Annotated in this window: 55 protein-coding genes (1 of these 55 cut by a window edge); 28 read left to right on the top strand and 27 right to left on the bottom strand. The window is 51.4% G+C overall.

The genetic code is table 11. The features are described 5' to 3' along the window. Positions 1 to 15 precede the first annotated feature (15 nt). From ACNA05_RS06905 to ACNA05_RS06925, 5 genes are all read left to right on the top strand, one after another. Positions 16 to 783, top strand: a complete 768-nt coding sequence (locus ACNA05_RS06905; protein WP_415810688.1) for a helix-turn-helix domain-containing protein — start codon at positions 16 to 18, stop codon at positions 781 to 783. Between the two features lie 47 nt (positions 784 to 830). Next, positions 831 to 1967 (top strand): flavodoxin-dependent (E)-4-hydroxy-3-methylbut-2-enyl-diphosphate synthase, encoded by a 1137-nt coding sequence (gene ispG / locus ACNA05_RS06910; RefSeq protein ID WP_415810689.1) that lies wholly within the window; start codon positions 831 to 833, stop codon positions 1965 to 1967. A 158-nt stretch (positions 1968 to 2125) separates the two neighbouring features. Continuing rightward, positions 2126 to 3016, top strand: a complete 891-nt coding sequence (locus ACNA05_RS06915; RefSeq protein WP_415810690.1) for a type IV toxin-antitoxin system AbiEi family antitoxin domain-containing protein — start codon at positions 2126 to 2128, stop codon at positions 3014 to 3016. Next, a complete protein-coding gene (locus ACNA05_RS06920; RefSeq protein WP_415810691.1) occupies positions 3009 to 3464 on the top strand; it encodes a nucleotidyl transferase AbiEii/AbiGii toxin family protein in 456 nt (151 codons plus the stop codon). Before ACNA05_RS06915 ends, ACNA05_RS06920 begins: the two co-directional genes overlap by 8 nt. A gap of 35 nt (positions 3465 to 3499) precedes the next feature. Continuing rightward, positions 3500 to 3904 (top strand): nucleotidyl transferase AbiEii/AbiGii toxin family protein, encoded by a 405-nt coding sequence (locus ACNA05_RS06925; protein ID WP_415810692.1) that lies wholly within the window; start codon positions 3500 to 3502, stop codon positions 3902 to 3904. Positions 3905 to 4564: 660 nt separating this feature from the next. Here ACNA05_RS06925 and ACNA05_RS06930 read toward each other — a convergent pair. After that, positions 4565 to 4759 (bottom strand): hypothetical protein, encoded by a 195-nt coding sequence (locus ACNA05_RS06930; RefSeq protein WP_415810693.1) that lies wholly within the window; start codon positions 4757 to 4759, stop codon positions 4565 to 4567. 82 nt (positions 4760 to 4841) lie between these two features. Between ACNA05_RS06930 and yidD the strand changes: the two genes are divergently transcribed. The 4 genes from yidD to ACNA05_RS06950 all read left to right on the top strand — a co-directional run bounded on the left by yidD (position 4842) and on the right by ACNA05_RS06950 (position 9355). Further along, positions 4842 to 5141, top strand: coding sequence for a membrane protein insertion efficiency factor YidD (gene yidD / locus ACNA05_RS06935; protein WP_415810694.1), 300 nt, complete (start codon positions 4842 to 4844; stop codon positions 5139 to 5141). Between the two features lie 4 nt (positions 5142 to 5145). Beyond that, positions 5146 to 7080, top strand: coding sequence for a threonine--tRNA ligase (gene thrS / locus ACNA05_RS06940; protein ID WP_415810771.1), 1935 nt, complete (start codon positions 5146 to 5148; stop codon positions 7078 to 7080). A 1-nt stretch (position 7081) separates the two neighbouring features. After that, a complete protein-coding gene (locus tag ACNA05_RS06945) occupies positions 7082 to 8365 on the top strand; it encodes an O-antigen ligase family protein (protein WP_415810695.1) in 1284 nt (427 codons plus the stop codon). Positions 8366 to 8440: 75 nt separating this feature from the next. Next, a complete protein-coding gene (locus tag ACNA05_RS06950; protein WP_415810696.1) occupies positions 8441 to 9355 on the top strand; it encodes a glycosyltransferase family 2 protein in 915 nt (304 codons plus the stop codon). Between the two features lie 18 nt (positions 9356 to 9373). Here the strand turns inward: ACNA05_RS06950 and ACNA05_RS06955 are convergent, their stop codons facing one another. Next, positions 9374 to 11104, bottom strand: a complete 1731-nt coding sequence (locus ACNA05_RS06955; RefSeq protein WP_415810697.1) for an ArnT family glycosyltransferase — start codon at positions 11102 to 11104, stop codon at positions 9374 to 9376. 155 nt (positions 11105 to 11259) lie between these two features. Between ACNA05_RS06955 and ACNA05_RS06960 the strand changes: the two genes are divergently transcribed. The 6 genes from ACNA05_RS06960 to ACNA05_RS06985 all read left to right on the top strand — a co-directional run bounded on the left by ACNA05_RS06960 (position 11260) and on the right by ACNA05_RS06985 (position 16851). Next, positions 11260 to 12018 (top strand): glycosyltransferase family 2 protein, encoded by a 759-nt coding sequence (locus ACNA05_RS06960; RefSeq protein ID WP_415810698.1) that lies wholly within the window; start codon positions 11260 to 11262, stop codon positions 12016 to 12018. A gap of 118 nt (positions 12019 to 12136) precedes the next feature. Then, a complete protein-coding gene (locus ACNA05_RS06965) occupies positions 12137 to 12565 on the top strand; it encodes a hypothetical protein (protein ID WP_415810699.1) in 429 nt (142 codons plus the stop codon). Between the two features lie 57 nt (positions 12566 to 12622). Next, positions 12623 to 14332 (top strand): EAL domain-containing protein, encoded by a 1710-nt coding sequence (locus tag ACNA05_RS06970; RefSeq protein ID WP_415810701.1) that lies wholly within the window; start codon positions 12623 to 12625, stop codon positions 14330 to 14332. Between the two features lie 53 nt (positions 14333 to 14385). Continuing rightward, a complete protein-coding gene (locus tag ACNA05_RS06975; RefSeq protein ID WP_415810703.1) occupies positions 14386 to 15135 on the top strand; it encodes a class I SAM-dependent methyltransferase in 750 nt (249 codons plus the stop codon). A gap of 4 nt (positions 15136 to 15139) precedes the next feature. After that, the gene (locus ACNA05_RS06980) at positions 15140 to 15907 is read left to right on the top strand and encodes a chorismate mutase (protein ID WP_415810704.1); all 768 of its coding nucleotides are present in this window, start codon (positions 15140 to 15142) and stop codon (positions 15905 to 15907) included. Positions 15908 to 15945: 38 nt separating this feature from the next. Then, positions 15946 to 16851 carry a prephenate/arogenate dehydrogenase family protein gene (locus ACNA05_RS06985; RefSeq protein ID WP_415810705.1) on the top strand — a complete coding sequence of 302 codons (906 nt, stop codon included), beginning with the start codon at positions 15946 to 15948 and terminating at the stop codon, positions 16849 to 16851. Between the two features lie 12 nt (positions 16852 to 16863). On the opposite strand, the gene ACNA05_RS06990 is transcribed toward ACNA05_RS06985, so the two are convergent. The 3 genes from ACNA05_RS06990 to ftsE are packed head-to-tail and all read right to left on the bottom strand — an operon-like array spanning position 16864 to position 19135. Continuing rightward, complete coding sequence (locus ACNA05_RS06990) at positions 16864 to 17538, bottom strand: YdcF family protein (RefSeq protein ID WP_415810706.1); 675 nt, start codon at positions 17536 to 17538, stop codon at positions 16864 to 16866. Continuing rightward, the gene (locus ACNA05_RS06995; protein WP_415810707.1) at positions 17538 to 18446 is read right to left on the bottom strand and encodes a cell division protein FtsX; all 909 of its coding nucleotides are present in this window, start codon (positions 18444 to 18446) and stop codon (positions 17538 to 17540) included. Before ACNA05_RS06995 ends, ACNA05_RS06990 begins: the two co-directional genes overlap by 1 nt. Further along, entirely contained in the window at positions 18443 to 19135 is a 693-nt protein-coding gene (ftsE, locus tag ACNA05_RS07000; protein ID WP_415810772.1) for a cell division ATP-binding protein FtsE, read from the bottom strand. Before ftsE ends, ACNA05_RS06995 begins: the two co-directional genes overlap by 4 nt. A 106-nt stretch (positions 19136 to 19241) precedes the next feature. Here ftsE and ACNA05_RS07005 point away from each other — a divergent pair, with 106 nt between their 5' ends. Beyond that, a complete protein-coding gene (locus ACNA05_RS07005; protein WP_415810708.1) occupies positions 19242 to 19970 on the top strand; it encodes a DUF3426 domain-containing protein in 729 nt (242 codons plus the stop codon). Positions 19971 to 19978: 8 nt separating this feature from the next. On the opposite strand, the gene ACNA05_RS07010 is transcribed toward ACNA05_RS07005, so the two are convergent. The 3 genes from ACNA05_RS07010 to lptM are packed head-to-tail and all read right to left on the bottom strand — an operon-like array spanning position 19979 to position 24275. After that, the gene (locus ACNA05_RS07010; RefSeq protein ID WP_415810709.1) at positions 19979 to 22609 is read right to left on the bottom strand and encodes a DUF4175 domain-containing protein; all 2631 of its coding nucleotides are present in this window, start codon (positions 22607 to 22609) and stop codon (positions 19979 to 19981) included. Positions 22610 to 22664: 55 nt separating this feature from the next. Next, complete coding sequence (gene lysA, locus ACNA05_RS07015) at positions 22665 to 23954, bottom strand: diaminopimelate decarboxylase (RefSeq protein ID WP_415810711.1); 1290 nt, start codon at positions 23952 to 23954, stop codon at positions 22665 to 22667. Between the two features lie 27 nt (positions 23955 to 23981). Further along, the gene (gene lptM, locus ACNA05_RS07020) at positions 23982 to 24275 is read right to left on the bottom strand and encodes an LPS translocon maturation chaperone LptM (RefSeq protein WP_415810712.1); all 294 of its coding nucleotides are present in this window, start codon (positions 24273 to 24275) and stop codon (positions 23982 to 23984) included. A gap of 115 nt (positions 24276 to 24390) precedes the next feature. Here lptM and ACNA05_RS07025 point away from each other — a divergent pair, with 115 nt between their 5' ends. The 4 genes from ACNA05_RS07025 to ACNA05_RS07040 all read left to right on the top strand — a co-directional run bounded on the left by ACNA05_RS07025 (position 24391) and on the right by ACNA05_RS07040 (position 27426). Beyond that, entirely contained in the window at positions 24391 to 25173 is a 783-nt protein-coding gene (locus tag ACNA05_RS07025) for a hypothetical protein (RefSeq protein ID WP_415810713.1), read from the top strand. Positions 25174 to 25244: 71 nt separating this feature from the next. After that, positions 25245 to 25898, top strand: coding sequence for a hypothetical protein (locus tag ACNA05_RS07030; protein WP_415810714.1), 654 nt, complete (start codon positions 25245 to 25247; stop codon positions 25896 to 25898). A gap of 143 nt (positions 25899 to 26041) precedes the next feature. Next, positions 26042 to 27238, top strand: coding sequence for a DUF2891 domain-containing protein (locus ACNA05_RS07035; RefSeq protein WP_415810715.1), 1197 nt, complete (start codon positions 26042 to 26044; stop codon positions 27236 to 27238). Further along, complete coding sequence (locus ACNA05_RS07040; RefSeq protein ID WP_415810716.1) at positions 27238 to 27426, top strand: DUF1289 domain-containing protein; 189 nt, start codon at positions 27238 to 27240, stop codon at positions 27424 to 27426. Before ACNA05_RS07035 ends, ACNA05_RS07040 begins: the two co-directional genes overlap by 1 nt. Positions 27427 to 27430: 4 nt before the next feature. Here the strand turns inward: ACNA05_RS07040 and argH are convergent, their stop codons facing one another. After that, positions 27431 to 28840, bottom strand: a complete 1410-nt coding sequence (gene argH, locus ACNA05_RS07045; RefSeq protein ID WP_415810717.1) for an argininosuccinate lyase — start codon at positions 28838 to 28840, stop codon at positions 27431 to 27433. On the opposite strand from argH, the gene ACNA05_RS07050 reads away from it, so the two are divergent. Then, a complete protein-coding gene (locus ACNA05_RS07050; RefSeq protein WP_415810718.1) occupies positions 28839 to 29438 on the top strand; it encodes a TlpA family protein disulfide reductase in 600 nt (199 codons plus the stop codon). The genes argH and ACNA05_RS07050 overlap by 2 nt on opposite strands. Here the strand turns inward: ACNA05_RS07050 and ACNA05_RS07055 are convergent. Further along, the gene (locus ACNA05_RS07055) at positions 29435 to 30565 is read right to left on the bottom strand and encodes a DUF547 domain-containing protein (RefSeq protein ID WP_415810719.1); all 1131 of its coding nucleotides are present in this window, start codon (positions 30563 to 30565) and stop codon (positions 29435 to 29437) included. The two genes, ACNA05_RS07050 and ACNA05_RS07055, sit on opposite strands and share 4 nt — an antisense overlap. A 170-nt stretch (positions 30566 to 30735) precedes the next feature. Here ACNA05_RS07055 and ACNA05_RS07060 point away from each other — a divergent pair, with 170 nt between their 5' ends. Further along, on the top strand, positions 30736 to 30891 hold the full coding sequence (locus ACNA05_RS07060) for a DUF1328 family protein (protein WP_415810720.1): 156 nt from the start codon (positions 30736 to 30738) through the stop codon (positions 30889 to 30891). Between the two features lie 134 nt (positions 30892 to 31025). On the opposite strand, the gene ACNA05_RS07065 is transcribed toward ACNA05_RS07060, so the two are convergent. Beyond that, positions 31026 to 31763, bottom strand: coding sequence for a hypothetical protein (locus tag ACNA05_RS07065; RefSeq protein WP_415810721.1), 738 nt, complete (start codon positions 31761 to 31763; stop codon positions 31026 to 31028). 165 nt (positions 31764 to 31928) lie between these two features. Here ACNA05_RS07065 and ACNA05_RS07070 point away from each other — a divergent pair, with 165 nt between their 5' ends. Beyond that, complete coding sequence (locus ACNA05_RS07070; RefSeq protein WP_415810722.1) at positions 31929 to 32426, top strand: SpoIIAA family protein; 498 nt, start codon at positions 31929 to 31931, stop codon at positions 32424 to 32426. 1967 nt (positions 32427 to 34393) lie between these two features. Further along, positions 34394 to 35176 carry a DpnI domain-containing protein gene (locus ACNA05_RS07075; protein WP_415810723.1) on the top strand — a complete coding sequence of 261 codons (783 nt, stop codon included), beginning with the start codon at positions 34394 to 34396 and terminating at the stop codon, positions 35174 to 35176. Here ACNA05_RS07075 and ACNA05_RS07080 read toward each other — a convergent pair. Then, positions 35169 to 36032: an HAD family hydrolase gene (locus tag ACNA05_RS07080; RefSeq protein WP_415810724.1), complete on the bottom strand. Its 864-nt coding sequence runs from the start codon at positions 36030 to 36032 to the stop codon at positions 35169 to 35171. The genes ACNA05_RS07075 and ACNA05_RS07080 overlap by 8 nt on opposite strands. Before the next feature lie 212 nt (positions 36033 to 36244). Here ACNA05_RS07080 and ACNA05_RS07085 point away from each other — a divergent pair, with 212 nt between their 5' ends. Beyond that, positions 36245 to 36631 (top strand): SpoIIAA family protein, encoded by a 387-nt coding sequence (locus ACNA05_RS07085; protein WP_415810725.1) that lies wholly within the window; start codon positions 36245 to 36247, stop codon positions 36629 to 36631. A gap of 454 nt (positions 36632 to 37085) precedes the next feature. Here the strand turns inward: ACNA05_RS07085 and groL are convergent, their stop codons facing one another. From groL to ACNA05_RS07125, 8 genes are all read right to left on the bottom strand, one after another. Continuing rightward, a complete protein-coding gene (groL, locus tag ACNA05_RS07090) occupies positions 37086 to 38735 on the bottom strand; it encodes a chaperonin GroEL (protein WP_415810726.1) in 1650 nt (549 codons plus the stop codon). 54 nt (positions 38736 to 38789) lie between these two features. Next, positions 38790 to 39077, bottom strand: coding sequence for a co-chaperone GroES (gene groES / locus ACNA05_RS07095; RefSeq protein WP_415810727.1), 288 nt, complete (start codon positions 39075 to 39077; stop codon positions 38790 to 38792). 263 nt (positions 39078 to 39340) lie between these two features. After that, positions 39341 to 39751 carry a YHS domain-containing (seleno)protein gene (locus tag ACNA05_RS07100; RefSeq protein WP_415810773.1) on the bottom strand — a complete coding sequence of 137 codons (411 nt, stop codon included), beginning with the start codon at positions 39749 to 39751 and terminating at the stop codon, positions 39341 to 39343. Positions 39752 to 40150: 399 nt separating this feature from the next. Then, positions 40151 to 40363: a hypothetical protein gene (locus tag ACNA05_RS07105; RefSeq protein ID WP_415810728.1), complete on the bottom strand. Its 213-nt coding sequence runs from the start codon at positions 40361 to 40363 to the stop codon at positions 40151 to 40153. An 11-nt stretch (positions 40364 to 40374) separates the two neighbouring features. Then, the gene (locus ACNA05_RS07110) at positions 40375 to 40590 is read right to left on the bottom strand and encodes a type IIL restriction-modification enzyme MmeI (protein ID WP_415810729.1); all 216 of its coding nucleotides are present in this window, start codon (positions 40588 to 40590) and stop codon (positions 40375 to 40377) included. A 360-nt stretch (positions 40591 to 40950) separates the two neighbouring features. Continuing rightward, positions 40951 to 42696 carry a SulP family inorganic anion transporter gene (locus ACNA05_RS07115; RefSeq protein WP_415810730.1) on the bottom strand — a complete coding sequence of 582 codons (1746 nt, stop codon included), beginning with the start codon at positions 42694 to 42696 and terminating at the stop codon, positions 40951 to 40953. 69 nt (positions 42697 to 42765) lie between these two features. Beyond that, complete coding sequence (locus ACNA05_RS07120; RefSeq protein WP_415810731.1) at positions 42766 to 43395, bottom strand: carbonic anhydrase; 630 nt, start codon at positions 43393 to 43395, stop codon at positions 42766 to 42768. A 379-nt stretch (positions 43396 to 43774) separates the two neighbouring features. After that, positions 43775 to 44734 (bottom strand): LysR family transcriptional regulator, encoded by a 960-nt coding sequence (locus tag ACNA05_RS07125; RefSeq protein ID WP_415810732.1) that lies wholly within the window; start codon positions 44732 to 44734, stop codon positions 43775 to 43777. A 118-nt stretch (positions 44735 to 44852) separates the two neighbouring features. Between ACNA05_RS07125 and ACNA05_RS07130 the strand changes: the two genes are divergently transcribed. Beyond that, on the top strand, positions 44853 to 45848 hold the full coding sequence (locus ACNA05_RS07130; RefSeq protein ID WP_415810733.1) for an LLM class flavin-dependent oxidoreductase: 996 nt from the start codon (positions 44853 to 44855) through the stop codon (positions 45846 to 45848). A gap of 107 nt (positions 45849 to 45955) precedes the next feature. On the opposite strand, the gene ACNA05_RS07135 is transcribed toward ACNA05_RS07130, so the two are convergent. Beyond that, positions 45956 to 48226 (bottom strand): TonB-dependent receptor, encoded by a 2271-nt coding sequence (locus ACNA05_RS07135; RefSeq protein ID WP_415810734.1) that lies wholly within the window; start codon positions 48224 to 48226, stop codon positions 45956 to 45958. Positions 48227 to 48339: 113 nt separating this feature from the next. Between ACNA05_RS07135 and ACNA05_RS07140 the strand changes: the two genes are divergently transcribed. Continuing rightward, on the top strand, positions 48340 to 49272 hold the full coding sequence (locus ACNA05_RS07140; RefSeq protein ID WP_415810735.1) for a LysR family transcriptional regulator: 933 nt from the start codon (positions 48340 to 48342) through the stop codon (positions 49270 to 49272). Positions 49273 to 49296: 24 nt separating this feature from the next. Here the strand turns inward: ACNA05_RS07140 and ACNA05_RS07145 are convergent, their stop codons facing one another. From ACNA05_RS07145 to ACNA05_RS07160, 4 genes are all read right to left on the bottom strand, one after another. Next, positions 49297 to 50328: an alpha/beta fold hydrolase gene (locus ACNA05_RS07145; RefSeq protein ID WP_415810736.1), complete on the bottom strand. Its 1032-nt coding sequence runs from the start codon at positions 50326 to 50328 to the stop codon at positions 49297 to 49299. Between the two features lie 99 nt (positions 50329 to 50427). After that, positions 50428 to 52218, bottom strand: a complete 1791-nt coding sequence (locus tag ACNA05_RS07150; protein ID WP_415810737.1) for a glycoside hydrolase family 15 protein — start codon at positions 52216 to 52218, stop codon at positions 50428 to 50430. After that, positions 52202 to 52930 carry a trehalose-phosphatase gene (gene otsB, locus ACNA05_RS07155; RefSeq protein ID WP_415810738.1) on the bottom strand — a complete coding sequence of 243 codons (729 nt, stop codon included), beginning with the start codon at positions 52928 to 52930 and terminating at the stop codon, positions 52202 to 52204. Before otsB ends, ACNA05_RS07150 begins: the two co-directional genes overlap by 17 nt. Before the next feature lie 12 nt (positions 52931 to 52942). After that, complete coding sequence (locus ACNA05_RS07160; RefSeq protein ID WP_415810740.1) at positions 52943 to 54436, bottom strand: alpha,alpha-trehalose-phosphate synthase (UDP-forming); 1494 nt, start codon at positions 54434 to 54436, stop codon at positions 52943 to 52945. Positions 54437 to 54640: 204 nt separating this feature from the next. Between ACNA05_RS07160 and ACNA05_RS07165 the strand changes: the two genes are divergently transcribed. Beyond that, positions 54641 to 55420: a YebC/PmpR family DNA-binding transcriptional regulator gene (locus ACNA05_RS07165; protein ID WP_415810741.1), complete on the top strand. Its 780-nt coding sequence runs from the start codon at positions 54641 to 54643 to the stop codon at positions 55418 to 55420. Positions 55421 to 55487: 67 nt separating this feature from the next. Here the strand turns inward: ACNA05_RS07165 and yghU are convergent, their stop codons facing one another. Both yghU and ACNA05_RS07175 read right to left on the bottom strand, forming a co-directional pair. Beyond that, entirely contained in the window at positions 55488 to 56330 is an 843-nt protein-coding gene (gene yghU, locus ACNA05_RS07170; RefSeq protein WP_415810742.1) for a glutathione-dependent disulfide-bond oxidoreductase, read from the bottom strand. 98 nt (positions 56331 to 56428) lie between these two features. Next, positions 56429 to 57296: the 3' portion of an FMN-binding glutamate synthase family protein gene (locus tag ACNA05_RS07175; RefSeq protein WP_415810743.1), read on the bottom strand. The gene runs 680 nt beyond the window's last position; only the last 868 of its 1548 coding nucleotides appear in the window; its start codon lies beyond the right edge, outside the window; it ends in the stop codon at positions 56429 to 56431.

Below are 57296 nucleotides of genomic sequence, written 5' to 3' on the forward strand. Positions count from 1 at the left end.
ATTAATGATTTGGCCGTGACACAGCAATTTAGCACAGATTCAGCGCAAGACGCCTCCCATATCGGAGCGGAATTACGGGCCCGTCGGCGCGCGCTCGATCTGAGCGTGGATGACATTTTTGAAGCCATCCACCTTCAACCCGCCTTTATCCGCGCGATTGAAACGCTGGATGTGGAGAAACTGCCCTCTATTGGATATGTGCTCGGCTATGTGCGCACCTATGCCAATTTCCTCGGCCTGAACGGCGCCGACGCGGTGGCGCGCTATAAAATCGAGAGCGCTTTGCCGCAAAATCTCGGCATGAGAGACCGCCCGCATTTCGTCCCGAAAAAGCGCATCCGCCTGCCGCGCGGCGTCATCCCCGCGCTTGGCGTGATTGGCTTCGCGGTTATGCTCGGCGTCTGGTATGGCGGCAATAATGAAACCGTGGCGTCAGAACCGACCGTCCCGACGGTCTCCACTCTTTCCGGCCAAGTCAGCGAAACCGAATCCGCCAACCCGAACCTCATCACGCTCACCGCGACAGCGCCAAGCTGGATCGAAGTCAAAAGCGCGAGCGGCCGCACCTTGGTCAGCCGCATTTTCGTAACAGGCGAGCGCTACACCGCCCCGAAAAGCGCGGGCTACACCGTGTCCGTGCGCGATTCCGGCGCGGTCAGCCTCTCTGTCGGCGGACGCGAATACGGCCCCCTCGGCGAAGCGGGCGAGCCCCTACGCGACGCGCCGCTTTATTCGCCCTCTCTGGCCGGCACCCGCCCGACCAAAGCCGAACTGACCCAATAGAGCCTTTTCGTCTTTATTCTGACACGTGCCCGTGGCACTAAGGCCCCATGAGTTCCCAACCGACAGATATCAATTCCATCCGCCCCTGGCGCACGATTGAGCGCCGCAAATGCCGCAAGATCCGCGTCGGCTCGGTCGAAGTCGGCGGCGACGCGCCCATCGCGGTGCAGTCCATGACCAATACAATCACGCACGATATTGACGCAACGGTCGCGCAAGTGCTGGCCCTGCAAGAGGCCGGGGCCGATATCGTCCGCGTCTCTGTGCCCGACCCGGATAGCAGCGCCGCGCTGAAATCCATTGTCGATCAGGTCCAGGTCCCCCTCGTGGCGGATATCCATTTCCATTATAAACGCGGCATAGAGGCGGCGGAAAACGGCGCGGCCTGCCTGCGCATTAATCCCGGCAATATTGGCGGACAGTCACGGGTGAAAGAAGTCGTCGCCGCCGCGCGCGCCAATGGCTGCTCCATCCGTATCGGGGTGAACGGCGGCTCGCTGGAACGCGAACTGCTGGAAAAATACGGCGAGCCTTGCCCCGACGCCATGGTCGAGAGCGCATTGATGCACGCCCGCATCCTCGATGACGAAGGTTTCCACGATTATAAAATCTCGGTCAAAGCGTCAGATATTTTTCTGACCGTCGCCGCCTATCACCAGCTCGCCGATGCCACAGACGCGCCGCTGCATCTGGGCATTACAGAGGCGGGCGGCACGCGCATCGGCACGGTCAAATCCTCTATCGGCATGGGCAACCTCCTCTGGGCGGGAATTGGCGACACGATACGGGTCAGCCTCTCCGCCGATCCGGTGGAAGAGATAAAAGTCGGCTTTGACATGCTCAAATCGCTCGGGCTGCGCACGCGCGGCGTCAATATCATCTCCTGCCCGTCCTGTGCGCGGCAGGGCTTTAACGTCATCGAGACGGTCAAGACATTAGAAGACAGACTGGCCCATATCAGCGAGCCCATCTCCCTCTCCATCATCGGCTGCGTCGTCAACGGCCCGGGCGAAGCCATGTTCACCGATATCGGCTTTACCGGCGGCTCGGCGGGATACGGCATGATGTATCATACGGGGAAGAAAACGGGGAAGACCGATAACGAAGATATGATTGAGGATATTGTGCGGTCTGTGGAAGAACGGGCTGAGGTGTTGCGGGGTGGGCGCGAGGCGGCGGAGTGATTTAAACTGAGATTGTTAGTATTGTATCTTATAGGCGTCCTAAGGACGCCTATAAGATACATTGACTTAAAAGTCAATGCTAGAATTACTCTTGACTTTCTAGATATCGTCTTGTATATACGTCCTTAGGACGTATATACAAGACGATAGGGCTAAGCTTGTCAAAAGCTCGAGAATATATAGTAGAAAAAATAAAGGCCCTGAGGCTTCCCTTGGTAACTATTGAGGTTATTAAGGAAGAGGTTGACCAGATGTATCTTTCAGAAAATAGGAAGGGCCTTTACTTACGCGGAAAAGTTCCTCCAAAAGCCTACCCAACGAAATTAGCTAAACAGATGATCCATAGTGGCGATCTTGATGTTACTGCTCGACAGGGAGTGTTCAGAGTTCCTTCAAGGGAACCACTACCGACGCAACAAATGATATCTCTAGCAGACCCATATATTTATGTTGCTTATTTAAGTGCGATGCAAAGGTGGGGACTAACAAATCGCCAGCCGCAGGTCTTTATGTTCGCTAGGCCGAATAAAACAATCATAAAGTCTCTAAAAAAAGATAAAACGAATGATCTCAATTTGCTTTCTGAGCATATTATAGAACTATCCTCTGATCATCGTTCTATAAAAAATATACTTAAAAGGTATGAAGCTAACAATATTCAGATTACTGAAACGAAATATCCTTCAAAGACAACTTGGTTGGGTGGCGAATACACTCGTATAAGCACACAGGCATCGACATTTATAGATATGCTTTATCGGCCAGATTTATGTGGTGGAATGGCACATGTTATAGAAGTATGGCAAGAGCACTTGAGAGGGAGAGGGCCAATCGTACTAAACGAGTTGATAAATTTAATTGAAAATTCTTCCAGTCAAATATTAAAGGTTCGAGCAGGTTATTTGCTAACTGAAAAAATAAAAATTAACGATCCAAAAATTCAGAAATGGAAAAAATTTGCCGCAAGAGGTGGTAGTCGAAAGCTCGACCCGGATAAACCATACGCAAATAAATTTTCAGAAGAATGGATGCTCTCACTAAATGTCTGACAATTGCATCCCAGTACCTATAAATTTTAGACAATGGGTTCTATCTGTAGAGGACGGGCCAAATAGAAAGCAAAGGCAAGCGATAGAAATAGCTCTAAATACTATTGCGTCATGTGATAATTTGTTCAAAACCTGTTCACTCAAAGGCGGAATATTGATGGGCCTAAGATATGGCAGTCCGAGATTTACTGTTGATATTGATTTATCAATTTCCAAAATGCCTCGCCCTGAAACTCCCGAAGAAATAAGAAAGCTTTTAGACTCGCAATTTGAGTATATTGCATTGGATTTAGGCTATCCAGATATCTTAATGCGCGTTCATTCAATCAAGAAACTTCCAAGGAAGAAGTTTGACGAAGCCACATTCCCGGGTTTGCAGCTAAAATTGACATTCGTAGACAAAAAAATGAACGTCAGCTCAAAACTTTCCAAGACGACCGACCTGTAGACATTGTTGACTTAGATGTTTCGTTTAACGAACCAGTGAAAGATATAAGCGTTTTGAGGATATCGGGTGAACGCCAAATTCTAGCATACGGTTTAGCGGAATTATTGGCTGAGAAGTTAAGGTCTCTTCATCAGCAAGTGGATCGTAACAGATATCGCCAGCAGGACGCTTACGATATATGGTGGCTCACTGAACAACAGAAAATAGATAAAGATATCAGAGAGCAAGTTTTAACGAGACTCTATGAAAAATCAATTTCCCGGGGTGTAGAAATTTCTGAGGGCTCAATTTATAATGATGAAATTAAAAGCCGCGCCAATCGTGACTGGGAATCACAAAAATTAGAGCTTGGTGATCTTCCAGAGTTTGGAGTTTGTTGGAAATCAGTTATACTACTATACGAAAGCCTACCTTGGGAGAAGGTAAGAAAACCAAATTGATTATTAAAGCTATAGTAACTCTAGCTTTTTTCAACACACGCTCAATTTGTTGATGACAGAATTCTAACCTGCGTATCGTGAGAAAGGAGAATTAATCCCTACTTATCCCGCCAAAAAAACCTAACCCTCCCAACCCCTTACCCCCAAAATCAACAAAATGATCCGCGCTTTGCAATTTGGCCTTATATTCAAACTCGTTCTTCTGAACACGGACAGGAACGCGTCAGGTTCTGGTTCAGGGGACAGCGAGGTTGAGCGACCCTCTGTGACAAGGGGGTGTGTGCCGGGCCACCGAGAGTGGGTTAGCCTGCCTACCGCGTCCAGAAGCTGTAAACGGCTTTGTCCCGGCGCGACTGTGGGAGAGTTGTAAGAGGCCGCTCCGGTTCCAATCGCTGCCGCGGGGTTAGCGCCTTTGCGAAACACATAGTTATTACGGTCTCCGGCAAGGGGGCCGACCCCGCGGGCTGTCCGCTTTATTCAAGGACGAACGCCAAAGGCTGACCCCCAGATGGGCAGTGGGACGAAAGGCGTGAGCAATTATGAAATCTCTATCACAAGCTGTCATACCGACGCGACCCTCGGCAATCGCGTCGCGACATTTCATGTCGCTTAGGCTCATACCCGGTATAAGTGCCTTGTCGGTTCAGCGAAAAACGTCTTCTACAGATCAAGACGCCAAGCATAAGGCACTTGCACCGGGCAGGCTTCGCCTGCGTCGGTGTGACTAAGGAGTTGAGAGGTCGGCTGCATCCTCACTAACCCCGCTTCGCGGTGCCGCGTTCGGATGGTAGGATGGCGTTTGGGTGAGGGTAAATGGTATGAACCGTCATTCCTCAACTCGATTGAGGAATCCATACGGTGCTCTTTTTCCGCCCATACACTTTTTCAATGAAAGGAGTACTTCCCGACTAACTTATAACCCGCTATTCCACCCCTCGTGGAACGTCTTCTCTCATATCCCCTGCTGGGCCTGCTCTGGATTTATAAAAATCTGATCTCGCCTTTTCTCTTCGCGCTGGGCGTGCGGTGCCGGCATTATCCGTCCTGCTCGACCTATTCGGCCGAGGCGATAAAGCGGCACGGGCCCTGGCCCGGGGGGTGGATGACGCTGGCGCGGCTGCTGCGATGTCGCCCGGGCGGCACAAGCGGGGTTGATAATGTGCCGGAACATATTACGAAGGCGCCTTTATGGGCGCCTTGGCGATATGGTCGTTGGCGCAGCGTTAACGACGAGTAGAATAATGGTCACTTTAACATTCCCGGACGGAGCCACTCGCGATTATGACAGCGGCGTCACGGCGATGGAGGTTGCGAAAGGCATCTCCAAGGGCCTCGCGAAAAAGGTTTTGGCGGCGAAGCTCGACGGAGAGCTGGTGGATGCGGCTCTGCCGATAGAGGGCGACGCGAAGATAGAGCTGGTCACCGCCGAGGACCCGGAAGGGCTGGAGCTGATCCGCCACGACGCGGCGCATGTTCTGGCCGAGGCAGTGCAGGAGCTGTTCCCCGGCACGCAGGTCACCATCGGCCCCGTCATTGAAAACGGGTTCTATTATGACTTCCACCGCGAAGAGCCGTTTTCCGAAGACGACTTCGCCGCGATTGAAAAGAAGATGGCCTTCATCATCAATCGCAATGACAAGTTCGAGCGCGAAGTGTGGAAACGCGAAGACGCGATCAAGCTGTTCCGCGGGATGGGCGAGGAGTTCAAGGCCGAGCTGATCGAGGATCTGCCCGATAGCGAGACCATAACGGTCTATAAGCAGGGCAAATGGTTCGACCTCTGCCGCGGCCCGCATCTGCCGTCCACCGGGAAAATCGGCAAGGCGTTCAAGCTGATGAAAGTGGCCGGCGCCTATTGGAGAGGGGATTCGAAAAACCCGCAGCTCCAGCGCATTTACGGCACCGCCTGGCGCACGCAGGAAGAGCTCGACGCGCATCTGCATCAGCTTGAAGAAGCGGAAAAGCGCGACCATCGCCGTTTGGGCAAACAGCTCAGCCTCTTTCATTTTCAGGAAGAAGCGCAGGGACAGGCCTTCTGGCATCCGGATGGGTGGACGCTCTACACCACGCTCATGGCTTACATGTCCCGCCGCCAGAAAGAATATGGCTACCGCGAAATCAAAACGCCGCAGCTTATGGACCGGAAATTCTGGGAGGCCTCGGGCCATTGGGAAAAATATCGCGAGAATATGTTCGTCGCCGAAATCGCCGAAGAGGATAAAGTCCTCGCGCTCAAGCCGATGAACTGCCCGTGCCATGTTCAGGTCTTTAATCAAGGCCAGAAATCCTATCGCGACCTGCCGGTCCGCTACGCCGAATTTGGTTCCTGCCACCGCTATGAACCATCCGGCGCGCTGCACGGCCTGATGCGCGTGCGCGGATTTGTGCAGGATGACGGCCATATTTTCTGCACCATGGAGCAGGTCACGGACGAGGTGAAAGGCTTTACCGATCTTTTGAAATCCGTCTATGCCGATCTGGGCTTTGACGATGTGAAAGTGAAATTCTCCACTCGCCCTGACGTCAGAGTGGGGTCTGATGAATATTGGGATCGTTCGGAGGCCGCTTTGAAAGAGGCCGCCGACGCCTCTGGCCTTGAAGTGGAGCTTAATGAAGGCGACGGTGCGTTTTACGGCCCGAAACTCGACTTTGTCCTGCGCGACGCCATTGGCCGCGAATGGCAGGCGGGCACGATACAGCTCGACCCGAATATGCCGGAGCGCCTCAACGCGTCTTACGTGGGCGATGATGACAACAAACACGCGCCCGTCATGCTCCACCGCGCCGTGCTCGGCTCGTTTGAGCGGTTCCTGGGGATATTGATAGAAAACTATGCCGGGCGTTTCCCGCTCTGGCTCGCTCCGGTTCAGGTCGTTATTGCGACCATCACCTCCGACGCCAATGAATACGCCGAAGAGACCGCGAAAAAACTGAAAGCCGCCGGGCTTCGCGTTGAGACAGATCTGCGGAACGAGAAGATCAATTACAAAATTCGCGAATTGTCTGCAGACCGAAAGATCCCGGTCATTGCCGTGGTCGGCATGAAAGAGGCGGAGGAGGGCAAGCTCGCCTTGCGCCGATTGGGAAGCCGCAAGCAGACGATTCTGAGCGTGGAAGAGGTTATAAAGTCTCTGACCGAAGAAGCTCTCGCCCCCGACCTAAGCCGGAAAAACTAATATGTCAGAGGCGGGTTTGGCCCAGACAGATGAGCCTATCCGCCGCCCGCCAAAGGTGGTTCTCGGCGTGTCGCTTTTCATTCTGGTTCTTCTGCCTATTTTCACCATGGCCGGCGGGGGCGGTATTGCTCTGATTATGACGATCTTGTCCGTCTTGGCTCTTGCCGGATTGGCAGCGCATAAGGCGTGGAAAACGCCTATTCCAGCATGGCTGTTATTCTTGACGGCATTTTTGCTTTGGGCTTGGGTGAGCCAGTTTTGGAGCAATTACGAAAAGGTGACAGGCTGGTCCAATGCAGAGAAAATACTTCTTTCAGGACTCATATTCCCAACGGTCATTTGGCTCTGGGCGCAAATGCGGGAACACCCTTTGGGAGGCATCCTGCGCAAAGGTTTCATTATCGCCTGCTTTACAGGAATTGCTCTGCTGTTCGTGGATACCGTCTCAAATTTTGCAATTAGTTTTCTGGTAGACCCGGTTGCGGAAGGCGAGACTTTTGCCCGCCGTCACGCCGATGCGACTCGCAATATTGGGCGCGGGGTCGTCTTTTACACGGCGATGGTTTTCCCTGTCGCCGCTCTGATTTGGAATTTCAAATATGGGAAGGGTGCAACCTTTCTTATCCTGGTTCTCCTCACGGCCTCTGCTTGGAAGCTGGAAGTTTATGTGGCTATGATCACCCCTTGGGCCGCGCTGACTTTAGCGCTTATTGCCAGAACCAAGCCAACCTTTATGGTCAAAACATTAGGGGTTTCAGGCGCTATAGCGATTCTGGCGGCCCCCATTTTTGCGGGTCTCGTGACGTTGATTGATGACAAAACTCTCATCGGGCTCCCAGACTCATGGGAGCACCGGCTATATATGTGGGATTTTGTGTTTCGTCGTATCTCTGAACAACCTCTCATTGGCTTCGGGTTTAATAACGCCCGAACTTATAGCGAGGTTATTACTTTGAGCGGCGGAGAAACGGTAACGCTCCTATCCCATCACACTCATAATGCGGGTTTGCAGATTTGGCTAGAAACAGGGCTTATCGGGGCCGGACTGGCGGGATTGGCAATTTTGTCGTGTGTGGGCCCGGCAAAACGCTTCGTGCGCGACCAGCCGGACCGGGCTTTCGGATTGTGCGGTTTTCTGACGGCTATGATTTTACTTTCTTCTATGTCTTTCGGAGTTTGGCAGTTCTGGTGGTGGGGAACTCTGTTTTTGGGCCTTGCTGCGTTAAATCTTGTGCAGACTTTAACGCCGGAGTCTTTCAATGCGGCTGATGGCAAAGCATTGTAAAATAATTGAAATGTATAATTGCATTTTACCAGCGATGCGCTATTTGACGATGCGGGGCGTACGAGGTAAAAGTAAATGGTTTTTCAAACCAATATAGTAGACCTGCCCGAAACGGCAAAAAAACTCCCAATCAGCGTCATCATGGTCAGTTATATGACCGGACCTGCTCTTTTAGAGGCGGTTTCGGCTGTTTTGGAAGACCGAGACATTCATGAGCTAATTATAGTCGACAACGGGAATGCCGAAGGCGCGCGAACACGCTTGAGCAAAGTCGCCATGAAACATGACAGAATCCGTCTGTTACAGGGCCATGGTAATATTGGCTTTGCTCGTGGATGTAATTACGGGGCCAGACTGGCCACCGGACACTTCTTGTTATTCTTGAATCCCGACGCGGTGATAGCGCGCGGCGCCGCTCGTCATATGGCCGATTGCGGCCAAACGCTTACTGCGCCTTGGATCACAGGGGGATTCTTGCGGGATGAGAATGGGCGCGAGCAGCGAGGCGCGAGGCGCGGGTCTTTAACCCCGTGGTCCGCTTTTGTCAGCTTTACACCACTGCACACGTTGCCCGGCTTTCAGTCGATACACCGCGAAGACGAGCCTGTGCCGCATCAGCCCGCGCCAGTGGAGACGACAAGCGGTGCCTGTCTGATGACGAATCGAGCCTCCTTTAACCAGTTAGATGGGTTTGATTCCGGTTATTTCCTACATGTGGAAGATATTGACATCTGCGCTCGGGCAAGACAGGCGGGAGGGGATGTATATATCGTTCCAGAAGCCCGCATCATGCATTATGGATCCACAAGCTCCGTGCCTCGCGCCCGAATAGAGTTTGAAAAACTCAAAGGCTTTGTGCGTTATTTCTGGAATTACAGACCCGGGTTTTTATCGAAATTTCTGACCGTTCTGGCAACTCCTCTTATGGGTTTAGCCATTATGGGACGCGCCTATTATATCGCCCTTAGAGTGGGCCTCTTAGGGCGTTAGTTTGAGTTGCCCCAGCACCTATTTACTCGAACAGACAACGACCTCAAAAATCTGTAAATTTACGGGGTCGCCGCGAGAATAGTTATACCCATTGACCGCATCGCGTTTTTTCAAGCAGTTTGGTTGCCCTTCTGCGACCTCCTGAAATCTTTCAAATCGCGCGCCGTCATTTTCCATATTATCCACAATGAAAATATGGCCAATGCTCCAAGCTTCGGGACTCTGTAAATCTATCTGATCGCCTAATCGTACCTCTTTTCCAAACTGATAGACGAAGCTGGGTTCGGTGAAGTTGAGGGACTGGACGAGCGGCCCGCCTTGGCGCGGCAAGAGCAGGCCATTTGACTCGAATGAGCCAACTAATCTGTCCGCGAGTTGAAGGCGGTCCAGGTTTGGGAGGACGGCCCCATAGGCGCTGATATTAATGAGCATGGCAGCCCCAACAATATGCCTGAAGCCAAGGCCGATTTTATTCTTCCAAAAATATCCCGTTCCGAAAACGACAAGAATTAGAGAGCCCGTTATGACGCCGAAGTAAATCGTGTCAGCCCCTTGGCTGCTATAGGAGTTCTGGGCATATGAGAGAACGACCACGAGGAGAAAACTTATGGTAAAAAAGACGAGGCCGCCCAGAGTTCTCGTTTTTTTGTAATCACTAGCTTTGAGGAGAGATGTGCCTGCAAGTCCGATCAACACACATAATGCGGGGAATAAAGGCAGGACATAATGCGGAAGTTTTGTCGGCATCAACTCTATCAGAACCCAGAAAGGAATTGTCCAGGCGACGCAAAGACGGAGCGCTTTCGAGAGCGGGGCGTCGCTTCGTGAATTTTTCCGTAAATGTTGAAAGGTCATGGCAATCGCCGGAAATAACAATATCGATCCGGGCCATAATGTTAAGCTAAGAAGGGCCAGATGATAACCGGGCGGGCCGGGATGACTTTCCTGCGCGCTGACAAGTTTTCCGCCGAAATCATTGCCGAGACTTTCGGTAAAGAAAGCGCCTTGAGTTTCAATGCCTATCGCGATGGCCCAAGGAATAAAGAGGAGCAAGCTAAACAAAATTGCTGGAACATTCAGAAGGGCTTTTAGGCCGTATCCGCGTCCTTCCCAGATTAGCAATGTTGCGACGGTCAGGGCAACCAAGGTAGGGACGACTGGTCCTTTAATTAGGATAGAGGCCCCTAAAGCTGCCCAGAATACCCAGACGGCCGGACGGGCCTTCCATAGAGAGAGGGTTCCAACATCGCTGCGAATGGCCGCCAAAGACGCAAAACATAGAGCAGATAGGCCACATAAAACTGCGTCCGTTTTGGCAATATGGGCCTCAAATACCAGTAAGAAAGACAGGGCGAGAACGGCCCCGGCGATAAATGCGGCTTCTCGCCCGACAAGTTTTACTCCGCCCCAATAGGTCGCTAGAACGGCTAGTAAAGCCCCTAAAACTGAGGGCAGGCGCATCACCCAAATTTCACGTTTTTCAGGCGAGGAGAAGGCTCTGAGGGCCGCTACTTGCAACCAATAAATCCCGGCGGGTTTTTTATTGCGGGCTTCATCCTGAAACCGAATGTTTAAGAGGTCGCCGCTTTCCGCCATTTGCACGCTGGCTTGGGCGTAGCGTGCCTCATCCCGGTCAATTACCTGAAGCGAGCCGAGGCCGGGCAGTGCGACGGCCAGAAAAACGAGGCTAAGAATCAGAATGTGGAACCGCATTTTCAGTTTAAGAATTTTAGATTCCGGAGACGACATATACAGGCTTTAGCCAAGGCTAGGCGCTCTGTCCCGTAAAAATCAGGTTCCTTTGAAGTCAATTTCAGTCAGGCCGAAAAACAGCCATTTTCAGTGGGGCCGTGAAACAGCCATTGCGAATTGAAAATAGCGGGCCGTCGTGCCATGACGCTTTAATGTCGATTGCGCAAAAATCATTGGATAGAGATGCCGAGCTGGAGCTGTCTGTTGTCGTGCCGGTCTACAATGAATCCGAAAACGTCACTCAACTGGTCGAAGAAATCGCACAAGCTCTCTTTGCTACATCTTATGAAATGATTTTCGTGGATGATTGCAGCACGGATAAGACTGTTGAGGTTTTGAAAATCCTTAAATCGAAGCACCCGACTTTACGGGTAATCTCTCATAAAGCGAATGCGGGGCAGTCCCGCTCTGTTCGTACGGGGGTTTTTGCTGCCAAGGGCGATTTAATAGCGACACTGGACGGTGACGGGCAAAATAATCCGGCGGATATCCCTAAAATGTGGGCTCAAATAAATCGGGATGGCGCCCCCGAAAACTTGGCATTAATTGGCGGAAAACGTCTCAAACGTCAGGATAGTCAGGCAAAATTGCTGGCTTCTCGCTTTGGGAATGGCATCCGTAAAAAACTTCTCAAAGACCAAGCCGAAGATACGGGATGCGGCATAAAAGTCTTTAAGCGAGAGGCTTTTTTGCGTCTTCCTTATTTCGACCATATCCATCGGTACATTCCGGCGCTCATGTTGCGCGAAGGATACGACATTGAATTCTCTGATGTGAGCCACCGGGCGCGTATTGCCGGGAAGTCCAAATACACAAATTTTGGACGTCTCAAGGTGTCTATTGCGGATATACGCGGCGTTATGTGGCTTATTTCCCGCTCTCGAAACCCTCAAGGCTGGGATGAAATTTAATAGGTCTGCGGACTTTGTGTTAACCTTTTACAAGCCATTTTCTTTTAGACATTGTTAAATATTTCCAGAGGGGCCGCTCGCGGCGCCTTCATCGAGTCTAGATCGAGGCATTTGGGTCATGCGCTTTTTTCTTGTTTTTCCGCTTATGGTTATTCCCGTGGCGCTGTATAATATTCTGGCAATCAGCGGCTCTGCATTTTCGACGGCGGCTGAAATCCGGGCCAGATTGGATACGGACTTTCAGGCCATCCCCATGATCTCCGGCTCTATTTGGCAAATCACGCCGGGCCATTTGCTTATAACCCTGTCCCTCGTCATGCTATTCTTCGAAATGATTAAGTCTACAAGCACTGATCATACGGCGGTGATGAACCATGCATTTTCCATGGTGCTTTTCATTATTTGCCTTGTGGAGTTTTTGATGTTTCCGGCTTTCGGAACTTCGGTTTTCTTTATTATCGGATTAATGGCTCTATTGGATGTGATGGCGGGATTTATGGTGACAATCGCCAGCGCTCGTCGTGACTTTGCCGTGGGAGACGCGTAGGTTTGATAACGCCATACTGATTCCCAGGGGAAGTTTATCAGCACAAAAGAAAAATCTGTGTCCAGTAATTCAAAAGCTGGGGTTTCGCTCGAATTGCCGACTTCGGATTTCGTTAAAAGCAATTCTATGGAAACCGCTTTTTCTCTGTTAAAGTCGACGCCGTTCACCCATCAGGAAGAAGGTGGATATGAATGGGTTTTTCCGAATCTCGTCGCTTCAATCCTTCGATGTGACGTTTCTCAGGTTCCGCAGAACAGGGCCGCCCTGCAAAAACGAATTCATTTCGATGACTTGCGCCTTTTTCAATCTGCCATTCGGTCCTTAAATTGGCAGGGCGCGCAATATCAAATTGACTATCGGTTAAAAACTCAAGACGACCATTGGGTTTGGGTGAACGAAACCGCCGAGCGCGAAAACGCAGATGGCGACCCACAGAAGCTTACAGGCGTTATACGCAATATCACTAGGGAAAAAGACCAAGAAGGTCGCGCCGCTTGGCTGGCTCGGCATGATGATTTAACGGGACTACCTAATCAGGATTCGTTTGTTGAAAAAGGAGAAACTCTCTGCGCTTTGGCTCGCCGCGTTCAAGCTACAGGCGCCGTTCTTCGTCTCCGTTTGACAAATCTTGATGACATTATCAGGACTTACGGGCTTGAGTCTGGAGATCACCTTCTCCGAAGCGTTGCAGAGCGTCTTTGCCAAATTATCGCTTCTCCGGATTGTCTGGCAAAAGCCCAAGGAGGAGACTTTCTAGTCGCTGTTCTAGGTATTGCAGGGACAGACAGTAATCCCGCCATTTTGACCGAACGGGTGCAAATTGCGCTTTCCAAAACGCCTTACAAATCCCCGCTAGGACCCCTCAAGGCCGCAGTATCGATAGGCTATACGGGCTTACCGCAAGCAGGCGCTTCAATTGATACTCTTATCCGGAAAACAGACCGCGCTCTGGAGGCAAGACCGTCCGAGACGCTCAGCGAATATTCTGTTTCAATGGGACTCGCAGACACCTCAAGTCTCGACCGTGATATTTCAAAAGCAGACATTATTGCCGCGCTGGACGAAAACCGCATTTCTCTAGCCTATCAACCAATTGTGGAAGCGGCTTCCGGGAATTTGCACCATTATGAATGTCTGCTTCGTCTACGCGAAGAAGGCGGAGAATTGGTGAGCGCAGGACGACTGATTATGGCCGCGGAACAATTGGGCCTCGTCCATCATTTAGACCGACGGGCGCTGGAATTGGCATCTCTTAAACTCGCAGAAACACCTGAATTGAAAATCGCTTTAAATGTTTCGGCAGAGACAATTCAGGAGCCTGAAACGGCGCAAGCCTATTTGGACGCCCTTAAGGCACTGGGAGATAAAACTCGCCGGATCACCATAGAGATGACGGAAACGGCGGCGTTGGACGCACCGGATCTGGCGACGCATTTCTCGGCAGAAGTTAGGGCGATGGGCTGTGAATTCTCGATAGACGATTTCGGCTCAGGCCATACAACATTTCGAAATCTCATGGCGATCGAAGCGGAGACGATTAAGCTGGACGGGAGTTTCATCAAAGGCGTTGCGGCGTCCTCGCAGAAACAAATATTCGTTCGCATGATGGTCGATTTAGCCAATACTTTTGCTGTGAAAATAGTGGCGGAAATGGTCGAAGACAAAGCCGACGCTGTGGCTTTAAAAAAGCTGGGAGTTGATTACTTGCAGGGCTATCTTTACGGAATCCCCAGCGCATCGCCGTCCTACCGAAATTTAGGTCTCTGATTTTTCCGAGAGAAAACCCTGTTTTCTGGAATGATTCCGATTAGACTGACGGCGTGAGAGAAAATGTCCTAAATCTCGAGAAGTTTTATGCCAGTCCTTTGGGGCAGGCCGCTCGGGATATGGCTAGCCGCCGCCTGCATTCTCTTTGGCCGGATCTTGCAGGTCGGAATGTCTTGGGGTTCGGGTTCTGCGGTCCTTATTTAGATAGCTATCAAGCCGGGGCTAATCGCATTATTCTTGCAATGCCGGGGGCGCAGGGCGCTTTAGCCCATCGCGGCAAACGCGGCATTATTTCCTGCCTTGTCGAAGAAGATGGCTTGCCGTTCGCGGATTCTACATTCGATACAATCCTATGTGTTCACGGCGTCGAGGAAGCCCCTAATCTGAATCATCTGATGTCAGAGCTTTGGCGGGTTTGCAGGCCGGAGGGGCATATTGTGATCATTGCCTCTAACCGGGCTGGTCTTTGGGCGCGATCTGATCGCAGCCCCTTCGGCGCGGGGCGGCCGTTTACCCGCTCGCAAATGCGAGCAGCCATGCGCGCCGTTGGTTTCCATCCCACGATTTGGTCGGGGGCTCTTTATGCCCCGCCGCTGAAAATGTTTTCCAAGGGCGGGTTTTTGCGCGTTTCCGAGCGATTCGGCGAAATGGTCACGCCTGGACTGTCCGGCCTTATACTGGTCGAAGCGATTAAACGCCTTTATGTGGACCCGGATAGAGGAGAAAAAGCGAAATCTGTTGTGGCAAGACCGCGTTTTGGAACCTCTCCCATTGCTAATTACTCGCCTCCCTCGCATAGATAAGACAATGACTGACAAGACCCTAGAAAACGACGTCGATATAAACCAGGTTAGGTTAGAAATTGACCGCGTGGACAAAGCGCTCCTGAACCTGATCGCCGAGCGGTTAGAGCTATCCAAGGCTGTTCGCCGCGCCAAGGCGGGCATACGCGTATGGCGCCCCTCGCGCGAAGACAGCCATGTGCGTGAATTAGCGGCCGCAACGCAGGATACGCCGGGGCCTCTCGTCAGCCGTATTTGGGCGGAGCTGATGAGCGCAAGCCTGGCGATGCAAGGGCCGATGAAATTGCATGTTGCCCTGGATGGGGACGCTATGTCGTCTTTGACCCTCGTGCGGGATCGGTTCGGCGCGTCTATTCCGACTTATACCTATCCTACCGCCAGTAGCGCTTTGGCGGCTACTTATGCGGATGATGAAGGCGTGGCGGTTCTACCAGCGCCAGGCGGAATGCAAAATTGGTGGACGGCACTCGGCTCCGAAGGGGCAATGCCGGACATGCATATCTTGGCGGGACTACCGAGAACAGGGCAGCAAGACTGGCCGCGAGCTGTGGCCGTGGCGACAGCAGATATTCAGCCCTCAGGAAATGATGAAACGCTCATTCTTTCCAAGGCGGATATTCGGGCTATCCACGAGGGAGCGGCTTTACGGGCCAGTTCGGAACAGCGCCAACTCTATAGCTTGCCGGGATATTTCAAAGACTTGCCGAAATCAGTCAAAGAGCTGGATGCGACAGCCTGTATCATTGGCGTAATACCTAAACCTATTGGATAAAGTGGCTCCTTGAATTAGATGGCTCTTCGGAAATATTTATGACTTTCAACACTATTCTCATTGTCGGCGGCGGGCTGATCGGTAGCTCTATCGCCCGCGCGGCCAAAGCTTACGATCAAGCCAAAACCCTTTATATCACCGACAATTCGCACAGCGCTTGTTCGGCAATCGAACGTCTCGGGATTGCCGATGGCGTGAGTGAGGGGCAGGCGGATTATTTTGCGTCGCAGGCGGATTTGGTTGTTCTGTGTGTTCCTCCCGGGCGGATGGGCAGCGTCGCGGAGAAAATAATTCCAAACATGAAATCCGGTGCAGTTCTGTCTGATGTAGGGTCAATAAAAGGCGCCGTGATAGAGGCTGTAACGCCATTTTTACGCGACGATATCACCTTTATTCCAGCGCACCCGATTGCGGGAACGGAGTATAGCGGGCCGGAAGCTGGATCAGCCGATATGTTCAAAGATCGTTGGTGCGTGTTAACGCCAACCAAAAAGGGATTGCCGGAAACGAAACAATTAAAAGATTTCTGGCAAGGGTTTGGAAGTCAGGTCAGCATAATGACGCCCAAGCGCCATGATATTGTTTTAGCCACAACCTCCCATGTTCCGCATCTGATTGCCTATACTTTGGTTGGCACGGCTGTGGATATGGAAAAGGTGACCGCGAATGAAGTTGTAAAATACTCCGCTGGCGGATTTCGGGATTTCACCCGGATAGCGGCGTCTGATCCCGTCATGTGGCGAGATGTTTTCCTATCTAACCGCGAAGCGACTCTGGAAGTAGTCGACCGTTTTATCGAAGACCTCACGGCGTTAAAACGGGCGATAAGGTGGGAAGACGGCGAAACACTTTTAGAGCATTTCGCTAAAACCCGCGATATTCGCCGCCGTATTGTGGATGCCGGACAGGATAGCGCTGAGCCGAATTTCGGCCGTCACGACTGAGGCGGGAAAGAACTATTCCTGCGGTTTAGGCAAGGGCGTGTCGGGCGCATCTTCTCTTTGTTGGTTGTTAGAGCCCCGCGCCATTGTGACCAATAGTTTCGCATATTCACCTAGAAGTCGGTCGAAGCGATCCCGGTCAGAATACCAGTGAAGTCGATTTTCTGCAGACACAGGATAGGGCGAGATGCGAATTCGGCCTGCCGCGAGAGTGATTTCACTCTGCGCGCGCGGCATGTGATAGGCAGATGTGACTAAGAGTATATGGTCATATCCTAGCGCCTCTGCCCAAGCGGCGGTTTCTCTTGCATTTCCAATAGTATCTTCCGCGGCGTAATCGAGATCAATACAACAGGTTTTTGTTTCTTCAGGTATGTCTAGTAGGTTAAAAAGCGTTTCCGGCTTTAAGTCCCTGTTTACGCCGGAAATTAAAAGCCGCTCGCCTTTGCCTTGTGCGAGTAAAGCCGCTCCTGCTTCTAGCCGTCCGCCGCCAGACCCGGTCCAGACCACAATCCCGTCGGCATTGGGCGCCGTTTTCGGAGTCGAAAGTCCGTCAACTTTCTCGGCAAAAGCAATAAATCCGAATGCCAGAATGAGAAGGGCGACAAAAATGACCAAAGCAAAGAATTTCATCCACGCCCAAAGCTTTTGCCCGCCGCTTTTTTTCTGTTTCGGGGCCGCCTTCTTCATTAGGCGCGTTTCCGTTCGCGAAGAAGCGCTCGTTTGGTGGCAACACCTGCAGCAATTGCGCAGACGAGAACGAAGAGACACCAGAGTCCAACGAGCCAAAAAATATCATTTATAACTTGCCCCAAATTCGACCAGAATATTGTAGGGACGGCGCTAAACATAGAGAGAGCCGCCCAAATGAGCCAAGCTACCAATATTCCAATTCCAGCGCCGGCTGCGCTGCGGCGTCCGGCCTGTCCGACAAAAAGCCTGGCTATAAAGCTATCTGTCGCGCCGACCTGAGCCAGAACCGAGATAATGGAGCGCTGCGCGGCCATGGCAGACCGTGTGGCAAATAAATTGACGCTAACGCCAGCAACCAACAGCAAGGTTAGTAGAGCCGCGCCGCCAACGACCAAAGCTCTTGCTGTTCCTCGTATCTGATCCGCCCAACGGGAATGGTCATCAATAGACGCAACAATCCCGTCTTCCTGTAACTGTGAGGCCAATAGAACGGCATTGGGCGGTCTCGCGTCCTGTGGCGTCTGGATTGTAATTAATCCCGGTAAAGTCAGGCTCTCGGGAAGGTCCAGATTACCAATCCACGGCTTGATCAATTCTTGGGACTCGGATCGGTCAACCACTTCAATTTCGGCGGCATCTCCGACAACCGTCCGAATGGTTTGCGCCGCCCTATTCATCTGAGTTTCGAAATCGTTTTCTGGTGACATCGGGGCGAGGCTCACCTGTACAGTCACGGAGTTAGAGAGTTGAGCTTGCCAGTCGCCAGAAAGTCTTGAGGCCGAACGCGAAAACAAGAGAGCCAAAGCCGCAAGAAAGGCCATAATCGCCAAAACGAGTATCAGAGTCCGAACATTGTGTCCGCGCGTCATCAGGATGGGCTGTTGAGAGGGTAATGGCTGGCTCATGAGACCCCCTCACCAAAATCAGACCGTGCATTCAATCCCTTATAGATACGGCCATCTTCAATTCTAAGAACCCGGGCGTCTAATTCTTGAATGAGGTCTATATCGTGGGTTGCTATCATAACCGTTGTCCCCATCCGGTTCATTTCGGCAAACAGCCTGAGTAGACGTCGCCCGATTTCAGGGTCGACATTCCCAGTGGGTTCATCAGCAATAAGAAGGTTTGGCTTGGCTATCACGGCCCGGGCAATTGCGGCGCGCTGTTTTTCTCCGCCGGATAAAGTTGGCGGAAAGGCCTGCATGCGATGCCCCAGTCCGACCCATTGTAAAAGCTCTGTGACGTCTTGGGTGTATTGTGCTCGGGACTGTCCCGCAACGCGAAGCGGGAGGGACACATTTTCGAATACGCTGAGATGGTCGATAAGGGTGAAGTCTTGTAAAACAACCCCGATGCGCCGTCTGACGGCTTGGCTTTTTCGATTGTCCAACAAGGCCGCGACTTCTCCAAAAACAGAAATGTGGCCGCGTGACGGGGTAAGGGCGAGATAACAAAGCTTCAGAAGGCTGGATTTTCCGGCGCCCGAAGGACCAGTCAAAAAGCTGAAACTTCCTTGTGGGAGCGATAGGTTCACGTCAGATAGAATTTCAGGCCCCCGCCCATAGCGAAGCCCGACATCGCGGAACGCAATGATATCAGACCCGCCGGAGGGGCGCGCGGCCGCAGGATTTAAACCCGGGCTATTGGAGTTTGGCTCAGGACGTGTCAAAATACCTCTTCCACTGTCGAATCGAACTCTTATGATACTGACCTGTCCGGAATGTTCCACCAGTTATATGGCGAAAGATGACGCCATTGGCCCAAATGGGCGTACTGTTCGGTGTACAAATTGCTCTGCTACCTGGTTTGTCCCAGCAGAAACCGAGCCTGCTTCTACCCCTGACGAATTGCAATTGGCGGATATGACGCGCCATGAGACTAACGCACCTGTTGAGCCGCCCGCTTCCGAGCAAACGCATGAAACCGTTCCTTTTACAGCTCCGTCCCAAAAAGGCGCTGATGCCATCATTCGGGATAAGGCTGAAGCCGAGAAAAGACGGGCGCGACGCCGGATAATCTGGCTCATTTGGCTTATTCCTCTTATGTTGATTTTGGCTTTTCTAGCGATTCTTTATTTCGGCCGGAATACAATTGTAGAACGGTTTCCAACAACAGCCCCCATTTATAACGCCATTGGGATAAAAGTGAGTCAGAGCGGGCTCCAAGTTGAGAGTCCAACCCTTCGATTGGCTGTCGTAAACGGAGAGACAACCGTAGTGATTAATGGCGCCATCCGAAATATTTCAAATAAAGCGCAGTCTCTGCCAATGCTTAGATTGTCGCTGCATAACCCTTCGGGAGAGGAAGTGGCAAATTGGCTGGTGGATATGGAAAAACCAGTTTTAAGGCCTAGAGAACGGATAGAATTTGCGTCTGAATATCCTAATCCGCCTCTGGACAGTACGAGCCTGCGCTATCGTCTAATGTAAAAATGTATTTAGAAACGTTCGAGAAGGCGTTCGAGATATTCCCGTTCTTCTTTACGGCGTTCGCGTTCTGCCGCCCTACGGCGCAATTCTTCCATAAGCTCGCGTGACCGATTAGCTTTACCGTCAGGGTCGATGTCGGTTTCGGCGTTTTCAGAATTTTCTCCGCCTTGTTGACGTCCAAGTGGGTCTGTCGCGTCCTGGCCTTCACCGCTTTCGCCGTCTCTCTGACTTTGAAGGGACTCTGCCAGTTTCTCTCCGGCTTCGCGGAGCGCTTGAACAGCTTCCTCTTGTGCCTGGCCCGCGCTTGCAAAATCCCCGCGGGACAACGCCTCCGCTGCGCCGGACATAGAGTTCCGCGCGCGGTCTAATTCATCCTGCGCAGCCTCTGTGCCGCCGCCGTTCTCGTTTCTTTCTCCGCCAAGTTGGTTTCCACCTTCGCCGTCCTCATTTTGACCTCCCGCCGCCTGATCGTCCGACTCTGCGCCGAGTTGAGCGTCCTGGCCTTCATTTTCTCCGAGACGCCCCAGTAATTTTTCGAGTCCTTCCTGTCGGGTGGCTAACTCGCCCGGGCTTAGACTCGTTTCGGGGGAACCGATTTGTTCCCCATTCGGATCTTCTTGCGCTTGGCGTTCGGCCTCGTTCGTTTCATCCTGTAATTCACGTTGTTCGCCCAATAAATCAGCGAGTTCTTCAAGATTTTTCTTCATCTCTTCACTCATTTCGCCGGATAGGCCTTCGCCATCTCCGCCGCCGGATTGCTGTGACAGCTGCATTTGCATGTTTTCTAAAAGCTGAGCCAATTGAGCTAGAGCGCGGCGGGCGCCTTCGACGTCTCCGGCTTTAAAGGCTTCTTCTATTGCTTTGCGGAGTTCCTCAATTTCGTCTGTGGTTCCCATGGAGCCGCTTCCGCCGCCACCCTCCTGCTCGGCAAAGTTACCTTCTTCTAGCGCTTTGCGTTTCAGTTCTTCGGTATAGGCGTCAACGGCGTTGTTATAACGCTCAAACAAAGTGTCGATTTCGCGTTGCGGGGCGCGGCGGGCCATGCCCTCCCGCAAAGCCTGCTCTGCCTCACGCATTTCTTCGAGCGCCGTTCCTAGAACGCCGTACTCGGCCCTTAGAGCAATGGACCAAAGTTCGTCAGGTATCGGATTTATCGTTTCAAGATTTCGGGCATAGCGCAGGCGGGAGCGGACATTGCGAAGCCCCAGATAGACACTGGGGTCACTGAATAAACCATCTGGCCGGTCGGTTACGGCGTCGATCAACTTTGCGGCTCGCTCAATACCTTCGGGCGCGCGGTCTAAACGTTGGGCTGGGTTGAAGGTCCCGTAAATCTGACCCGGAGGTGGTGCGGCGTTTGTTTCCGGAGCGTAATTTGAACCAAGGGCTTGAAGCACGACCGCTCTTTGCTCGATAACGGCTTTAGCCAGAGGTTCGACAAATATTTTGTCCGGCACTCGAAACCAACTTTCAGAGGATAAAGCTGACTGACCCGCTCCGTCAGTGGCTTTTAACCGGGCAATCACTTTCTTGCCGGCCAGCGGGTGGCGCGTCAAATCCATCTTGGACTCCGCCGCGTCTGCTTTCGTTAGTGAGCCGCCACTTAAGGGAATATCGACGGCGGAAGAGTTTGCAAACGGATCTCCCTCTGCCTCCGTAATTTCAGCCATTTCTAAGGATAATTTCGTAACGCCGTAATCATCCTTGAGAGAGTAAGAAATCACTAAGCGGTCCTGTTTGTCGGCTTTCGGCGTGTCGTCGAGAGTGACAATTGGCGGTTGATCCTGAATAACGTTTAAATCCCAGACTTTGTGCTTAGAGCCTATCCTCCAGACGGCGACGCCTGAATCGCGAATAATCGCACGGGCTTCAAACGTTTCATCGCTTAGTTGGTTTAGTTTCAAATAGTTTGTTTCGTCCCCCTGTTTAAGTTTTGGCCGCGGAACGCTCTTGGCGCCATTGAGCCTAACGACCCATTCACTTCCGGCGGGAATTTTTTGAATGTCTTGGCCCTTGAAATAGATCGGAGGGCGGCCCGTATAATCTGGTGGGTCAATCCAGGCCTCAAAGCTCATATTGTCAGGATTAATTCCCGCCTGCCAGACCGGGGTCACGGCGCGACGTAAACGTTCCATATTCGCTCCGTTTCCAATAATCAGAGCTAATATGAGAGCGCAGGGGAGCGCGAGCCGAGCGTAATAAGGATCGCGCGGCGCAACGGTTGGACGCAGACCCGGACGGTTTAGGTTTTGGGCCTGTTTTAGGGCTTTTGCATAATGTGCGGGCCAGCCGTCTGCGCCAATGGCAGGGTGGTCTTCCAATACGTCCAGAGGGCGGTGGGATTGGCCCGAATCTATTTCGACGCGACGCTTTGCTTCGGAAAGACTCGGCAGACGGCGTTTCTGAGCTTTAAACGCGGCGTGTATAAGAAAGGCGAGAGCGGCAATCGCGGCAATAGCGCGCCAAGGGTCTCCAATTCGTTCCCAGACACCGCTAAACGCACCGACCAGAAAGACCGAGATGAAAACCGCCGCCCACAAGAACACAGGAGCATACCGTTCCCAAACGAGCCAGAGGCGGGCCGTTCGCACATAGCGCGCCAGTTTGGTTGTTAGAGCTGTTTTCTCCGGAGATTCCATAATTAAAACGACTATATAGCCCTGACTATATGTGTCGCGTTAAATTTCATCCAAGCTACAGTTGGCCGCGCGGCGACCGGTTTAGCCAGCTTGGCAGGCGTTCAGATTTAAGAATTTCTTCAATTTTGGGTCTTTCGCGAATGACTTCAAACCTGTCTCCTTTGACCATGACTTCAGGCGTCAGAGGGCGGGTATTGTACTGGCTACTTTGAGCGGCTCCGTAAGCCCCAGCAGAATGCAGAACGACCAAATCGCCGGCTTCTAAGGCAGGCATGTCGCGCCCTTTTGTAAAGGTATCGCCGCTTTCGCAAACGGGGCCGACCACGTCATAAGTTGCTTCTTCCGCGTTCGGTCCAGGCGCTTTGACAGGTTCAATGTCGTGATAGGCATCGTAAAGCGCCGGACGCAAAAGGTCATTCATCGCCGCGTCTATGATCAGAAAATCTCTGTCTTCGCCGTTTTTGACGTAGAGAACTTCTGACAAAAGAACGCCGGAATTTCCTGCAATCATGCGGCCCGGTTCGAATATCATTTCGACATCCATATCCCGTGTGAGCTTTTTCACCAGCGAGCCATATTCGGCCGGGAGGGGAGGAGCTTTGGTGTTATCGCCATAAGGAATCCCGAGGCCGCCGCCAATATCGAAGCTTTTTATCGTATGACCAGCCTCACGCAGACGGGAAATTAAGTTTCCGACTTTCTCAATAGCCGCTTCAAACGGGGCAAGTTGATCAATTTGGCTGCCGATATGGACGTCGACGCCGACAATTTCGATGCCAGGCAGTGTGGCGGCGTGAGCGTAAGCCGCCTCTGCGGAAGGCCACGCAATGCCGAATTTATTTTCTTTTTTACCTGTCGAAATTTTTGCGTGGCCGCCCGCTGTCACATCCGGATTTACGCGGAAAGCAATTGGGGCTTTTCTCCCCATGTCTACGGCCACTTCGTTCAAGGCGTTAAGTTCAGCCAAGCTTTCGACGTTAAAGACACGAATATTAGCCCGCAAAGCGGCTCTCATTTCGTCTTTGGTTTTCCCGACGCCTGAGAAAACGATTTTTTGCCCAGGAATTCCGGCCAGGAGAGCGCGCGCCAGCTCTCCGCCGCTGACGACATCGGCTCCAGCTCCGAGCTTTGCCAAGGTGGCGAGAACGGCGATATTGGAATTGGCTTTTACGGAATAGGCCACAAGGGCGTTTATGCCCTCAAAACTATCGGCAAAAACCGAATAATGCCGTTCAAATGTTGCCGTTGAATACACATAAACGGGGGTGCCAACTGTTTCGGCAATGGCCCGCAAAGGCACATCTTCGGCATAAAGTTCGCCGTTTCTATAATCGAAATGTCTCATGTGATCAGCTGTTTCTACTTTATCGGCTTAATAAGGTGTCGTTTCATCGACATAATCTTCGTCGAAAATATCGTCTTCTGTGTCGTCAATAGGACTGTCATTTGTCACGCTGTCCTCATCGGGTTTCTTATCGACTTCATTTCTGGCCTCTCCCCAAAGCGGCGGCGGCGTTTTCAAATCCCCTTTGATTCCGCAGCCTGTGAGGACAAGGGAACCTAAGAGAAGGGCAAGTGTTAAGCCTGTATTAAGGCTGTTGCGACGAACAGAGGGCATAGTGGATCCTATTTCACGGTAAAGTGTCGTTACGGACTCATTGAGCATACGTCCAGCCCATCCGTATGTATAGGTCGGACACAGGACAATATCACAAGAGAAAGGGGTGACCCTCCACAATAACATGAAACAAATTTTACACTCTAAGCGAGGCTCTGCCCTTATGTCCCACCCCCTGATAATGTCTTCAGTATTACTTGGTTGTGCGTTTTCAATCGTCTCACCGGTGAGCGCGAAAGCCGTTGAGACGCGAGGAGAGACTTTCTGCCAGCCTACAAAGAAAGCCGTAAAAATCGTAGATGAGCTATCAGAAGTTAAAGAGGAATACCGAGATATTGTTGATGTTGATATTGACCCAAGGTTTTTGATTAAAGATGGCGGCGTCTGGCCAGAGAGATTTTATCTAAGCGAAGATGGAAAGACGGTGAAAGACCTCCCATTTTCTAAAGAAGACGGGCGTGTCGAAGGATTTATGGCGTCGGCGAGGGCGTACCCAAAAACTGAAATTTGCATAGATGACCCCACGCGCGCGGAGCGCCCTGCGGATGATGAAGGGCTTTATTTCGAAATGGGTCTATCCCCTTTCTTTCATAACCGCAGCGGACGCTATGATATGGAAGAACTAAAAGAAGGCACGAAGGACGGAAAAAAGTTCTATAAAAAAATGATTCCGGGAGCTCTTTCCATGTTTATGCCCGACACGGATTATCTGGCAGTCAAATATGAGGATAGATCGGCGCCGCTCCGCGCCTATGTGTTGCTTGACGGCGTAGAGACTTTGATGAAGGGCGAAAAGGTGAAGGACTTCTACGTTATCTCTTTTAAAAACATGGAAGACTGGGACGCAGAAGGTTTGGTCGTTAAAGGCGGGGCCTATAATCTCCAACCTGTCCCAAGTCCCTCTGTTATGAGACGGTTTGGATGGGGTGAAGACACAGAATCCTGATTAAATTATTTAAACTATTAAAACGGTGAAAATCTGATATCGCAACTATTACATGTCTTTAGAGGGGTAACATGTTGCGAACATTCTTTGTTTTTACAGCCGTTCTGTTGGGGGTAAGACCGCTTTCCGCTTGGGCTGAAACGAATTGTCTGGCCGCCAAAGACCTCGTCAATATGGTTCAGTCATTCTATCGAGCTGATGCAGACCGTATCGACATCATCAAACCTGAATTCAACCTTCAGCTAAAGCCAATTGGCGACAATCCAGCTCCCACGGGCCTTAGATATGTTTACGAAGACCAAGAGATAGACCTTCTTATCGATGAAGAGGGGAATGTTCAGGGGATGGAAAAAGCTTCTTCCTTCAAAAAAGATGGAGAATTATGCAAGCTAATAGACGGTGAAATCGGTGAGAAAACCAAAGAGCCGACCGTCCAAGCTAATATGTCATTCAGTTTTCCTTATTTAAATAAGACGGGCTCTCATAGCGTCGACGAACTTGTCGAAGGGGCAAAAGATGGCTCCAAAATCATGAATTCCCTCGCGCCCGGTGGTATGGGATTTATGGTTCCGGGCCTCAAAGCGATAATTGTCAGCCCGGCGGAGAAAGATGGAGACATGCCCGTTTTACGGTTTATGGAAGGGGACACTCTTACCAGAGGGCCAGAGATTACTCGGGTTAAAAACAATCAGCTTTTCAAAGTCAAAGATTTGAAAAAATCCTGAGCTGATCGCTTAGACGTTTCGGGTTCATACCGGCTTGTTGCGACGTTTGATTTTGACCCAGAAGAAATAGGCAAAGAGGAAGACAAAGTTGCGGGAAGTGCAAAATAATTTACAAAACACCGTCAAAGGCTTAGGCCTTGGGCATGAAATTACTTTTACCTCTCTGCCTATCTGTTTTTTTATTAGCCGCCTGTACTGAGGCGGAGCAGGAGATGCCAGCTTCTCCAGTATCAGAGGCTTCAGTTCACGAGGCGCCTATCTCTAAAGCTGATCCGCAATTGCTCGAAATGGCCATGGTCTCGAAAATCTCTCCGGAGCTTGCCGAGCGGTTCTCAGACCTTGCCCTGACATGCCTACATCAGGAATTCCCCAACAAAATTTCACGAACTACAGATACCGCGGAGGATATTGGGCGACCCAAAGACCTCTTCCCGGTTTTTTATGGCTGTTTTGACTGGCATAGCGCCGTGCATGGTCATTGGATGCTAGTCAGGTTGTTGCGGGTCGCACCTGAGGGTGACTGGAAGGACGAAGCCCGTGCCAAATTAGAGCAAAGCTTTACAGAGGCGAACATTGCCGGAGAAATGGCCAATTTTAACAGGCCAATGCGAGGGTCGTGGGAACGTCCTTATGGTTTAGCATGGTTTCTTCAGTTAACGGCAGAATTACGGGAGTGGAACGACCCCCAAGCGAAAATCTGGCTGGAGCGTTTAAAGCCGTTAGAAGCAGATATCGCTGAGAGTTTAAAAACATGGCTCTCCAATCTTGCCTATCCCATACGTCTCGGCACTCACAATCAGAGCGCGTTTGCCTTTGGGCTTATGTGGGATTGGGCGAAGGTCACAGAAGACCAAGAGATGTTGGCCCTCATAGAAGAGAAGTCTCTCGACTTCCACAAAAATGATGTGAATTGCCCACTCGCCTATGAGCCGAGCGGGGAGGACTTTCTGTCTCCTTGTTTGATGGAAGCGGATTTGATGCGGCGAATTCTGCCAAGAGAAGACTTCCCTGGTTGGCTGTCCGGCTTCATGCCTGATATACCGACAGACGGGTCGTCAGAGTGGCTCGCGCCCGGCGTGGTGAAAGATGCAAGCGACGGAAAGCTTGTTCACCTTGACGGCGTCAATCTTTCCCGGGCTTGGAACCTATTAAATATCGCGGCGTCTCTTCCAGAAGATGATCCGCGCATTCCGGCGTTGGTAGCTTCTGCAAAGTTGCACGAGGAAACGGGTATCGCTGCCGTCTCGGACACGCATTATTCCGGCTCTCACTGGTTGGCGAGCTTTGCAACTTATCTGACAACTTCTCGCGGAGACCCGACCTTAAATGAGCCGAATTGATGCTACGTCAGTCGGAAAATATCAGCAGTCCTTGCAAGCTCATTTGCGATCTGGATTTGGAAAAAGGGCAATGTGTCGGCTGCGGCCGAACACGCGAAGAAATCGCGCGTTGGCTGTCTTATACAGAGTTGCAGAGACGGGCGATTATGGCGGAATTGCCCGGACGTCTTTCTAAATCAGGCAAGTAAATCTCTAGCCAAGTGCTTTTTTCCACCGTTCTACTTGCTTTTTGACTTCACTCGGCGCTGTGCCGCCATAGCTCGTCCGGCTATTGGCCGAGGCTAAAGGTGACAGAACACGGTAGATATCATCTGTGATATGCGGCTCAACAGATTGCAGATCCGCTAAATCCATTTTGTCTAACGTTTTACCCTGTTTTTCGGCTAAAGCGACCACACGTCCAGTGACATGGTGGGCGTCACGAAATGGCATGTTCAAAGACATAACAAGCCAGTCGGCCAGATCTGTCGCTGTCGAAAAGGCGGCGCCGGCAGCGCCTGCCAAGCTTTCTTTATTCGGAGTCATATCATTGACCATACCGGCCATCGCAGCAAGCCCGAGCTCCAAGGCTTCAAAGGCGTCAAAGACGGGTTCTTTATCTTCCTGCATATCTTTCGAATAAGCGAGGGGGAGGCCTTTCATTACGATAGTCAAAGAGGTGAGGGCGCCAACAATCCGCCCGACTTTGGCCCTTACCAGTTCGGCGGCGTCCGGGTTACGTTTTTGCGGCATGATGGAGCTGCCCGTCGTAAACTCATCGGACAGGCTGATGAATTGAAATTGCGCGCTGGTCCAAATAACAATTTCTTCCGACAAACGAGACAAATGTGTGGCACAAATACTTGCCGCCGCGAGCGCCTCCAAGGCGAAATCCCGGGCCGAAACGGCGTCCAGGGAGTTCGCCATTGGCCGGTCAAACTCTAAGGCTTTCGTAGTTGCGTCGCGATCAATAGGGTAAGGCGTTCCGGCCAGAGCCGCTGCCCCAAGAGGGCTCTCATTCATTCTTTGTCGGCAGTCAGCAAAGCGGGAGCGATCCCGCGCAAACATTTCCAGATAGGCCATCATGTGATGACCAAAAGTTACCGGCTGTGCGCTTTGCAGATGCGTGAATCCGGGCATGATGGTGTCGGCGTGTTGATCGGCTTGACCTAAAAGGGCGCTTTGCAAATTAATGAGCAGCGCGTCAAAAAGATCAAGGTAATCGCGCACCCAAAGGCGGAAGTCGGTGGCCACTTGGTCATTTCTAGACCGCCCCGTATGCAGTCGTCCGGCCGCGTCGCCAATTTTTTCTTTTAAACGGTTTTCGACGTTAAGGTGGATGTCTTCCAGCTCGGGTTTAAAAGGAAATGTCCCGGACTCAATTTCTTCCAGAATTTCATCGAGCCCTTTATGAATTGCCAGACAATCTTCTTCGGTGATGATTTTTTGCGCCGCGAGCATGGAGGCGTGGGCTTTGGATCCACGAATATCTTGCGGGGCGAGTTTTTGATCATAGTCGATACAGACATTTATGGCTTGCATCAGGGCGCCAGGCTGTGCGCTGAATCGCCCCCCCCACATCGTCTGGCCTTTTTTCGAATTCTGATTTACAGGCTCGCTCATGTCTACGGTCTCTTCTCTTTTTACCCTTGGCAACGCCATACGGGCCTTACTCATCATCGGCCTCATAGCCGTCTTTGGGGTCGTGGTGCAATCCTGTCAAAAGCCTAAATCAGGGTTGGAACGGTTGAGTGTTGCCTCCTTGTCAAAATTGACAGTATTAGAAACACCTCCGCCGCAACCTGACATCTCATTTTCGTCGACCACTGACGAGGTTATGCACCTGTCAGATTATCGAGGGAAAGTAATTTTGGTCAATGCGTGGGCCACTTGGTGCCCGCCATGCGTGGCTGAAATGCCGTCTCTTAACAACTTGCAAAACCAAAAAGGCGGCGAAGACTTTGAGGTTATCACTATTAGTCTGGATAATAAAAAAGAAGAAATTACAGAGTTTTTTGATAAAAATGGGATTGACGCTCTTCCCTCCTGGCATGACGGCACGTATCAAATAAACGGACTTCTCCAATTGCCGGGCCTGCCAACCACGGTGATCTATGACCGTTCCGGCCGCGAAATCGCACGTCTTTTAGGCGAAGCGGAGTGGGACAGCCCCGAAGCCCTCGCTCTCGTTGACTATTTAATCGCTAGATCAAATAATTAATCTACATCGGCCGGATCTTTCGTCTCGATATCTTCAATGGTAACCGTGCCGTAGGAAAATAGCCCTTTGTCGATTAATTTTCTGATCTTGGTATTGTTCTCGCTCATATATTCTACGACAGAGGGTGAGATCCCCATATTGGCGGACTGAGCATTCGAATACAGATTATTTGGCGCGCCATATTTCCCGTATCCCCCTGTCGTGTCCGCGATTATATCAATAGGTCTATGGAATTTGAGTTTGGCGGTCGCTTCTAATTCCGAATACACGCTGTCGCGCATATACAGCCTGAAATGTTTCCGGATGTCGGTTTCAAAATTTGGGAAGTAAAAAGGAGATACTTCTTTATAAAAACTGGAGATTTTACCTTCTTCAAACCCTCTTAAGGAGTTTGCAAACTCTCCGGCATTCACTTTGAGCGTTCTGCTCACATTATCGCGTTCAAAGGCAATAGCGGGAAGGCCTGGAGAGCCAAGTGTGCCGTCATGGAATCCGTAAATGACAATAGGGTTCTCCCAATTTTTATAGACAATATTTTCCCTGATGTCGCGAAGCGATAGAGGAATGCCGTCTACTTCAAGAATTTTGGCGTCATGTAGCTTTGCTTTGGAGCCGCGAACAGGCTTGATATCTTTTGGCCGGTGAACCGGGTAAGATTTCGAGATCTCATGGATGAGGGCGAGATTGTGTAAATTGAACCAATAGGCCAGCTGGTCATTTTTAGGTAGGGATACAAGCTCAATTTCGGAAGGGAGCCTTTCAAGCTCGATGAGGTATTCGCCTATCAGTTTCTCTTGGCCAGGCGAAAATAGAGAATATACTATTTTATTGCCTTCCAACCTGTAGGGCGACCTGTGTTTTTTCACAATCCGTGTGCCACTATATGGCTCTAACCTTCGTGCTCTTTCGCGCAGAGATGGGCCCGTAAACAAGACGGAGCCTTTCAGAAGTAAGTCCATCCGTTCAAAATCTAGTCTCGTATTCGTGCTGGGGCGAGGCGTAAATTTGTCAAATTTTGATGCCGACATCGTGCTGGACGAGGCCGCGGTCCCGGGCAGAGCGACCAATGTCGATCCAAGAAAGAGGCTCACCAATAACAGTCGAATGAATATAATTAGGGGCTTCATTTATCTCTCTTATCACTCGCCTTAGCGCTTCGAATGGCGTCCTATCCTAAAGTAGCTTTCTATCGTACTTAAGACACCTAAATTTTAAGGGGTGGAACTAATTTCTTCGTCTCTGCGTTATTTGATACAGAGACATTAAGTCTCGGTCATTATTTACGGAGAGAGACCCTATGTTACGTTACGCAATTATAGCTTTGGTTATTGCCCTTATCGCCGCTGCGCTTGGATTTGGCGGAGTGAGCGGAATCGCCATGTATGCCTTTTACGTCTTTATTATTCTGTTTGTTGTGCTGCTGCTCGTTCACCTATTGCAGGGCCGCGCTTAACAGTTTCGGCTTGTTCTTAGCCAAGGCTCATTCCCCTTTGAGCCTCTCCCTTCAGGACTAAGACACGTCGATTTAGCGGGGCAAAACTATACCCGTTTAGCCGCTTTTCCTTAATTGGGAAGGCGGTTTTTATTTTAGAAGGGCCGTGTGAGCCAGAACTGGATTTGCGTATCGGGGGAGCTTTCCGTCAATCCGAACAAAACGCCAGTGGAGAGTTTGACGTCTTCAACAAAGGGTGTGCTGAGATACGGCCCAGCCACATGGCTCTGTTCGTCAAAATCGTCGATGCCTGACGTGTCCCCGTAGGTACTGAACATTTTAACGCCAAGCGCTCGCCCCTGAGGTAGCTTTTTCTGAAGGCGGGCCTGACTTTCGACGGTAAAGTCATCGCCTGAGCCTTGCCCGATTTGCACTTCGGATTTCAGAACGCCGCGCGCTTCCCAGCCTTCTCCAAATTTCCACTGATGTGCCCAGTTAATGCCGAGTTGCCCGGGACGGGAATCCCCTCGGAGCCGTGCGTCAAAGCGCAATCCCTGCTGATATTTCTTATCATCTTCGCTGAGCTGCCAGACAAGTTCCGCTTCGACATAATCAAAATCAAAATCCGACTCCTGCGTCTTCCGAAACCGTCCGACGACCCGCCATCTGAGATCAGAATTGATAGAGCGTTGATAATGCAGGCGTTGAGCGACGCCGGTTTCGCCGCGGGAGTTTTCTGGGTCAATGCCCAGGCGGTATTCGAGTGTGCTGTCACCCTCTTTGACCGTCGCGCCGACAACGCCGCTCGTGTTTTGGGCAAATGCCGAATATGGATTTGCGAACAGACAGAGTCCTATACCGAAATATAGGATGAATTTATGAATATGTGACATAGCTAACCTCTTCTATGTGCCGCCGCCCTTATACCCGCTGCCGTCCAGAACAAACCAAAATTTACAGATAACTGCAGACAGAGCGGGTCTATCTGAGATTCTTTCTTGGAACGATCCGCCTGTTTGGCCATAGTTTTAACATCTGTTAATGGAGAAATAATTTTTATGACGCCTCTCAGCACTGAGAATCTTGAACTTAAACTAGAAGACAAAATCGTTCACATGAGTATTACCGGCAATATTAAGCCGGAATCGATGACCCAGGGTCTCGACTGGATCCATGAATTGGACGCGGAGGATGACGACTTTAACCTCCGGATTGATATGGCCCAAGGTGAATTTGACGATCTGGCCGCTATCAGCGCCGAATTCAAACGCGTGGCCACCGTGCTCCGCCATTCCAAATCCGCGAAAAAATGCGCGCTCATGACCGACAGCATGTTCCTGCGGAACTCTGCCAAGGTCGAAGGCGCCGTGATTCCCGGCCTCGAAGTCCGCACATTTGATCTGGACGAAGCGACGCCGGCCGAACGCTGGCTCAAAGGCGAACCTCTCATACAGGAAGGCGATGAAGGCTATGAGCCGGAAGCGTCCAACGATCAGGCCGAAGAAGAGTCTGATAATCCCTGGGATAGCCTCAAGATGAAGAATGTGAATGTTTAAAATGAGGGATGAGAGGCGAACCGCCTCTCATTAAAGCGATAAAATCGCTTTCCCGAGTTTCTTCGAAAGATTTGGCATAAAGCCAAATATAAGAAGTCTTGCAACCAATGCACTTTCCGAAGTCTCACGACTTCGGCGCTGCGTTGTCATTGATACCCCGTATCAATCACGGCCATTTCGCGTCCTCGAAAGATTTGGCATAAAACCAAATATCGAGAAGCCTCGCAACCTGTACCAAATAATAGCCTTCCCCTCGCGGGAGGGTTTTTCGTTTGTAATATGCTCCTTTCCGCTAATTTCCTGTCATTCCGGGGTGCGGAGCGAACCTCTTCTCCTACCTCGTCATCCCCTTCTGCGTTTGTCATTCCGCTCGGAGCGAAGCGGGGTTAGTGAGGATGTAGCTGACTTTTCAATTCCTTAGTCACACCGACGCAGGCGAAGCCTGCCCGGTGCAAGTGCCTTATGCTTGGCGTCTTGACCCGTAGAAGACGTTTTTCGCTGAACCGGCAAGGCACTTATACCGGGCGACCTGAAGGTCGCGTCGGTATGACATGGGATAGAGGTTTCATAATTTCACCCACGTCTTTCCTCCCGCTCGCCATCTCGGGTCGAGCCTTGCGTTCGTCCTTGAATTAGGTGGACAGCCCGCGGGGTCGGTCCCCTGCCGGAGACCGAATATAGATAACGTTTCGCAAAGGCCCGAGCCCCGCGGCAGCGATTGGAACCGGAACGGCCTCTTACATGGCTCCCACAGTCACGCCGGGACGAAGCCGTTTGCAGCTTCTGGGCGCGGTAGGCAGGCTAACGCGTTCTCGGTGGCCCGGCACAGTCGGGTGTGTCACCACCCGATGCTCAGCCTCGCCGTCCCCCGAACCAGAACCTGACGCGTTCCTGTCCGTGTTCAGAAGAACATCTTAAATATAGGGGCAAAACGCAAAGTGAGGATCTATCTCTTGGGTTTTTTATAGGTGCCTGAATCGATTGGGGTTTTTAGGGGATAAGTGCGGATGTTTATATAACACCCCGCTCATCCCGCCAAAGGGCGGGATCCAGTTTGTGCTATTAGCGACCTGGTACGAATTTACGAGACGGGACTGCGTTCAAACCCGCATACGATTAGACTTATTACAAGCCTTGAGTATCTGGATCCCGCCCTTTGGCGGGATGAGCGGAAATAGGGAGAACATCGCTTTAAGCTCCCCGCTTCCTTTATCCGCTCAATTTCGTCCCAGAAAATGAGGGATGAAACGCGCCGCGTTACATTAGGTCGCTAAAAGCGACCTCCCGAGTTTCCTCGAAAAATTTGGCCATAGCCAAATATGGAGAGGTGTGGCCATTGAGTGCAGAGTTAACGAGCCTCAAGAATCTGATTGTCTAATCCGCTTTACCTCGTCCCATAATTCTTCTTCCTTTGACTTCTCAGGATGAACCGTCGCCAACTCCGCCTCGAGCCGTTTCTGGGCAATCCCGTAGAGATAGTCCTTATCCATATCGATGCCGATAAAAAATGAGGGATAAGATTTTTAAATCGCATTAGGGCGCTAAAAGCGAACTCCCGAATTTCCTCGGAAAATTTGGCTATAGCCAAATATGGAGAGGCTGCGCCGCCCTTGCACTTTCCGAAGTCTCACGACTTCGGCGCTTCGTTGTAATCGACTCACTGGGTCGATTACGGTCACTTCGCGCCCCCGCCGCCATTAACTAAGTCGTCGAGTCATAAGACTGCATAAATGCGATCTTTAGTTGTGTTTTGTCAAGGTGCTATAACACTCCGTCATTACCCGGCCAAGCGCTCTGCGTACCCTAAAGGGCAACCGGGTAATCCATATGGAAATATTTCCATACTCGGAAGATGTGCATTTTAGGCAAGAGCCCCGCATGGATTACCGCATCAAGTGCGGTAATGACGGGGTTGAGAGTTTTATTTTTAAATTGCTCTTAAAGCATACTCCGCTAACACTCTTTCAATGACAGGGGAGTTTGATTGGGAAATGCGCGAGGACGCGGCCGCCTTTACAAGCGGGTCGCAAAAGGCGCGTGTCTGGACCGAAGGCTGGGTCCTGCGCCAGATGTATTGCCCGTCCTGTGGGGAACGGCCCCTTACGGATTATACAAATAACAAACCCGTCGCCGATTTTTACTGTGGCCTCTGTTCCGAGGATTACGAATTAAAATCAACCAAAGGGAAATTCGGGAAGAAAATTACAGACGGCGCTTATGCCACCATGATGGCGCGCCTCCAGAGTGAAACCGTGCCAAGCCTCATGCTCTTGCGATACACGATGGCGGATAGAATGGTGCAGGACCTCTCGGTCATTCCGAAACAGTTTTTCGTGACAGACCTGATAGAACGCCGCAAACCTCTGGCCGAAACGGCGCGACGGGCCGGATGGGTGGGGTGCAATATCCTGATAGACAAAGTGCCAAAGGCCGGGCGAATTTCATTGGTCGAAAATCGTATTCCGCAACCCAAAGACCGCGTTCTGGACAAATGGGCCAAGACACGATTTCTGCGCGGAAAGACCTTAGCGAAAAAGGGATGGGTTTTAGACGTGCTCAACTGTGTTGAACATATTGGACAGACAGATTTTACACTGGCCGACGTTTATAAATTCGAGAATTATCTGAGCGAACTCCATCCCGAAAACAACAATGTGAAACCGAAGATTCGGCAGCAATTGCAAGTGTTACGGGATGCGGGGATTTTGGAGTTTGTTAGGCGGGGAGAGTATAGGGTTCTCACTAATTAGGGCGAAAACCTTCTGAGCGAGCAATCCTGCCAAGAATACCTTTTACCATTATATCCATTTGTGTGTTTTCTGAATAATCTGCAGGGGCTGTGAAATCGGCTCTGCCGTCCGAAATCAGAGCATGGATTTTTCCTAGTGTCCTGGTATCTCTTTGAGGGTCATATGTCGCGATGGAATGTCCTCCATTGTAAGTGGTCATCTTCATGGCAGGGATGTCTGTGTCCCCATCTCCTATAAAAATAATCCTCGAAAATGGAATTGGTCGTTCATTTTCTGGCATGAAAGCATTGATACTGGTGTTATCCCATGCATTCTCAACACCTTTATTAATTCTGAACAAGAACTGGGTTTTTGTGGTGTAATTAATTGCTAGGCTTGGCCACGATGCTTCACCGTTGTCATCATAGATATAACGAGACGCAAAGATTTTTCGAAAATGACTTGCGATTGGACTGCCTTCAATCATTTCTTGGGTTCCAGAGGATACTATATAGTGCTCTAGGTGAAGGCCATGATCTTTTGCGAACTTATTTAATCTTGTAAACCAACTGTCGTCTTTCAATCCGTTAAATAGATTTGATGTTTTGCCGTGATTTTTCAGTCGTTCTTTAGTTAAAGGGTTTCCGTTTGCTTTTGCTTCTTGGAGCATCAACTGCATATATACTAAAATTTCGTCAGAATCATTTTCTTTTGTTACCAGTTTTACTTTTTCCCAAAATTCAGAAGTATCAAGTCCGACAGATGGGAGGAAGCTGTGCTCTTGGATATTTCCTTTAGCGAGAGTGCCATCATAATCGTAAACAATAGCAGTCCTCTTTAATTCTGGAGCGGGATTGGAAGATTTTTTGCGAAACATAAATTACCTTTTAAAGTGCAGATACCGTTCCTATACACGATATTAACATTCCTACAATTCTAACGTTTAAAGTTGTGAGCTATTTGAAAATTTTGGTTTAGAATAAGGTAGTAAAAGACGGCCTGAGAGCTTCCTACTTAAAAACCTAACGGAACTCCACACCCGCTTAAATCATTCTATCTTTCCCCACCTTCGATTGACGGAGAGAGATTATGATCAAGACGAGCACCACCCAACTCGATTTTAAAGACGGTATTGCCTTTATGACCGTGACCGGAAAGGTTTCCGAGGCGGATATGACGGCGGCGCTGGACTGGCTGCAATCGCAGGCGGAGCAGCAGGCGGAGTTCAATCTGTGTGTCGAGATGGACAAGCTGGAGTTTCCGAGCCTCGGCGCGTTCAAGGAAGAGTTTGGCCGTCTGGGCGAAGTTTTCAAAATGGCAAAATCCATGAAGAAATGCGCGCTGATATCGCGGAGCGGGTTTGTCCGCACCTTTGCCAAGGTCGAAGGCGCGCTCTGGCCCGGTCTGGAAATCCATGTTTATGAGCCGGAAGAGCGGCCAGACGCCGTTGCTTGGTTGAAGATGGGACTGGGGTAGGGGCGCAGGCCCTTATCCCCTCGTCATTACCGCGCTTGACGCGGTAATCCATGCGGCGCCGTCACGGTGTAGAGGGCATTTTCTATCTGGCTTGACCCGAGAGGTTTGAGAAAACCTTTAATCTAATTTTTTTTTTGAAAGGGCGCCATATGGATCCCCCGATCAAGTCGGGGGATGACGGTTTAAATAGGGCAATAAAAAAGGAGGCTCTCGAAACAAGTCGGGATCCGCCTAATTATTATACCAATGGAATTTTCCGATCTCCGCCGCCCTAATTTAATCCGCGCATGAAAAAGGCGGCCCGAAGGCCGCCTTCGTAATATTTCGCGAGACTGGAAAGTCGGCGAGGGATGCAACACTTGGACAATTTTGCTTTGGCAAAATTTCCAAGAAACTTCGGAGGCCGATTTTATCGGCCTAGTGTTGAGCGCATTTGCGCCCAATCACCCGAAGTTTACATCATACCTCCCATACCCCCCATTCCGCCCATGCCGCCCATATCAGGCATGCCGCCGCCGCTGTCTTTTTGCGGAGCTTCACAGATGGCGGCTTCTGTTGTCAGGATAAGACCTGAGACAGAGGCAGCGTCGAGAAGCGCTGTGCGGACGACTTTAACAGGGTCGATAATACCGGCTTTGACCATATCGACATATTTGTCGTTCTGGGCGTCATAGCCGTAATTGGCTTTGTTTTCGGAAATGATGTTGCCGGCCACAACCGCGCCTTCGACGCCTGCATTGTCTGCGATCTGGCGCAGAGGGTATTGCAGAGCGGCTTTGACGATTTCGATACCCGCTTGCTCGTCATCATTGAGGCCTTCGACATCGATGAAGCGAGAGGCACGGAGGAGTGCGGTTCCGCCCCCTGGGACGATGCCTTCTTCGACAGCGGCGCGTGTGGCGTTCAGCGCGTCATCGACGCGGTCCTTACGCTCTTTCACTTCGATTTCGGTAGAGCCGCCGACTTTGATGACAGCCACACCGCCGGCGAGTTTCGCCAGACGCTCTTGCAGCTTTTCTTTGTCGTAATCGGAAGACGTCGCTTCAGCTTGCGCGCGGATTTGCTCGACGCGGGCTGTGATGTCTTTCTTCTTGCCGGCCCCATCGACGATGGTTGTGTCGTCTTTGGTGATGTGGACGTGCTTGGCTGTACCGAGGTCTTTCAGTGTGACGTTTTCGAGCTTGATGCCGAGATCGTCAGAGATGACTGTGCCGCCGGACAGGATCGCGATGTCCTGCAGCATGGCTTTCCGGCGATCGCCGAAACCAGGCGCTTTGACAGCTGCGATTTTCAGTCCGCCGCGCAGTTTGTTGACCACGAGCGTTGCAAGGGCTTCGCCTTCGATATCTTCGGCGATGATCATCAGAGGCTTGCCGGTTTGGACAACCGCTTCGAGGATCGGCAGCATAGGCTGAAGCGATGTCAGCTTGCCTTCGCAAAGCAGGATATACGGATCGTCCAGCTCGGCTTTCATCTTTTCGGAATCGGTGATGAAGTAAGGGGACAGGTAACCGCGGTCAAACTGCATGCCTTCAACAACTTCGAGTTCGGTTTCGGCTGTTTTGCCTTCTTCGACGGTGATGACGCCTTCATTGCCTACTTTAGACATGGCTTCGGCAATCATTTCGCCGATAGACGCTTCGCCGTTGGCAGAAATTGTCCCGACCTGAGCGATTTCCTCAGACTTGGAGATTTTCTTGGCTTTGGCGAGCAGGTCTTTTGCGATTTCAGTCGACGCTTTGTCGATACCGCGTTTCAGATCCATCGGGTTCATACCGGCGGAAACGCGCTTCAGGCCTTCGCGAACGATAGCTTGCGCCAAAACGGTCGCTGTGGTTGTGCCGTCGCCGGCTTTGTCGTTTGTTTTGGAGGAAACTTCACGGAGCATCATCGCGCCGAGGTTCTGGAACTTGTCCTCCAGCTCGATTTCTTTCGCAACGGACACGCCGTCCTTGGTTGTGCGCGGGGCACCGAAAGATTTCTCGATAACAACGTTACGACCTTTTGGGCCGAGGGTGACTTTGACTGCATTGGCGAGAATATCTACACCTTCCAGCATTTTGGCTCGTGCTTCCGAACCGAATTTGACGTCTTTAGCCGCCATAATAATATCTCCTTAGAGAATTGAGTGTTCAGGTATTAAAAAAGGCGTGCTGGCTTAACCAATCACACCCATGATGTCGGATTCTTTCATGATCAACAGGTCTTTGCCGTCAATCTTGACTTCTGTACCGCCCCATTTGCCAAACAGGACGCGATCGCCTTTTTTGACATCGAGGGCAACAACTTTGCCGTCTTCGCCGCGGGCGCCGGGGCCAACAGCAACAACTTTGCCTTCGGAAGGCTTTTCAGTCGCGGTATCAGGAATGATAATGCCGCCGGAAGTTTTTGTGTCTTCTTTGACACGTTCGACGACCACACGGTCGTGGAGGGGACGAAAATTCATAGTCTCACTCTCTCAGGTTCTCAGGGTTAACGTTTAGCACTCCCATAGAGAGAGTGCCAGTGACACGCATATGAGAGGGCGCTAGGGCGTCCGCAAGTGCGAAGATGCAAATTTTTTATAAAATTTTCGAAATGAATAGGCCGCCTGCTTTGACCTTGGATGGCAGGGCAAAAAAAAACTGCACGGCCCACTCCAAAGAACAGGCCGTGCAGGGCGAAAGGACTGCGAGGGGGGAGAGAGGCAGTCCGATTAGAGGGCGCGGGTTACTTTATCAGGTCCGGCCATTTCGCATCCGCTTTGGTAATAAAAGCGGAGCGATCCTTATCCCATTTGGATTGAATGTCGGCGTTATAGTTGAGGTAGAGCTTATTATCGACAATGCGCCAATGCTTTGCGTCGCCTTTGGCCGTTTTGCCCTGCGCGGCGGCCCAGGCGCAATATCCGCCATATTGCGGCGCGTATTTGTCGGGGGTTTCCAAAAATGCGTCGAGATTGGCCTGAGAGGAAAATTTCCATTCCGCGCCATTATAGTCGGTCGAAAAGTCCTTGGAGCCTTCTACGGCCTCGCCCTGTTTGAAATAGGCCACGGCGTCATAGCCTTGCAGGGCGTCATTGGAAAACGTCCCGGTATAGACGGGGGAGCCGCCTGCATACGCCATTGGCGCGGCGGTCATCAAAGGCGCTCCGATAAAAGCAAGCGCGAGCGCGAGGGATTTGATCTGCATCTGTCTGTCCTTTCAACGACCGGTATCTGGTTTGTCGGCAGACCTTTAAAGTTTAAAGCCCGCCGACAATGACCCCGTCATATCAAAAACCCGCCCTGCGGTCTTTGCACAGAGACGTCACGAATGTGTGAGAGGGGGGGCGGATAAGTAGTCACGGGAGAAGAGCCCGAATAAACAAACTTTTTGAACACGTCATTGCCCGACTTGATCGGGTAATCCATTTGGGGGCGTTTCTAACTTATGAGGGTTCAATGAGTCGGGAAATTGCCACGATAAAAGCGAAGATGTCCCAGACGGAAACATCACAGCATGGATTCCCTGATTAAATCAGGGAATGACGGGGGAGGGTTAGTCTTTCTTTGCGGCGCGCTCCATCATTTGCCTTCCTTCTTCCAACAGGTTTAAAAACTCTTTGCTGTCGATACTTGGAATCTCTTTTCCCCTGACTTGCCAAATGCGCATGCCTAATTTCATTGCCATATCTTCTTCGGCCAATCGCACCCCTTCAGCAACTAAATCTTTAAAGGCTAAATTCTGATTTTTAGTATTTTTGTCTGACACTGAAACGATTCCTAACTCGTCTTCACCGTTTTGGCGCGGCGGCGTTTGGGCTTGCTCTTCGTCGCGGCGACGAGGGGAGATTGGAGTTGTTCATAAAGCATGAAGAGGTGCTCCACCCGTTCCCGCTCACTCTCGAACGGTTTCTTGCGGTAAAGGCGGTCCACGGCTTTATCATTGGCTTGATGGGCTTTGCGAAGGGCGGGGGGCATGGCTTTTTTGTTCGACAATTAAAACGCCCGGCCAAAGCAGGCCTATGAATTGGGAGTTGCCTTTCAGGTCTTTGACGGCTTCTTCATATCGGCCCACGCTTTTGCGTTTAATGCCGAAGACATTGAAAAAATTTCATAGAAACTTTGCGTCTAGCCCCTTTAGTAAACCGCATCTTTCCATTCTTCGGAAAAGGCTTTGGCCCGAATTTTGATTTCATTCCAACTTAGTCGCAAAATAAGTCCCCTCTGAACTCACCCCTAGCGTGTTGTCTCTGACAGGGACACTGTTTTTTGGGCCGTGCGGTGAAAGAGGTCGGATCGCATAAAAAAACCGGCCCGAGGGCCGGTTTGTTTCTAGATTAAGTCCGGCTTTGGTCGTTAAGCCGGAAGCGGCGCGTCGCCGCCCTGTGCGGGCGTGCCGCCTTTCGGCTTGCTGCCGACTTGCTCGGCGGCGTGGCGAAGCGCGGTGAGGCGATCTTCGAACGCATAGTTCGGATCGAGCGCCTCGTCGATACGAAGGCCTTTGAGCTTTTTCATAACCTCAGGGCTGATGCCGCTTGTATAGACCCGCTTACCGGCGGCTTTTGCATCCACGGCTATGGTCTCAATGGCGCGAGCCGCCGAGACGTCGACAAAAGGCAGTCGCGAGAAGTCCAGAACAATTGCGCCTGAGCCTTCCGGAATGCCTTGACGGACGTGATGTCCCAGATCGGCCGCGGCGCTAAAGCTCATCGCTCCGCCGAAGTCGAACATGGAAATCCGTCCGTCGGACTCTTCGAGGATTTTACGCTCTTCCGCAGTGGTTGTCCGCGGGAGCACTTTAGACGCTTCTTTGAGCTGATCATCGGCTGTGCGCCAGACGAAGGCCAAGGCCGCCAGGACAACGCCGAGTCCCACCGCTGTGATAAGGTCGACAAAGACGGTGACAAGAAGAACCAGCATCATGATGACATAGTCAAAACGCGGACCTCTCAAGGCGCTGCGGATATAAGAGAAGTCAATAATATCATAGCCGACTTTGACCAGAATACCCGCCAGAACAGCATGAGGGATCTTGGCCGCGAGCGGTGATAAGACCAGGACGATGGCGAGAAGGACTAAGCCGTGAACCATGCCGGAAATCTTTGTTGATCCGCCGGTTCTGATATTGACCATGGTCCGCATTGTGGCGCCTGCCCCTGGGAGGGCACCAAAGAAACCAGCAATCGTATTGCCCACGCCCTGACCAATTAATTCCTGGTCGGAATTATGTCGGGTGCGGGTGACGTTGTCGGCCACAAGGGAGGTCAACAGGCTGTCAATCGCGCCGAGAACCGCCAAGATCACGGCGGCTTCCAGAACAATCACCAAAGTGCTGCCGGAAAGTTGCGGAAGAACAAAGTCCGGAATGCCGCTCGGGATAGCGCCGAGGATTGGGACATTGGTCAAAAGAAGACCTGCCAGCGTCCCCACGATCAAAGCGGCGAGCGTGCCGGGAAGAAATTTGGAAAGTTTCTTTGGCCACAAAAAGACGGTTGCCAAGGTCAGAGCAGCGAGGCCAAGGGCGCTATAGTTTATGTTGGAGATCGCGACCGGGATGGCTTCGATGGCGGAAAAGACCGTTCCGCCTTCGGGCGCGCCGCCAAAGAGACGGGAGAATTGAAGCAAGATAATGATAACGCCAATCCCGCTCATAAAGCCGGAAATCACCGGATAGGGAACGAGCTTGATATATTTACCGAGTTTGAAAACGCCTGCCAGGATTTGAATGATGCCGCCCAGAACGACCGCTGCAAATAAGAGCGGTATGGCCGATAAGACTTGCTCCTCGATTGTCATGGACGGATCCATAGTCGCCACAAGGGAGGCGAGAAGTCCGGCAAAGACAACAACCATCGGGCCTGTTGGACCTGAAATCTGGGTGTTGGTTCCGCCAAAGAGCGCGGCGAAGAAGCCGACAATGATTGCGCCCCAGAGACCGGCAATCGCGCCGCCCTCTACGCCGGGCGGGAAGACGCCCGCGCCAAAGGCCAATGCCAACGGAAGCGCGACAATACCGGCGGTAACGCCGCCGTAAATATCGCCGCGTATATTTGAAAAATCGAAAATGGGCGGTTTCCCCGCCCGGTTACCAAGCAATGCCATGGCAAAGATCCTTAACTGAATGAGTCTTAAAATAAATTGCGCCGGGACGTTGTCCTGGCGTTTTACGGCTTATTTGGCGTGACTTTCATCGACGACGACAAATTTCTTCTGAGCGTCGTCATAGGCAGTCATGCCGCCTGTTTTGATGTCGTAGACCCAGCCATGCAATTCGACTTCGCCTTTGGCGAGGGCCGCCGCGACGGAGGGGTGGGTCCGCAAATGCTGGAGTTGAAGCAGGACATTTTGTTCAATCAGGAGTGACATTTTCTCGTCAGCGCTCATGTCTTGGCCGAGTTCATCCGCGATGGAAACAGCTGCTTTGGAAAATCCTAGCCAGCGTTTGACGTGAGGCAGGCTTTCCAAACCTTCGGGATTCATTGCGCCCGCCATAGCGCCGCAACCGGAATGCCCGCACACGACAATATGAGGCACCTTCAAAACAGCAACGGCATATTCGATAGAGGCTGTCATGCCGCCCGTATGTTCCGTATGAGGAGGGACGATATTGCCAGCATTACGGCATATAAACAAATCGCCTGGGCCGGTTTGGGTGATCATCCCCGTCTCAATGCGGCTATCGGCGCATGTTATGAAAAGCGCCTCAGGGTTCTGACCCTCGCTTAACTCTTCAAAGAGAGATTGGTTTTCAGGATAGACATTCTTTTGAAATTTCAGAACGCCGGCAGCAAAGTTAGGCATGGGGAACTCCTGTTTGTTCTTATTAAAGAAGGAAAAGTATAATTAGAATTCTAGCTGTCCGTTTTAAATTGAGCAAATTGACAAATAGGTTACGTAGGCAGGTCGTCGGGGCATCTTTGGCCGACCGGGTCTCTGCATGTCAAAAGCCTTTCAAAATAGTTGAGCCAGACGAGAACAGTTTGAGGGGAGAACGCTCTCCTTCGAAGGGGCGTAAATCTGCTCTGCCTGACCCAATCTTGGGGACATAATCGATCTGTTTCCAGATCGTGATTTCTATACCAACGAATTTACTATAGGTAATATACTAAATCATTATCCTGAGTATAGTTTTAAGCTATAGCCTAGGGCGTCGGTAATAAGCCGGTTCGAGCAGAGAGATTCACGGCGCGTTTTGAGTTGGGCTTTTAAAATGCGGAGCTTCGACCGACTCGGACTGACTCATCAAGTGACTAGCAACTCTGCGAAAAACGTCTCCAATTTTTTGAAACTTTTCCGAAAGCGGCGAAGATGGCCGCCAGGACAGACTGATCTGACGATTAGCCAGAGGATGCTCTATCCGGCGCACAATTAATTGCGTGTCGCGCTTGGCCTCAGAAATTGCGTATAGGCTCGGCAGGACAGCAATACCGCCGCCCATTGAGGCCATTTGGCGAATAGCGTCCAAGCTGGTTCCCTGATATTCTTCGCTGGTGACAGCTCCGGCCTCGCCTGCCAGTCTCTCAACGACATTTGAAAATTTTTGACTATTTCCGAGAGTAAGTAATTCCCGGCCTTTTAGGTCGGATAGGTTTATAGGGCCTCGTGAATGGGCGAGTTCGTCATCGGGCGGCACACAAATATAGATATTTTCTTTTACCAGAAACAAGCTCTCCATATCAGGGTGATCCTCTGGTGTGGAAAGAATGATATCGAAACGCCCATCCTGAAGCCGGGTCTGAAGTACTTGCGTGGGTTCTTCGCGAACGGCGAGACGTAATTCAGGATAGCTGGTATGAAGTTCGCGGGTCGCGCGCGGCAAAAGATAAGGGCCGATTGTGGGCAGCACCCCCAAGCGAACCCTACCGGCCAGGCGTCCGTCCGATTCTTGCGCCAAGACTTTCAACTCTTCGGTTTCTCGTAATATCAGTCGGGCACGCTTGACGACCTCTTCGCCGACGGGGGTTATCATTGCCCCCTTTCGGCCGCGTTCCAAAAGCGCAATGCCCAAATGCTCCTCCATATCCTTTATCTGTGCGGAAAGGCTGGGTTGACTGACAAAACAGCGTTTGGCGGCGGCGCTGAACGATCCGGTCTCTACAATGGCGACGAGATATTCAAGTTGGCGGAGCGTCGGTTTCATAACTTTCGTGTATAGAGTTTTAACCTATACCCAAAGCCATAATGTGATGAAACAGGCTATACGGGCTGTCATGAGCCCAGCCCTTTGAACTTTGGGTGTCACCCCCCATATCAAGCTCATGCAAAATTTTTCTCTCCTCGATCTCTCCCCCGTGCCCGAAGGCCATTCCACAGCAGAGGCGCTGTCCAACACCGTGGATCTGGCTAAGTTGGCGGACCGCACTGGCTATCATCGGTTCTGGTTGGCTGAACATCACAACATGCCCGGCATTGCCAGCGCGGCGACGTCTGTCGTGATTGGTCATGTGGCGGCGGCCACCCAAAACATCCGGGTCGGCGCTGGCGGCATCATGTTGCCCAATCATGCGCCCCTCATGGTCGCGGAGCAATTTGGTACGCTCGCCACCTTGTTCCCGGGTCGTATAGATCTCGGCCTTGGCCGCGCTCCCGGTACCGATATGACAACCACGCGGGCGCTTCGCCGAAACACCGGCGCGAATGACCGTTTCCCGCAAGACGTGCAGGAGCTTTTGCATTATTTCGGCGACGCGCAGTCAGGGCAGGCCGTTCGCGCCATTCCGGGCGAGGGGACGCAAGTGCCGATCTGGATTCTCGGCTCAAGCCTTTACGGGGCGCAGCTCGCGGCGCATTTCGGTCTGCCCTATGCCTTCGCGTCGCATTTTGCGCCGGCCATGTTGGAGCAGGCTTTGCAGACATATCGCGAAACCTTCCAACCGTCTGAGTATCTGGATAAGCCTCATTTCATGCTTGCCGCCGGAGTCTGTGTCGCAGATACGGATGAAGAGGCCAATTATTTGCGGTCCTCTCAGAAACTCGCTTTTGCCAAATTACGGTCAGGAAATCCCGGCAAATTGCCTAAGCCCAGCCGCGATATAGACGCCCAAATTCCCGCTGAGATGCAGGCACAAATCGCGCATGCTATGTCATGTTCGGCGGTCGGTTCGCCGGAGACTGTAGAGAGCCAGCTTCGAGGCTTGATAGATAGATATGCGCCTGACGAAATTATTATTACCGGGATGATCCATGATCACCAGGCGCGGATGAAGTCATTCGAAACAGCTGCTGAAATCTTAAAAGGATTACGCGAAGCGTAGATCTGCGCCTAACGTCTTATTTTAAGAACAAGGCATAAAAAAAGGTAGCGATGAACGCTACCTCTTAGAGTCAAGCTAGGGAAAGTTAGCTTTTGACTCGAGAGCCTTTAATAATCGAAGTTTAGCTCGACCCCGACCTGACGTCCGCGGCTGAGGGGCGCAAATGTTCCGCCGAGCGGGACGCCGCCGAGGGCTGCTGGCAACTGTGTGTCATTGCCGTGCTGCACGTCATTGGTCAGGTTCTTCCCGTAAATCGTGAAAGATACGTTCTCGCTCCCCAATCCAAATGTCAGGCTACCGTCAACACGGTCAGCCGGGTTTAAGATACCGAGATTGCTATCCGTATAGGCGGCTCCGTCTCTGTGCGCGTAATTCACATTTAACGTGGTCTCACCCAAGGCCGGAATTGTTGTAGAATAAATAAATCCGGCATTGGCTGTCCAAGGAGCCAGCCGGGCCAGGTCCAAATCCTCGTCTGCACCATCAATGACGCCGTCGCTGTTCAAATCAAAAATCACAGACGTATAATCACCGTCTGTATAACCAACAGACCCCGTAAGGACGAGACTGTCCGTAACCGGATAAGTGGCTTCTAATTCGAAACCACGAATATCAGCGTCGGCTACGTTTCGGATAACCTGCACAACGCCGGTTGTTGGGTCTGACAAGTTGATTTCGCGCTGAAGGTCTTTGGCCTTGTTAAAGAAGGCCGCGCCGTTGAACCGCGCGCCCAAAATAGGTTCTGATTTGAAGCCAAGTTCGAAGGAATCGATTTGTTCGTCTTGGAAAGGGCCGGGGCCAAAATTGACAGTGTCAGCCGCTGTGTTCCGGAAGTTATATCCGCCTGCCCGGAAAGAGCGTGACCAATGACCGTAAACCCGAAGGTCTTCATTCACTTCATATCCAAAACCGACTTTAGGAGACCAGTTGGATGTTTCAAATGTATCGTTAAAGTCGAAACCACATTCTCTGGAAGAGCGCGTATCGCCCGGGACCACTATACAGGGAGAGTTGACGTTTGCCACGAGGGACGCGATTTGAACGTCCTTTCGTTCATCTGAATAGCGGATGCCGGCGTTGAGACTCAGCTTGTCAGTCACATCATATTCGCCAGCAGCAAAGACGCCAATAGTTTCAGAGTCCTGAAAGCCGCCGCCGTCTTGGGTCAAAGCAGGTCTTACGCCGCCTGTTGCAACGCCTAAGAGGTCACGCTGTTCGCCGTAAAAAAGGTCTTGGGTGAAGTAGAACAACCCGGTGGTGAAATCGAGCCTGTCGTCTAGGAAGCGGCCATTATAGCGAATCTCATTAGAAAATTGTTCTTGGTCCGTTGCGAAATTAGCGTGGAAGAAATAACCGGGGGAGGCGTCAATATCGCTTCGTCCAAACTGAGTGTAGCTTCTATAGCCAAAGATATTTGTTATCGTGCCATTACCAAACCCGACATCCAAATCCGCCCGGGCGCTGAACTGATCCCATTCAGCATCGTTCGAGCCTTCTTCATCAATCGAGAAGTTAAAGGTTTCGCGGTCAAAATTCGCGACTTGGCCATCAATACCGGACCCGTTTGTATGGCTTTGACCTGACGGGCCATCGCCTTTCGTGTCGCCCATTTCATATTTTAAAAGCAATTCGAAATTGTTGCCGGGTGTAAACTTGGCGCCTGTCCGTATCAGAGTTGTTTCGGATTTGCCGTGATTTTCGCCGTTGAAGGAGTTTTCAAACCAGCCCTTGTCATTGTTATGATAAACGCCGAGTTTCACGGATAGTAAGTCTTCGACGACGGAGCCCGACATTGTGCCGGAGGCAAAGTAATTTCCGCCTGTGCCGCGAAGGCCGGATTCAGCGGCAATCTTACCTTTAAAAGAGAATTCTTCCGTTGGATCGCCAGTGTTTATAAGGACGGCGCCGCCTGTCACATTGCGTCCGAATAAGACGCCCTGCGGTCCGCGCAGGGTTTCAATGGATTGAAGATCAAATGTGTCTAGAACAACACCGGCATTAATACCGAGATAGACGCCGTCAACGAAAACGCCCACGGCCGGGTCGATCGAAGGAATAGAAGAGTTTACGCCAAGTCCGCGGATGGAAAAGTTGGCCGTGCCCTTCGCTGTGGCTACATCATCGAGCGCCACATTCGGCATTTTGAAGCTCAGGCTGGAAATATCCCGGACTTGCAAAGCGTCAAGTTGGTCTTCTCCGAAAGCCGTAATAGCTACGGATGTGTCCTGCACATTTTCTCCGCCAGCCTTCTTGGTGGCTGTGACGATGATTTCGTCCGTCAGGACGCTGGAAGCTTGAGCGTAGGCATTGGCTGGCATTAAGGCGGCCGCAGCAATGAGTGAAACGGCAGACACATTTGTAGTGAAAAAAGCGCGCATATAGATTTCCCCGAAATTATAATTTCATTTTATATTTCATCTTCGCGGCTTTGGAGTCGGGTTACAAATATATTTATTATTGTTACTTCCTCTAAAATATGTATTTATGGGAGATGCTTAAATTTGACCATATCCGGCATTTTATCGCGACCGCCGAGACCGGGAGCATTAAAGACGCTGCCGAGAAAATCCGAATTTCTCCAACCTCTATCCGTCATTCCATAGAGAAATTGGAAACTGGATTGAACGCTACGCTCTTTGTAAGACGTCCCTCCGAAGGTGTTTCGCTGACTAATGACGGATATCGCCTGCTGGAGCGGACAACGCATTTAATAAGCGATGTCGAAGATATTGAATCACTATTTATAACCTCCAAGAGAAAGCTTCGGGGCAATCTCATTATCGGCTGCCAAGAGGGGCTGACTTGGTCTCTCGTTCCGCGCGCCATCGAGTTGATGAACCAGGCGCACCCCGATGTGAATATTTCGGTTAAAACGGTCTGGATGGAAACGCAGTTTGAAACGCTTGAGAAGGCTGAGGTCGACGTGCTCCTGACCTTCACTTTGGACGAAGTCAAAGACAAGAGATATCAGGCAAATGTGCTCTGCCGCCCGCAAGCCTGCGCAATGATGCGGAAAGGTCACGACCTTGATAATGGAAAGCCTGTGAAGCTCTCAGACCTCGCCAATTATCCTCACATCTTCATTCAGGACGGTCCGGCGATGACTCTGTTTTCAGGGATGTATCAAAAAGTGGGTCTGGAGCCCGTCATATATATGTATAGTAATATCAGCACCGGCGCTCAGTCCGTTGTCGGCCGGACGGACGCTATCTCTTTGCGCATACTTCGCCCTGCCATTGGTCTCACGCCTCTGGGGGACGGGATGGTTGTGCCGATGATAAAAGATAAAGTCCAAAAGCCCTGGCTTGTCGCTATGACCAACAAGATAAAGCGTCCTTTAGCGCTCGATAAAAGAACCGAATTTATCAATATCTGCCACCAGCTGTTCGATGGCGGCCAGATGAAAAAACATATTTATTATTAATTACGGGCCAAGCCCTGCGCAGTTTTACGGCTCCGCTAAGTAGTCCTGAAGCGCGGCGATAAATGCTTCATAATCCTCTAAATGCGGGAGGTGTCCAATGCTCGGAAATTCTACCAGTTTCGAGTTCGGAATGCGCTCGGCTGCCTGTTTGCCGAGGCGGTCGTAACGGCCAAGTTCCTGGCGCTCCGTCTCGCTCACCAAGTCCTTATTCAGGGCAGAACGATCGCGCGTGCCAATTAAAAGCAGCGTCGGCATTTCGAGCTTGTCCAAATCTTGAACGACCGGTTGGCTATAAATCATATCATATTGCAGAGCGCTGATGCGGGCGAGGCGAGGGTAATCCGGACTCCGGAGCGGCGCGGCAAAGACGTCCAGGCTTCGGTCAAATTTATCTGACCATTTCCCGTCATAGTAGCTATCGCGCATATAGGATTTCATCTTGTCGCGCGTCATATCGAGATTGCGCGATTCCCACTCTTCCACGGTGCGGTAGGGTGTGAGCGCTTGGTAATCCTCAAGCCCTAGCGGATTAAGCAATATCAACGCTTCTACCCGCTCCGGAAAGCTGAGCGCCATACGGGTTGCCAAAACGCCGCCAGTGGAATGGCCCAGAATCGTGGCCGTTTGGACCTCCAGATGATTCAGTAATTCAAAAGTTTGCGACCCGAGGCGCTGGAAACTAAACGGCCCCATCGGCTTGCTGCTTTTGCCCCACCCGATGTGATCAGGAATAATGACCCGGTGGCCCGACGCGGCAAGGTCGCGCGCCGTCTGGCCCCAATAATCCCCTGTGAAGTTTTTACCGTGCAAAAGGACAATGGTTCGTCCGCTGGCCTCCGCGGTGGGGGCGACATCCTGATAAGACATGACGAGCGGGCGCCCCGCATCATCCGTCCCGTCCAGTTCCAAGCTCTGGCTCGGATAGGCATAATCTATAGATTCCAGATTTATTCCGGTGACGGAGGGAGTGGATGTCTCCTGAGCCCCCGCTGTCGCGCAAAGAGCAGACGCTAAGAATAGGGTTCCGGCGAAGATAATAGATTTGAATGAGGTCATAATATCGAGTTCTCAAGGTTTAGACGGCGGGGGAAATAAATCTTTCACGACTTGCAAAGCCTCTCGTCGTTATTTGTTCCCATTAACCGACACGGGTATCTAGATCGTTTCCGTCCACCTCTTGCTGAGCAGCGCGGCAGAATTAATTATGCCGACCATGCAGTAAGTTTGCGGGAAATTACCCCAAAGTTCGCCGGTCTCTGTGTCGACATCCTCAGAGAGAAGACCGAGATGGTTGCGGGTGGAGAGGATGTTTTCGAACAGGCGGCGGGCCTCGTCTTTGCGACCAATGCGCGAGAGCGCGTCGATATACCAAAAGGTACAGGCCGTGAAGGCGGTCTCGGGCCGACCGAAGTCATCCTCAACTTTATAGCGGTAAATGTGATCGCCTTCGCGGAGTTCCGCCTCGATGGCTTCGACAGTGCCGACATATCGCGGATCTTGCGCGGAGATAAATCCGATTTCCGCCATGAGCAGGACAGAGGCGTCGAGCGCTTCCCCGCCGAACGCGGCGGTGAAGGCGTTGCGCTCTTCACTCCAGGCTTCGGCAAGGATTTTTTGGTGGATGAGGCCCGCACGTTCTTCCCAATAAGTTTCGCGGTCAGTCTGCCCCAAATGCGCAGCGATTCGGGAAAGCCGGTCACAGGCCGCCCAGCACATAATGGCGGAAGAGGTGTGAACCTGCGCAATGGTCCGAAACTCCCAGATCCCTGCATCGGGCTGATCGTGCATGGCATAGGCGCGTTCGCCCACAGGTTCGAGGGCTTTGAACTCGGCGAGGCCGGGATTATTTAAAAGGCGTTTGTCGAAAAAGCTCTGCGCGACGCCAAGGACAATTTGTCCGTATACGTCATGCTGAATGTGTTCCGCTGCCTGATTTCCCACGCGCACCGGGCCCATATTGCTATAGCCCGGCAGAGCTTCGGCGATGGTCTCGGTGAGGTTTTCTTCCAGGCTGATGCCGTAAACGGGCTGGATATGGCCGCCTTTGGAATGGGAGACGATATTTCTCACCCAGCGCATATAATGTTCGAGCGTTTCCATTTCGGACAAGCGGTTCAGGGCCGTCACCGAGAAATAGGCGTCCCGAATCCAGCAATAACGGTAATCCCAATTTCGCTGGGACCCGGAGTGTTCCGGGATAGAGGTCGTCAGCGCGGCAACAATGCCGCCGGTCTCCTCGAATACGCAGAGTTTGAGCGTGATGGCTGCGCGAATAACCGCGTCCTGCCATTCAATCGGGATAGCCAGGCTGCGCGACCAGCGATACCAGTAGCTCGCCGTGCGGCGGTACCAATCATCTGCCAGAGCATGGACGCTATCGGCCAGCGCTTCGTCGGCGTTGAGGATAAAGGTTACATCATTGTCGAGCAGAAATTGGGTCCCGTTCATAACATAGGAAACGGGGGCGTCTGTGGTAATACGAAAACGGGTGTCCTCGGATTCATAGCGGATATGATTGACCCCGCGCTTGGGTTTAATCTTTGTTTTCCCCCATTCAGCCTCGACAGATAACGTGATGGCAATTTTGGGCTCACCCGCAATGACATGAAACTGCCGCACGACGGCGGCGGGACGGAAGGTACGTCCGTTTTTGTCAAAGCGAGGCGAAAAATCGACAATTTCCAATATGCTGCCGTCTTTCGCTTCGAGGCGGGTACGGAGAATTGCCGTGTTTTTCTCGTAACTTTGGCTGTGCTTTTCCAGACCTTCCATCCAGACACCGAACGTGCCGCCGCCATTCATCAGGCTATTAAAGACGGGTTCGCCGTCCAGACGCGGCAGGCAAAGCCAGCGGTAAGCCCCGCGTCTGTCTATCAGTCCGGCGACCGTGCCGTTGCCGACAATGCCCAGATCCAGACCTTGTTCTGTTTTATTTTTCTGCGTCATGAAACTCTTTCAAATATATATGGACGGCGGCCACATTCGGCAGGCGATATTTCGCGGAGGTATCTTCCTCCCCGACTTTTATCGACATTCCGCCGAGTTCATTTACGACTTTGAACGCGTCTTCGTCGGTCGTGTCATCCCCAATCATGACCGGCCGGCGTCCATGGAAAGGGGAGGTGTTCATGGCTTTGCGTAGACATTCGCCTTTATTGGCGCCTTTTGGTTTGATCTCGAAGATACATTTTCCTTCTTGCAGATTATAATCGGGGAAATTGGCAGCGAGCAAAGGAAGCTTTTCCCTGAGGGCGGTCTCCGCGTTAGGCGCCTTTCGGTAATGAAGTGCCACGACTGGCCCTTTGGTTTCTATTTCAACGCCTCTAAGTGTTTCGGTCAGAGCGGTAAGCCCCTTCATAAAATCATTGGGTAAGAAAGTCGTAGGGGCTTTGGCCTGTTTTCCTGGGTGGGCAGAATAAAGCCCGTGATTACCAAATCGCCAGACTTCCTTCGGAACGCGCCCGGAGAGGTCCTGTAATCCCCTGCCAGATATCAGGGCGACAGCGCCGCCGAGTATCCGCGACAAGTTCAGAATTATTTCTGCGCCGCCTTCGGGCAGGGCGACTTTATCTGCCTCTTCCTGAATAGGGGCGAGCGTTCCGTCAAAGTCGAGGAACACGGCGTCTTGCGAGGAAAGGGGCTTAGGATAGGATGTCAAAACAGAATCCAATTAATTGGCGGAAACAGCGTTTAGGACGGTCATGAACCGCTCGCGCCACCACGTAATGTCTTCGGACATGATTCCATCAAAGAGCGATTGCCAGCGTTTTTTACGTTCCTCAAGCGGCATTGAAAGGGCCTTTGCCACAGCGTCCGAAATTTCGGTGGGGCTGTGCGGGTTGACCAATAGGGCGTCTTTCATCTGTTCGGCGGCGCCGGCGAATTTCGACAAAACCAAAACACCCGGATCATTTGGGTCCTGTGTGGCAATAAATTCTTTGGCCACCAAATTCATTCCGTCCTGCAGAGGCGTGACAAGGCAAACTTCGGCCAGACGGTAAAGTCCGGCAACTTCCTCACGTGCATATCCGCGCGCTAAATACCGGATTGGTATCCAGTCCAGATCGCCGTAGTCGCCGTTGATGCGCCCGGCGAGTGCGTCGAGTTCTTCGCGAAGATGCATATATTCATCGACCATTTCGCGAGACGGGGGCGCCACCTGGGTGAAGGACACTTTGCCGTGCTGGTGGGGATAGTCATCAAAGAATTTCGCCATCCCTTCAAACCGTTGGGGGAGGCCTTTGGAATAATCCATTCGGTCAACACCGAGAACGAGGCTCCGGTTGCGTTGAAAGGTGGAAATACGGTTGCGAGCTTCTAGAGCGGCCCCACTTGTTGCGGTTTGCGAAAACGATTCTACATCAATTCCTATAGGGCAATGGAGCAAAAAAACCGATCGCCCGTTCACTCGCATGACGGTATCGCTGACTGGCTCCGCTCCCATTTCCTGTTCCAAATACATTTTCAGGTTCGCAACATCACGCTTTCCCTGAAGTCCGACGACGTCATAAGAAATTAGCCCTTCAATAAGGTGTTTGTGATCCGGGATGGAGCGGAATGCATCTGGATTAGGAAAAGGAATATGCAGGAAAAATCCGCAGGGCAGAGACGACCCCATTTCTCTTAAAAATTTTGCGACCAATAAAAAATGATAATCATGTACCCAGATGACGTCATTTGCTTCGGCCAAATCCACCGTATTCTCGGCGAAGCGTTTATTTATTTCGACATAGGTTTTGAAGTTCCTATCATCAAACTTCGCCAGATCCACGCGGCCATGGAAGACAGGCCACAAAACACTATTGGAATATCCAAGGTAAAAATCTTCATATTCCGTTTTGGTGTAATTACACAGCGCGAAGTTAACGCCGTCCTGTTCGGCTTCGGAAAAACGATTGCTTGGAAAATCGTAAATCTTTCCGCTCCACCCCATCCATAAACCGTTGGACGACTTTAGCGCGTCCCAGACGGCCACAGCTAATCCGCCGGCTTTGGACTTTGTTCCAAAAGCGGTTCGGTTGGAAATGGCAATCAATCTGCTGCTGGCGGGATCCGGCTGGGTCAAGATAAAATCCGACAAGGTTAAAGCGTGTAAATAGAATAATTCCCATAGCAGGAATTGGTTTCGAGCTAAAGACAGAGGCCGTTCAAGCCGGTGTTTCAAACTTCAGCCCCTGGTTTGGAGGCAGAGTTGGAGAGATTTGATGCATAGTAGGGCGCGCCGCCGAAAATTTCATCATGGATTAAGGCAAATGGCCCTATGGTTTCGGCGTAATTGGACGAACGCTCACCGTTTAACGCCCTTGCTCCGCTTCCGCCAATCCCTTAGAACGCCACAAATTTTCGTTTTACTTCAAAGGGACTCGCCATGGCAGGTCATTCCAAATGGGCCAATATCCAGCACCGTAAAGGCCGTCAGGATAAATTGCGCTCCAAACTTTTCTCAAAACTCTCAAAAGACATCACCATCGCGGCGAAAATGGGCGGCGAAGACCCGGACATGAACCCGCGCCTTCGTTTGGCAATTGCCAACGCCAAAGGCCAGTCCATGCCGAAGGATAATATCCAGCGCGCGGTCAGCAAGGGCGTCGGCGGCGACGGAGCGGATTATGAAGAAATCCGTTATGAGGGCTTTGGCCCAGGCGGTATCGGCTTTGTTGTCGAAGCCAGCACGGATAATAAAAACCGCGCAGCGATGGAAGTTCGGACGGCCTTTTCTAAAAATGGCGGAGCCTTGGGCGAAACTGGCTCTGTAACCTTCATGTTCGATCAGATGGGTAAAATTGAGTATCCACTTGCTGTGACGAGTGAAGACGAAATGATGGAAGCGGCAATCGAAGCCGGCGCGGAAGATGTCGAGACAGATGAAGAAGCGAATGACCAGTGGGACGAATATGAACCCGTTCACACGATTTGGACAGCGCGGGATGATCTCGGCCCAGTTGCCGGAGAGCTGGAAAAGAAATTTGGTGAAGCCAAGTCCGTCAACTTGATTTGGAAAGCGCAGAACGAGATTGACAATCCTGAGCAGGCTGCTGCCGTAATGCGATTGAACGACGCTCTTGAAGATGTCGACGACGTTTCAAACGTCTTCCATAGTTTCGCGATGACCGAAGAAGCTATGGCGACAATTTCCGACGAGGAATAGGGATCCATGCAGTGAACACGAAAAAGGCGGCCCTCTTGGCCGCCTTTTTTATTGGGCAGGATTTAACCTAATCCAGATCAGACGCGCTGTGGCGCTCTTTTACCTGTTGGTCCTCGTCGCCCCAGGTCCGGTTGACGCGCCGTCCCCGCTGGACCGCTTCACGTTTGGCGATCTGTTTTGCCCAACGTAGAACATGTTCATATTCATGGGTTTGCAAAAATTCTTCGGCGTCATAGACTTTCCCGGTCGCCACACCGCCATACCAGGGCCAGACCGCTATATCTGCGATCGAATATTCGTCGCCCGCCAGATACTCATTATCCGCCAAACGGCGATTCAGAACGTCCAATTGACGTTTCGCTTCCATGGAAAAACGATCAATCGCATATTCAATCTTGATCGGGGCGTAGGCATAAAAATGTCCGAATCCGCCGCCGAGATAAGGTGCGCTTCCCATTTGCCAGAAAAGCCATGAAATGGCTTCAGCCCGGGCTGAGGGCTCCTCAGGAAGAAAAGCGCCAAACTTTTCGGCCAAATAGAGAAGTATAGAGCCGGATTCAAATAAGCGCTGCGGAGGGGAAACGCTGTGATCCATTAAGGCCGGTATTTTAGAGTTTGGATTAATATCGACAAACCCGCTGCCAAATTGATCGCCTTCTTGGATATCAATCAACCAAGCGTCATATTCTGCGCCTTTATGACCGGCGGCTAAAAGCTCTTCCAGCATAATAGTCACTTTTTGCCCGTTGGGCGTTGCGAGGGAATAAAGCTGAAAAGGGTGCTGACCAATTTCCAAAGTTTTCTCATGGGTCGGACCGGCAATGGGGCGGTTAATATTAGCAAATTTACCGCCGGATTCTTTGTCCCATTTCCAGACTTTTGGCGGAGTGTAATCTGTCGTGTCAGTCATATAATCTCTCTCATTTTAATACCTTCCTGATATGGGAAGGTTCGAGCTGGGGAAAAGGGGGCTCACAATAAGTTGAAACGCGGCGGCAGGGCTATGCTCTAATTATACCTCGACCGATCCCAAACCTGTTTGAAGGGTTTGCTTCGGCCAGACGACTGAATAATCATAAGGTGTTCGCGGGTAAGCTCTCGAGGCCCTTCGACTCCGCAAGCATGGGCAATCATTTCGACCTCTTTTTGAATACTCTGGACATAATTCTTTACACGCACTGCCTTATTAGTTGGGTTCAGCCCGCGCTGGAGGCGGTGATTATGTGTGGTGACGCCTGTCGGGCATGTGTTCTTGTCACATTTCAACGCCTGTATACAGCCCAAAGAAAACATGAATCCCCGGGCTGCAGTCACGATGTCAGCCCCCGCGCAAAATGCCCAGGCGACATCTGCAGATGTGATTAATTTCCCGCTGGCAACGAGGGCAACGCGGTCTCGAAGACCGTATTCACGTAAAAGGTCATCCATGAGCGGCAAAGATTCGCGTATTGTCAAACCGGTATTATCAATCAATGGGAGAGGGGCAGCGCCCGTGCCGCCGTCGCCCCCGTCTACGGCGATATAATCGGGCGCGCTCGCTTTCCCGCGTTTTTTGATGGCTTCAAGAAATTCAATTATAGGCACCGGATTGCCTATACATATTTTCAGGCCAGTAGGTCTCTCGGATACGCGCCTGACCTGATCTATCAAATCCAGCAATTCTTCGGAGTTGGACGCATCGACATGGCGATTTGGAGAAATGGCGGCCATGCCTTCAGGGATGCCGCGAGCTTCCGCTATCTCTTTCGTTACTTTCTCGGCGGGTAAGATGCCGCCTTTACCGGGTTTTGCGCCTTGAGATAGTTTGATTTCTATCATCCGAATATGATGATTTTCGCAAATTTTGCGAAGCTTGTCTTCGTTCAGAGTGGCGTCA

This window comes from Litorimonas haliclonae, assembly GCF_965138505.1.
GTDB classification, from domain to species: Bacteria; Pseudomonadota; Alphaproteobacteria; order Caulobacterales; family Maricaulaceae; genus Litorimonas; species Litorimonas haliclonae.

Bases quoted from the DNA above. Each gene is read 5' to 3' on its own strand.
- ispG (WP_415810689.1), top strand. From the start codon at position 831: ATGAGTTCCCAACCGACAGATATCAATTCCATCCGCCCCTGGCGCACG.
- ACNA05_RS06920 (WP_415810691.1), top strand. From the start codon at position 3,009: ATGTCTGACAATTGCATCCCAGTACCTATAAATTTTAGACAATGGGTT.
- ACNA05_RS06930 (WP_415810693.1), bottom strand. From the start codon at position 4,759: ATGGATTCCTCAATCGAGTTGAGGAATGACGGTTCATACCATTTACCC.
- thrS (WP_415810771.1), top strand. From the start codon at position 5,146: ATGGTCACTTTAACATTCCCGGACGGAGCCACTCGCGATTATGACAGC.
- ACNA05_RS06945 (WP_415810695.1), top strand. From the start codon at position 7,082: ATGTCAGAGGCGGGTTTGGCCCAGACAGATGAGCCTATCCGCCGCCCG.
- ACNA05_RS06950 (WP_415810696.1), top strand. From the start codon at position 8,441: ATGGTTTTTCAAACCAATATAGTAGACCTGCCCGAAACGGCAAAAAAA.
- ACNA05_RS06955 (WP_415810697.1), bottom strand. From the start codon at position 11,104: ATGTCGTCTCCGGAATCTAAAATTCTTAAACTGAAAATGCGGTTCCAC.
- ACNA05_RS06960 (WP_415810698.1), top strand. From the start codon at position 11,260: ATGTCGATTGCGCAAAAATCATTGGATAGAGATGCCGAGCTGGAGCTG.
- ACNA05_RS06965 (WP_415810699.1), top strand. From the start codon at position 12,137: ATGCGCTTTTTTCTTGTTTTTCCGCTTATGGTTATTCCCGTGGCGCTG.
- ACNA05_RS06980 (WP_415810704.1), top strand. From the start codon at position 15,140: ATGACTGACAAGACCCTAGAAAACGACGTCGATATAAACCAGGTTAGG.
- ACNA05_RS06985 (WP_415810705.1), top strand. From the start codon at position 15,946: ATGACTTTCAACACTATTCTCATTGTCGGCGGCGGGCTGATCGGTAGC.
- ACNA05_RS06990 (WP_415810706.1), bottom strand. From the start codon at position 17,538: ATGAAGAAGGCGGCCCCGAAACAGAAAAAAAGCGGCGGGCAAAAGCTT.
- ACNA05_RS06995 (WP_415810707.1), bottom strand. From the start codon at position 18,446: ATGAGCCAGCCATTACCCTCTCAACAGCCCATCCTGATGACGCGCGGA.
- ACNA05_RS07005 (WP_415810708.1), top strand. From the start codon at position 19,242: ATGATACTGACCTGTCCGGAATGTTCCACCAGTTATATGGCGAAAGAT.
- ACNA05_RS07010 (WP_415810709.1), bottom strand. From the start codon at position 22,609: ATGGAATCTCCGGAGAAAACAGCTCTAACAACCAAACTGGCGCGCTAT.
- lysA (WP_415810711.1), bottom strand. From the start codon at position 23,954: ATGAGACATTTCGATTATAGAAACGGCGAACTTTATGCCGAAGATGTG.
- lptM (WP_415810712.1), bottom strand. From the start codon at position 24,275: ATGCTCAATGAGTCCGTAACGACACTTTACCGTGAAATAGGATCCACT.
- ACNA05_RS07025 (WP_415810713.1), top strand. From the start codon at position 24,391: ATGTCCCACCCCCTGATAATGTCTTCAGTATTACTTGGTTGTGCGTTT.
- ACNA05_RS07030 (WP_415810714.1), top strand. From the start codon at position 25,245: ATGTTGCGAACATTCTTTGTTTTTACAGCCGTTCTGTTGGGGGTAAGA.
- ACNA05_RS07035 (WP_415810715.1), top strand. From the start codon at position 26,042: ATGAAATTACTTTTACCTCTCTGCCTATCTGTTTTTTTATTAGCCGCC.
- ACNA05_RS07040 (WP_415810716.1), top strand. From the start codon at position 27,238: ATGCTACGTCAGTCGGAAAATATCAGCAGTCCTTGCAAGCTCATTTGC.
- ACNA05_RS07050 (WP_415810718.1), top strand. From the start codon at position 28,839: ATGTCTACGGTCTCTTCTCTTTTTACCCTTGGCAACGCCATACGGGCC.
- argH (WP_415810717.1), bottom strand. From the start codon at position 28,840: ATGAGCGAGCCTGTAAATCAGAATTCGAAAAAAGGCCAGACGATGTGG.
- ACNA05_RS07055 (WP_415810719.1), bottom strand. From the start codon at position 30,565: ATGAAGCCCCTAATTATATTCATTCGACTGTTATTGGTGAGCCTCTTT.
- ACNA05_RS07060 (WP_415810720.1), top strand. From the start codon at position 30,736: ATGTTACGTTACGCAATTATAGCTTTGGTTATTGCCCTTATCGCCGCT.
- ACNA05_RS07065 (WP_415810721.1), bottom strand. From the start codon at position 31,763: ATGTCACATATTCATAAATTCATCCTATATTTCGGTATAGGACTCTGT.
- ACNA05_RS07070 (WP_415810722.1), top strand. From the start codon at position 31,929: ATGACGCCTCTCAGCACTGAGAATCTTGAACTTAAACTAGAAGACAAA.
- ACNA05_RS07075 (WP_415810723.1), top strand. From the start codon at position 34,394: ATGACAGGGGAGTTTGATTGGGAAATGCGCGAGGACGCGGCCGCCTTT.
- ACNA05_RS07080 (WP_415810724.1), bottom strand. From the start codon at position 36,032: ATGTTTCGCAAAAAATCTTCCAATCCCGCTCCAGAATTAAAGAGGACT.
- ACNA05_RS07085 (WP_415810725.1), top strand. From the start codon at position 36,245: ATGATCAAGACGAGCACCACCCAACTCGATTTTAAAGACGGTATTGCC.
- groL (WP_415810726.1), bottom strand. From the start codon at position 38,735: ATGGCGGCTAAAGACGTCAAATTCGGTTCGGAAGCACGAGCCAAAATG.
- groES (WP_415810727.1), bottom strand. From the start codon at position 39,077: ATGAATTTTCGTCCCCTCCACGACCGTGTGGTCGTCGAACGTGTCAAA.
- ACNA05_RS07100 (WP_415810773.1), bottom strand. From the start codon at position 39,751: ATGACCGCCGCGCCAATGGCGTATGCAGGCGGCTCCCCCGTCTATACC.
- ACNA05_RS07115 (WP_415810730.1), bottom strand. From the start codon at position 42,696: ATGGCATTGCTTGGTAACCGGGCGGGGAAACCGCCCATTTTCGATTTT.
- ACNA05_RS07120 (WP_415810731.1), bottom strand. From the start codon at position 43,395: ATGCCTAACTTTGCTGCCGGCGTTCTGAAATTTCAAAAGAATGTCTAT.
- ACNA05_RS07125 (WP_415810732.1), bottom strand. From the start codon at position 44,734: ATGAAACCGACGCTCCGCCAACTTGAATATCTCGTCGCCATTGTAGAG.
- ACNA05_RS07130 (WP_415810733.1), top strand. From the start codon at position 44,853: ATGCAAAATTTTTCTCTCCTCGATCTCTCCCCCGTGCCCGAAGGCCAT.
- ACNA05_RS07135 (WP_415810734.1), bottom strand. From the start codon at position 48,226: ATGCGCGCTTTTTTCACTACAAATGTGTCTGCCGTTTCACTCATTGCT.
- ACNA05_RS07140 (WP_415810735.1), top strand. From the start codon at position 48,340: ATGCTTAAATTTGACCATATCCGGCATTTTATCGCGACCGCCGAGACC.
- ACNA05_RS07145 (WP_415810736.1), bottom strand. From the start codon at position 50,328: ATGACCTCATTCAAATCTATTATCTTCGCCGGAACCCTATTCTTAGCG.
- ACNA05_RS07150 (WP_415810737.1), bottom strand. From the start codon at position 52,218: ATGACGCAGAAAAATAAAACAGAACAAGGTCTGGATCTGGGCATTGTC.
- ACNA05_RS07165 (WP_415810741.1), top strand. From the start codon at position 54,641: ATGGCAGGTCATTCCAAATGGGCCAATATCCAGCACCGTAAAGGCCGT.
- yghU (WP_415810742.1), bottom strand. From the start codon at position 56,330: ATGACTGACACGACAGATTACACTCCGCCAAAAGTCTGGAAATGGGAC.